This is a genomic window from Chitinophaga filiformis (assembly GCF_900102545.1).
GTDB classification, from domain to species: Bacteria; Bacteroidota; Bacteroidia; order Chitinophagales; family Chitinophagaceae; genus Chitinophaga; species Chitinophaga filiformis.
Map to the genome: position 1 here is coordinate 487,461 of NZ_FNBN01000003.1, position 57,671 is coordinate 545,131.

The 57,671-nt window shown below is 46.4% G+C and carries 48 protein-coding genes (1 of these 48 only partly in view); 23 read left to right on the top strand and 25 right to left on the bottom strand.

What is annotated here, in order from left to right:
- The first annotated feature begins 463 nt into the window (after nt 1-463).
- From BLR32_RS14250 to BLR32_RS14270, 5 genes are all read left to right on the top strand, one after another.
- A complete protein-coding gene (locus BLR32_RS14250; RefSeq protein WP_089832868.1) occupies nt 464-2,917 on the top strand; it encodes an AAA family ATPase in 2,454 nt (817 codons plus the stop codon).
- 54 nt (nt 2,918-2,971) lie between these two features.
- Complete coding sequence (locus BLR32_RS14255) at nt 2,972-3,421, top strand: hypothetical protein (RefSeq protein ID WP_089832870.1); 450 nt, start codon at nt 2,972-2,974, stop codon at nt 3,419-3,421.
- 24 nt (nt 3,422-3,445) lie between these two features.
- Nucleotides 3,446-4,822: a DUF5458 family protein gene (locus tag BLR32_RS14260; protein ID WP_089832872.1), complete on the top strand. Its 1,377-nt coding sequence runs from the start codon at nt 3,446-3,448 to the stop codon at nt 4,820-4,822.
- A 91-nt stretch (nt 4,823-4,913) separates the two neighbouring features.
- Nucleotides 4,914-5,786: a hypothetical protein gene (locus tag BLR32_RS14265; RefSeq protein ID WP_089832874.1), complete on the top strand. Its 873-nt coding sequence runs from the start codon at nt 4,914-4,916 to the stop codon at nt 5,784-5,786.
- 12 nt (nt 5,787-5,798) lie between these two features.
- On the top strand, nt 5,799-6,857 hold the full coding sequence (locus tag BLR32_RS14270) for a transglycosylase SLT domain-containing protein (RefSeq protein WP_143011471.1): 1,059 nt from the start codon (nt 5,799-5,801) through the stop codon (nt 6,855-6,857).
- A gap of 109 nt (nt 6,858-6,966) precedes the next feature.
- On the opposite strand, the gene BLR32_RS14275 is transcribed toward BLR32_RS14270, so the two are convergent.
- From BLR32_RS14275 to BLR32_RS14285, 3 genes are read right to left on the bottom strand one after another with little or no spacing between them, the layout of a single operon-like run.
- Entirely contained in the window at nt 6,967-8,799 is a 1,833-nt protein-coding gene (locus BLR32_RS14275; RefSeq protein WP_089832877.1) for a type VI secretion system baseplate subunit TssF, read from the bottom strand.
- Nucleotides 8,800-8,808: 9 nt separating this feature from the next.
- The gene (locus BLR32_RS14280; RefSeq protein ID WP_089832879.1) at nt 8,809-9,240 is read right to left on the bottom strand and encodes a GPW/gp25 family protein; all 432 of its coding nucleotides are present in this window, start codon (nt 9,238-9,240) and stop codon (nt 8,809-8,811) included.
- 17 nt (nt 9,241-9,257) lie between these two features.
- Nucleotides 9,258-10,295 (bottom strand): PKD domain-containing protein, encoded by a 1,038-nt coding sequence (locus tag BLR32_RS14285; RefSeq protein WP_176842282.1) that lies wholly within the window; start codon nt 10,293-10,295, stop codon nt 9,258-9,260.
- A 180-nt stretch (nt 10,296-10,475) separates the two neighbouring features.
- Here BLR32_RS14285 and BLR32_RS14290 point away from each other — a divergent pair, with 180 nt between their 5' ends.
- The 5 genes from BLR32_RS14290 (at nt 10,476) to tssD (ending at nt 14,679) form a co-directional block, all read left to right on the top strand.
- The gene (locus BLR32_RS14290; protein ID WP_089832884.1) at nt 10,476-11,429 is read left to right on the top strand and encodes a type VI secretion system baseplate subunit TssG; all 954 of its coding nucleotides are present in this window, start codon (nt 10,476-10,478) and stop codon (nt 11,427-11,429) included.
- Between the two features lie 75 nt (nt 11,430-11,504).
- Nucleotides 11,505-12,365 (top strand): TssN family type VI secretion system protein, encoded by an 861-nt coding sequence (locus tag BLR32_RS14295; RefSeq protein WP_089832886.1) that lies wholly within the window; start codon nt 11,505-11,507, stop codon nt 12,363-12,365.
- An 84-nt stretch (nt 12,366-12,449) separates the two neighbouring features.
- Nucleotides 12,450-13,625: a hypothetical protein gene (locus BLR32_RS14300; protein ID WP_089832888.1), complete on the top strand. Its 1,176-nt coding sequence runs from the start codon at nt 12,450-12,452 to the stop codon at nt 13,623-13,625.
- 39 nt (nt 13,626-13,664) lie between these two features.
- On the top strand, nt 13,665-14,177 hold the full coding sequence (gene tssO / locus BLR32_RS14305; protein WP_089832890.1) for a type VI secretion system TssO: 513 nt from the start codon (nt 13,665-13,667) through the stop codon (nt 14,175-14,177).
- 115 nt (nt 14,178-14,292) lie between these two features.
- On the top strand, nt 14,293-14,679 hold the full coding sequence (tssD, locus tag BLR32_RS14310) for a type VI secretion system tube protein TssD (RefSeq protein WP_089832892.1): 387 nt from the start codon (nt 14,293-14,295) through the stop codon (nt 14,677-14,679).
- 78 nt (nt 14,680-14,757) lie between these two features.
- Here tssD and BLR32_RS14315 read toward each other — a convergent pair whose 3' ends face one another.
- Both BLR32_RS14315 and BLR32_RS14320 read right to left on the bottom strand, forming a co-directional pair.
- The gene (locus tag BLR32_RS14315) at nt 14,758-15,144 is read right to left on the bottom strand and encodes a hypothetical protein (RefSeq protein ID WP_089832894.1); all 387 of its coding nucleotides are present in this window, start codon (nt 15,142-15,144) and stop codon (nt 14,758-14,760) included.
- An 8-nt stretch (nt 15,145-15,152) separates the two neighbouring features.
- Complete coding sequence (locus BLR32_RS14320; RefSeq protein WP_089834162.1) at nt 15,153-15,686, bottom strand: YceI family protein; 534 nt, start codon at nt 15,684-15,686, stop codon at nt 15,153-15,155.
- Nucleotides 15,687-15,860: 174 nt separating this feature from the next.
- On the opposite strand from BLR32_RS14320, the gene BLR32_RS14325 reads away from it, so the two are divergent.
- Entirely contained in the window at nt 15,861-16,307 is a 447-nt protein-coding gene (locus BLR32_RS14325) for a DoxX family protein (protein ID WP_089832896.1), read from the top strand.
- Here the strand turns inward: BLR32_RS14325 and BLR32_RS14330 are convergent.
- The 4 genes from BLR32_RS14330 to BLR32_RS14345 form a co-directional block, all read right to left on the bottom strand.
- Nucleotides 16,304-16,876, bottom strand: coding sequence for a Crp/Fnr family transcriptional regulator (locus tag BLR32_RS14330; protein WP_089832898.1), 573 nt, complete (start codon nt 16,874-16,876; stop codon nt 16,304-16,306). The two genes, BLR32_RS14325 and BLR32_RS14330, sit on opposite strands and share 4 nt — an antisense overlap.
- Before the next feature lie 15 nt (nt 16,877-16,891).
- Nucleotides 16,892-17,833 (bottom strand): type I pantothenate kinase, encoded by a 942-nt coding sequence (gene coaA, locus BLR32_RS14335; RefSeq protein ID WP_089832900.1) that lies wholly within the window; start codon nt 17,831-17,833, stop codon nt 16,892-16,894.
- 48 nt (nt 17,834-17,881) lie between these two features.
- On the bottom strand, nt 17,882-19,240 hold the full coding sequence (locus tag BLR32_RS14340; protein WP_089832902.1) for an NAD-dependent succinate-semialdehyde dehydrogenase: 1,359 nt from the start codon (nt 19,238-19,240) through the stop codon (nt 17,882-17,884).
- Nucleotides 19,241-19,343: 103 nt separating this feature from the next.
- Nucleotides 19,344-20,351, bottom strand: coding sequence for a helix-turn-helix transcriptional regulator (locus tag BLR32_RS14345; RefSeq protein WP_089832904.1), 1,008 nt, complete (start codon nt 20,349-20,351; stop codon nt 19,344-19,346).
- A 485-nt stretch (nt 20,352-20,836) separates the two neighbouring features.
- Here BLR32_RS14345 and BLR32_RS14350 point away from each other — a divergent pair, with 485 nt between their 5' ends.
- Entirely contained in the window at nt 20,837-23,683 is a 2,847-nt protein-coding gene (locus BLR32_RS14350; protein WP_089832906.1) for a TonB-dependent receptor, read from the top strand.
- A gap of 79 nt (nt 23,684-23,762) precedes the next feature.
- Here the strand turns inward: BLR32_RS14350 and pyk are convergent, their stop codons facing one another.
- Nucleotides 23,763-25,253 (bottom strand): pyruvate kinase, encoded by a 1,491-nt coding sequence (pyk, locus tag BLR32_RS14355; RefSeq protein WP_176842283.1) that lies wholly within the window; start codon nt 25,251-25,253, stop codon nt 23,763-23,765.
- 11 nt (nt 25,254-25,264) lie between these two features.
- Complete coding sequence (gene pfkA / locus BLR32_RS14360; RefSeq protein ID WP_089832908.1) at nt 25,265-26,245, bottom strand: 6-phosphofructokinase; 981 nt, start codon at nt 26,243-26,245, stop codon at nt 25,265-25,267.
- A gap of 336 nt (nt 26,246-26,581) precedes the next feature.
- Here pfkA and BLR32_RS14365 point away from each other — a divergent pair, with 336 nt between their 5' ends.
- The 3 genes from BLR32_RS14365 to BLR32_RS14375 all read left to right on the top strand — a co-directional run bounded on the left by BLR32_RS14365 (nt 26,582) and on the right by BLR32_RS14375 (nt 31,487).
- The gene (locus BLR32_RS14365) at nt 26,582-28,711 is read left to right on the top strand and encodes a prolyl oligopeptidase family serine peptidase (RefSeq protein WP_176842284.1); all 2,130 of its coding nucleotides are present in this window, start codon (nt 26,582-26,584) and stop codon (nt 28,709-28,711) included.
- 266 nt (nt 28,712-28,977) lie between these two features.
- A complete protein-coding gene (locus BLR32_RS14370) occupies nt 28,978-30,282 on the top strand; it encodes a hypothetical protein (RefSeq protein ID WP_089832910.1) in 1,305 nt (434 codons plus the stop codon).
- A 311-nt stretch (nt 30,283-30,593) separates the two neighbouring features.
- Complete coding sequence (locus tag BLR32_RS14375; RefSeq protein ID WP_089832912.1) at nt 30,594-31,487, top strand: SDR family oxidoreductase; 894 nt, start codon at nt 30,594-30,596, stop codon at nt 31,485-31,487.
- Nucleotides 31,488-31,952: 465 nt separating this feature from the next.
- Here BLR32_RS14375 and BLR32_RS14380 read toward each other — a convergent pair whose 3' ends face one another.
- The 3 genes from BLR32_RS14380 to BLR32_RS14390 form a co-directional block, all read right to left on the bottom strand.
- A complete protein-coding gene (locus BLR32_RS14380) occupies nt 31,953-32,921 on the bottom strand; it encodes an HU domain-containing protein (protein WP_089832914.1) in 969 nt (322 codons plus the stop codon).
- A gap of 132 nt (nt 32,922-33,053) precedes the next feature.
- On the bottom strand, nt 33,054-34,703 hold the full coding sequence (locus tag BLR32_RS14385; RefSeq protein WP_089832916.1) for a TonB-dependent receptor: 1,650 nt from the start codon (nt 34,701-34,703) through the stop codon (nt 33,054-33,056).
- Between the two features lie 17 nt (nt 34,704-34,720).
- Nucleotides 34,721-37,792, bottom strand: a complete 3,072-nt coding sequence (locus BLR32_RS14390) for a tetratricopeptide repeat protein (protein WP_089832918.1) — start codon at nt 37,790-37,792, stop codon at nt 34,721-34,723.
- 646 nt (nt 37,793-38,438) lie between these two features.
- Here BLR32_RS14390 and BLR32_RS14395 point away from each other — a divergent pair.
- From BLR32_RS14395 to BLR32_RS14410, 4 genes are all read left to right on the top strand, one after another.
- Nucleotides 38,439-38,846, top strand: a complete 408-nt coding sequence (locus BLR32_RS14395) for a DoxX family protein (RefSeq protein WP_089832920.1) — start codon at nt 38,439-38,441, stop codon at nt 38,844-38,846.
- Nucleotides 38,847-38,931: 85 nt separating this feature from the next.
- Nucleotides 38,932-39,351, top strand: coding sequence for an acyl-CoA thioesterase (locus tag BLR32_RS14400; RefSeq protein ID WP_089834165.1), 420 nt, complete (start codon nt 38,932-38,934; stop codon nt 39,349-39,351).
- Nucleotides 39,352-39,354: 3 nt separating this feature from the next.
- Nucleotides 39,355-40,611: a CinA family nicotinamide mononucleotide deamidase-related protein gene (locus BLR32_RS14405; RefSeq protein WP_089832921.1), complete on the top strand. Its 1,257-nt coding sequence runs from the start codon at nt 39,355-39,357 to the stop codon at nt 40,609-40,611.
- A gap of 42 nt (nt 40,612-40,653) precedes the next feature.
- Nucleotides 40,654-42,054 carry a dihydrolipoamide acetyltransferase family protein gene (locus BLR32_RS14410; RefSeq protein WP_089832923.1) on the top strand — a complete coding sequence of 467 codons (1,401 nt, stop codon included), beginning with the start codon at nt 40,654-40,656 and terminating at the stop codon, nt 42,052-42,054.
- Nucleotides 42,055-42,582: 528 nt separating this feature from the next.
- Here BLR32_RS14410 and BLR32_RS14415 read toward each other — a convergent pair.
- Nucleotides 42,583-42,909 (bottom strand): RNA recognition motif domain-containing protein, encoded by a 327-nt coding sequence (locus tag BLR32_RS14415; protein ID WP_089832925.1) that lies wholly within the window; start codon nt 42,907-42,909, stop codon nt 42,583-42,585.
- A gap of 191 nt (nt 42,910-43,100) precedes the next feature.
- On the opposite strand from BLR32_RS14415, the gene BLR32_RS14420 reads away from it, so the two are divergent.
- The gene (locus BLR32_RS14420; RefSeq protein ID WP_089832927.1) at nt 43,101-43,820 is read left to right on the top strand and encodes a hypothetical protein; all 720 of its coding nucleotides are present in this window, start codon (nt 43,101-43,103) and stop codon (nt 43,818-43,820) included.
- Nucleotides 43,821-43,945: 125 nt separating this feature from the next.
- On the opposite strand, the gene BLR32_RS14425 is transcribed toward BLR32_RS14420, so the two are convergent.
- The 8 genes from BLR32_RS14425 to BLR32_RS14460 form a co-directional block, all read right to left on the bottom strand.
- Nucleotides 43,946-44,560 carry a DUF4230 domain-containing protein gene (locus tag BLR32_RS14425; RefSeq protein WP_089834166.1) on the bottom strand — a complete coding sequence of 205 codons (615 nt, stop codon included), beginning with the start codon at nt 44,558-44,560 and terminating at the stop codon, nt 43,946-43,948.
- A 239-nt stretch (nt 44,561-44,799) separates the two neighbouring features.
- A complete protein-coding gene (locus BLR32_RS14430; protein ID WP_089832929.1) occupies nt 44,800-45,318 on the bottom strand; it encodes a cupin domain-containing protein in 519 nt (172 codons plus the stop codon).
- 120 nt (nt 45,319-45,438) lie between these two features.
- The gene (locus tag BLR32_RS14435; protein WP_089832931.1) at nt 45,439-46,263 is read right to left on the bottom strand and encodes an AraC family transcriptional regulator; all 825 of its coding nucleotides are present in this window, start codon (nt 46,261-46,263) and stop codon (nt 45,439-45,441) included.
- Nucleotides 46,264-46,728: 465 nt separating this feature from the next.
- On the bottom strand, nt 46,729-49,497 hold the full coding sequence (locus BLR32_RS14440; RefSeq protein WP_245705427.1) for an alpha/beta hydrolase family protein: 2,769 nt from the start codon (nt 49,495-49,497) through the stop codon (nt 46,729-46,731).
- Nucleotides 49,498-49,557: 60 nt separating this feature from the next.
- The gene (locus BLR32_RS14445) at nt 49,558-50,439 is read right to left on the bottom strand and encodes a DMT family transporter (RefSeq protein WP_089832936.1); all 882 of its coding nucleotides are present in this window, start codon (nt 50,437-50,439) and stop codon (nt 49,558-49,560) included.
- Nucleotides 50,440-50,445: 6 nt separating this feature from the next.
- Nucleotides 50,446-51,192 carry a polyprenol monophosphomannose synthase gene (locus BLR32_RS14450; RefSeq protein ID WP_089832938.1) on the bottom strand — a complete coding sequence of 249 codons (747 nt, stop codon included), beginning with the start codon at nt 51,190-51,192 and terminating at the stop codon, nt 50,446-50,448.
- Between the two features lie 69 nt (nt 51,193-51,261).
- On the bottom strand, nt 51,262-52,035 hold the full coding sequence (locus BLR32_RS14455; protein ID WP_089832940.1) for a 3'-5' exonuclease: 774 nt from the start codon (nt 52,033-52,035) through the stop codon (nt 51,262-51,264).
- A gap of 9 nt (nt 52,036-52,044) precedes the next feature.
- Nucleotides 52,045-53,397, bottom strand: a complete 1,353-nt coding sequence (locus BLR32_RS14460; protein WP_089832942.1) for a UDP-N-acetylmuramate--L-alanine ligase — start codon at nt 53,395-53,397, stop codon at nt 52,045-52,047.
- Between the two features lie 331 nt (nt 53,398-53,728).
- On the opposite strand from BLR32_RS14460, the gene ytxJ reads away from it, so the two are divergent.
- The 3 genes from ytxJ to aroQ all read left to right on the top strand — a co-directional run bounded on the left by ytxJ (nt 53,729) and on the right by aroQ (nt 55,167).
- Nucleotides 53,729-54,058: a bacillithiol system redox-active protein YtxJ gene (gene ytxJ, locus BLR32_RS14465; protein WP_089832944.1), complete on the top strand. Its 330-nt coding sequence runs from the start codon at nt 53,729-53,731 to the stop codon at nt 54,056-54,058.
- 92 nt (nt 54,059-54,150) lie between these two features.
- On the top strand, nt 54,151-54,720 hold the full coding sequence (locus tag BLR32_RS14470) for a UbiX family flavin prenyltransferase (protein WP_089832946.1): 570 nt from the start codon (nt 54,151-54,153) through the stop codon (nt 54,718-54,720).
- Nucleotides 54,721-54,753: 33 nt separating this feature from the next.
- Nucleotides 54,754-55,167 (top strand): type II 3-dehydroquinate dehydratase, encoded by a 414-nt coding sequence (gene aroQ / locus BLR32_RS14475; protein WP_089832948.1) that lies wholly within the window; start codon nt 54,754-54,756, stop codon nt 55,165-55,167.
- A 404-nt stretch (nt 55,168-55,571) separates the two neighbouring features.
- Here the strand turns inward: aroQ and bioB are convergent, their stop codons facing one another.
- Entirely contained in the window at nt 55,572-56,567 is a 996-nt protein-coding gene (bioB, locus tag BLR32_RS14480; RefSeq protein WP_089832950.1) for a biotin synthase BioB, read from the bottom strand.
- Between the two features lie 122 nt (nt 56,568-56,689).
- Nucleotides 56,690-57,671: the 3' portion of a M42 family metallopeptidase gene (locus tag BLR32_RS14485; RefSeq protein ID WP_089832952.1), read on the bottom strand. The gene runs 119 nt beyond the window's last position; the window shows 982 of its 1,101 coding nt (coding positions 120-1,101); the start codon falls outside the window, past its right edge; the stop codon is at nt 56,690-56,692.

The window sequence follows — 57,671 nt, forward strand, 5'->3', positions numbered from 1 at the left end:
GGGAACCAAACGGCATCATTCGCGGCAATAGACCCCGTTAGGGGTCTTATTGTTTGTAGCGCGGGGTGCAACCCCGGGAACGGGTGACAACCCCGGGAACGGGTGCAACCCCGGGAACGGATGTCCCCCGGAACGGGCGCAACCCACGAAAACGGAATGGAACCGGGATTTGTACGGGAGATCATAGGTACGCAATGAGCTGACATCTACATTATTTTATCATCTGTCATCTCTCTTTTTCTATAATTATTCCCTGTTACAGCTGTATAATCGATGTATACACGATACTTACAAATGGTATAATATCTTAATCCCTCTTTCCTGTGCGTAATAAATATTTCATATACATTTTCGCTGTATCTTTACTTCAATTAATAAAAACCCGATATTACATTTGAGTAACAGATCTATGTAATATTATGTAACCCTTAAACAGTTAACTGAAAAACCTTGGACGACCCAAATGACCCTGACTACGTATACCATATATGCACCCGAGGTGCAGGCTGCAATACGCATTGCACAGGCGCTGGCAAAAGAACATCACCACGTGAACTATACGCCCGCTCATCTGCTACTGGCATGTCTGCATAAAGAAACCGGTCTTGTTTCACAGCTACAGGCAATGGATGTTGATACTTACTACCTGGAAGAATGGGCAGAAGTGCGCCTGGATAGTATACCCAAGGCAGGACGTTCACCAGAGGAGCCAGAGGCAGATGATTACGCTGCAAACGTGTTGCAGGAAGCAGATGCAGTAAGGATTGAATATGATCTTGATGCTGCAGATGCCTGGTGCTTATTGGTCGCACTCAGTACACCAGGAGTCGGTTTTTCATTTGAGCAGTTAAAGACATTCCCACTACAAAGAACACAACTGCTTACTCACTGTAATAAAAAAGATAATAATAACACTGCGCCTAAAACAACGGTTGTTACAGGTAAAACAACTGCTTATAAATATATTTATCGGCTTACAGACCCGCAGCGGCTGCAAACAAAACATGCACTCGCCGGACGTGATGCCGAAGTGCGTTCTATGTTTGAGATACTGACCCGTAAAGGACGTTCCAGTATCCTCGTAACAGGTGAAGGGGGCGTAGGCAAGACAGCATTGGCAGATGCACTGGCCCGCGCTATTGTCAATAAACAGGCGCCGCAGCAATTGCAGCAAACGGATATCTATGCACTGGATTATGGTGCGTTTATCGCCGGGGCTGCCTATAAGAATGAACTGGAAGATCGCCTGCAACAGATCATTGCTCAGTTGCAGGAGGCCGGAAAACATGTCTTATTTATCGATAACCTGCATACCCTGTTAGATAAACAGCCGGGATCTGCGGGAGGCATTGGCAACGTGCTGAAGGCTGCCATGAACAAGGGTGATATTACCCTGATCGCTACCAGTACACCAGAAGGTTATCGTAAGCTGATAGAACCGGATGGCTTACTGCGCCATTGCTTTGAGATCATACAACTATCCGAGCCGGACGAGTCAACCACTGCACGTATGATACAGGCAGTGATGCCGGATTACGAAAGCTATTACCATCTTAAGGTAGCACCCGAGGTAATTGCAGAAGCCATTAAACTGTCGCGTCGTTATCTCAAGGAGCGTAGCTTACCGGACAGTGCGGTTAACCTCTTAGATCGCACCCTCGCAGCTATACGTACTACACAGGATACCGGCGTGCAAACGCTGGATGATCTCAAGGTAAAGCTGGATGCAGCGGGCGATAACAAAGAAGAATTACTGTGGTGGTATCAGCAATGTATGCGACGTTTCAGCGCATTACTGACCACCCGTTTACAGATGGAACAGGATGTATATAAGATCGATGAGGTGCCGGCATTAAAGGCTGCATTGAACAATATCATCACGCAACTGGAACCCCTGGTGCAAATGCAGCACACAGAGGCTACAGCCACTGACCTGGCTACCATGATCGCAGAAAGTACGGGTATCCCTTTGGGTAAGATCCAGTCGGGAGAACGGGAACGCCTGGTGAATATGGACCTCGAATTGCGGAAACGGGTAGTAGGGCAGGACCATGCATTGAAGACAGTTTCGGATGCTATCCTGGAATCCCGCTCCGGTCTCAGCAGACCCGGTCAGCCGATAGGTTCATTCTTTTTCCTGGGACCAACAGGTACCGGTAAAACGGAGCTGGCAAAATCTTTGGCAGACTTCTTGTTCCAGGATGAGCGGTGCATGATCAGGTTTGACATGTCCGAATTTAAAGAAGAACACTCGGCGGCATTACTATATGGCGCTCCGCCGGGATACGTTGGATATGAAGAAGGGGGATTGCTGGTAAATAAGATCCGTCAGCAGCCCTATGCCGTAGTCTTATTTGATGAAATAGAAAAAGCGCATCCATCAGTATTTGATATTTTCCTGCAGATAATGGACGAAGGTAAGTTGCATGACCGCCTGGGTAAGACCGGCGATTTTTCAAACGCCCTGGTCCTGTTCACCTCCAATATAGGAAGCGATGTTATTGCTCAATCTTTCAGACAGGGAGTCATACCATCTTCCCAGCAATTAATGGAGATCATGGCGCGGAATTTCAGACCCGAATTCCTCGGCAGATTGACGGAGATCGTACCATTCGGTCCTATTCAGCAGGAGAACGTAGTGAAGATATTTGATATTCATCTTAAACATCTGCTGCAGTTACTCGCGCAGCAACAGATCAACCTGGAGGTGTCTGCTGCCGCAAGAGAACAACTGGCGGCAGAAGGATATTCGCCGTTATATGGCGCCCGTCCATTAAAAGAAGTGATCCGTAGCAGGTTACGGAAGCCCTTGTCACGCATGATTATAGAAGGTAGCCTGCAACCCCGTATGACTGTTAAGCTGGATGTAGACGCTCAGGGTACGCTGCAATGGCATACCGGCGCTCAGGAAGTTTAGGCAGGATCAGAAGAAAGGACCATAGAACATTTATTGTTGTAAAAACCAATTGATATGAATGACAATTACGGTATTGGTGGTAACGAGGTGAAGCTCGACGCCAATGAGGCCATTGTTGAGATCTCTCATAACCGGACCCTGTTTGCTGAAAAGTTAACCCAGCAAACACCTGTTAAACCGGAAATCGTGCAGGGACTAACTACTGTAGAAGCAGTATTCGAACATTACAAGCCTGCAGTGAACATGCTGTTCCACGATGCAGAAGGCCGTACTATTCCCGAAAACCTGGAGTTCCACAACCTCGGCGACTTTGGTGTGAAGGGTATTACCGCCCAGAGTACTTTCTTAGATAATCTTGCGACCGAAAAGGAACAGTATCTCAAGATCATGAAACATCTGAAGACAAACAAAATACTGAAGGCTGCTCTGGCTGATCCCGCTGCCAGGCAGGCCTTACTGGAAACTATCCGGGGGTTGGTAGCAGACCTGAATAATAATAAGTAATTGACAACTTGACAACTTGTTCTTATGGCAGAATTACAAAAACAGCAGGAGCAGCCGGAAGCGCTGCAAGGTGCAGCTGCGAAGCAGCAACCCGCGTCCCTGCAGGAAAATTTAGATATACTGGCCAGGTACGGCGGCTTTGACCTGCTGGAAGGTACGATAGAAGGTGTGCAGAATCTTAGCCCCGAACGTAAGGCGCGCCGCAATATCTTTTTAACAGAAAGCAGCAAAAAAGGAGAAAGAGATAAACTGAAAAAGACACTCGAACTCTGGGAGAAAGTGCTGACCGAAGCACAGGATCTGCCCGATATGGTCAGCTTCTGTACAGAACATTCTGAACAGGCAGAAAGAGTGTTGAACAATAACCTGGGTGAAGCAATAGAAGTGACCCGTGAGCTTGAACAGTCGTACCGTAATGTTGCCCTCTTCTTCAAGAATACGGAATCAGATAAAGTGAAAAACGTTGCCTTCATCAACGTGGAACTGGACCAGTTGAAAGACCTGGACAATACCCGCTTTATCGACGCTATTCACCAGGAGCTGGTCAGCAATTATGACCGTCTCGATCTGCGTGATAACTACAGCCTGCTGGTGTTACCAGGTTACCTCGGTTCCAACAAGGTGCTGGAGAAATGGGCGAAGATCGCTTATGAAAATAAGGTGATGCTGGTAACAGACTTCTCTCATCTTGATGCGCCAGACGACGTGATGGAGATGTTTGAAATTGCTAACCTGACCGGTGGTGAAATACATCGCTCCAACGTCATGATGACCTGTAACTGGCTGGTAGGCCGCGGTAAGTTCGACGAGATCAATGAACAGGATAATCTCTATGTTCCTCCATCCGGTGCACTGGCTGGTAAGGTTTACAGAACACTGATGTCGCAGGTAACCGCTGGTAAGAAATTCGGTGGCATGAATGAAGTGGATGGTGTGCGGTTTGAACTGAAGAAGAGTGAAATAGCCAGCCTTGAAAAAATGGGCCTGATCCCCATGGTGAAGGAATACGGTAAGGTAATGGCCTTCAGTGCCAAGACATTGTTCAACGGTGATAATATCGGTTTACAGACATACTCTGTAGTGCGTGTATTTGATTATGTTACCAAAGTACTGATGGACTTCCTGAACCGTCGTGCATTCGAAAACTTCAATGCGAACACCCGTAAGGATCTGATGAAACAGATCATCCGTTTCCTCGACAGCATCACGGGACCTGAAAAACTGATCGAAGACTTTAACGTCCGCAAGTTTGAACAGGACCCTATTCAGAAAGATCGTATTCATCTCAATATACATCTGAAACCATACTTCCCTGCTAAGAACTTCATGATCAAAATGGAAGGTCATAAAGGGGAAGATGCAACAGAATGGGATACCGAATATGAACAGGATAAATCCTGATATGAAAATAGTGAAGCTGAAAGATGGCATGGTCTTCAGCTTCACTATTCCTCATCATTTTAAAAATTAAAAGAAAGGAAAAGATTATCAGATGAAGTATGTCTTAGCAGGCGTCTTCTGTTTTTTATTGTCATGGTGCAATGCGCTCGGACAATCGCAGACAGATAGCATTATTACAACTAAAGGCGCTGTCACCCTTATTACCTGTGGATCAGCAATCACTACATTCCAGATAGGAGATGGAAAGAATTCAGATTATGATTATCGCATAGTAGATGGTAACGTAGTGTTTATACGGCCAACAGTAGCGAATCCAAAAGCTACTAACCTGGTGATCAGGGAAGGAAATAACATACATTACCTCATACTGGCATTCCGTGATAAAGCAGAATTATCCCGGTTGAAATACAATCTTTCTGCAGGTGGTTCCGGCAAGACGGGTACTACAAATACCAGTTCAGGAGATAATACCACTACCGCAACACCTGAGGACAATTCCGCAGCAGATGACGATGCCGCGATAGCTGCGTCAGGTATTGACACCGTCACAGTTGGTAATATCGCAGAAGATTTCCGGAAGCAGAGAAAGGGCGGTCATCAGTATGAAACAACCGCAGATGGTATTACGCTGAGCTTTTCACAGGCTATGAGCCTCAACAACCTGGTGTACTACAGTTTTCATATCAGGAACCGTTCAGGAAAAGCCTATGTGATCAGAAAAGTAACACTGATGCACAAGACGAAAGCAGATACTGCCACGCTGTTCACCATGCCGGTATTATACAGAAAAGGTGCTTCTTCTATAGCTGGCAAGGCGGATGAAAATGTTGTATTTGTTACCGCTGCGCGGGATTTCAAAAAAGAGGATGAGATCATCCTGGTGATGTACAATAAAGCCAGTGAAAACCAGGTAGTGCTGTATACGCCCGTAAGTGCCCTGCCAAAGTATATGATCAGCAAATAGTCATTCATTCACGTGCGTACCATTATTCACATATTGTTTGTTGGCTGTCTTTGCCTGTTTGCATTGACTGGAACTGCACAGCAGGTGAATTTCTGCGGAGAGATTGTGCCTATGGAACGCGACTTCGTTTCCTACAAATTGATGGATGTCATCAAGGGACACCTGAAGTACCGCAACTTCCTGCCGGTGCTGAAAGCCAAGACTGATATTTACTTCCCGATCATTATTCCCATCTTACATCAGTACAATATACCTGAAGATTTTAAATACCTGCCTGTCGTTGAAAGTGGTTTTACCAATGCCACTTCCGCAGTAGGCGCACAGGGCGTCTGGCAGTTTATGCCGGCTACCGCCGCAGCTATGGGCCTGGAAGTGCGATACGATAATGACGAACGCAATCACCTGCTGAAATCTACACACGCCGCCTGTCGTTATCTGCAGCAACTTTACAGCCAGTTGCATTCCTGGACGCTTGCAGCTGCTGCCTACAATTGCGGTGCCGGCAACATATCCCGTAACGTCAGAAAGCAGGGAAGTAATGATTACTATCAGCTCATGCTGAATAATGAAACTGCCCAATACATTTACAAGATCATCGCTATAAAACAACTCTTCGAAAGTCCTGAATTATATATTCCAGGTTTCGGATACAATGTGTTTAATAAAGAGAATGCGAATGTTTCGGTGTTTTCTAAACCCTCGTCAGGGATAGTGCAACCGGGAGAGAAGAATAGGGATTTTAAATCGATCCGTATTACAGTAGATGTGAAATCTAAGGGTAAGTCGCCGGTAGTAGCGGCTGTTTTCGCTGCCAGGTTACAGCAGAACAGCACCTTTGAAGATGGGCAGCTGGTGAGTATTCTATTGCTGGACGATCTGCAGGCGAACGGGGTGTATATACGGAAGAATACTAAGCTGTCGGGCAGGGGCTGGATTGTGAGTGATCGTGTTTATGTGGATCTTGGGTTTGGGAATATGATTACGTTGTGCGATGCCGGTGGGAAGAAGGGGGTGCCGGCAGCGTCATTGAAGTCGGGGGAGGATGTGAGGTTGTTGAAGACATCCTCCTGAGAGGCCTTGTGCTTGCTGTATGATGGTGACATGTCTTTAATGCGCTAATCAGCCGATAGTTTTGTTTAATAATTGGTTCGTTGCTGTCGATGTTAATCGCTTGCCGATCTCACATCAACACCTCATTCATAAATATCCTGTAAGGATAATTATTCGCCGAATGCTCCGTCAACTGTGACAACAATTCATCTTTCAGATAAGTGAGACTTCCCGCTGCATACGTACTGGAAGGTTTAGCCAATATCAACCTGATATCCAGCGTACGGCTATAACCCTCACTGGCGCCTGGCAATACAGACACACCCTTCGACACACTCACTTCCCGCAGCTCATTACCAATCACATAACGGCACAGCGCTTTAATATCTTCCGGCGTCACAATACGGTTACGGCTGAGCAGATGATAACGGTAAAGATTGACCTTTTCGTCTATGCTGAGACGGTCTTTACCTCCCTGGGTATTGGATAGTAATGTAATGGACGCAGGCTGCAACTGCACGCTGCCATACTCCTGCAAACGGCTGCCCATACGTATATTGTTGGCAATACTGCCATTAGTAGTATAAAACTCAATGAAGAGAAAGTCTGCATCTTCCCTTGGCTTGATCATCAAGTAAGGAATATTACCCCGGTTAACGCCCGGTTGTAATTGTTCCTCAAGAGAAGCAATCAGCTGATGCAATTCTCTGATACGGCTGGCAACATAATCATTCCTCACTTCTTCAAAGAGAGAGCTCTCGTCCCTGATCACTTCAATAAGGTAAGCAATGATCTCCTTTGCTTCACGTGAATCAAATCTGCCGATACCACTGCTCCGTACCACAAGTTCTCCTTCCTGCATTTCGCCGGTAGTGGTGAAGTTGCGGACGTGATAGTCTGTCCCTGAAACATCATGTACCCGTTTGATGTCGAAATAAATATCTGATGTGTGCAAGGGCATGATGTTGAGATAACGGTTCAGTCGTTGCGATTGCTCGTTGATACGTTTATTGACAACAGGGAAGCAGTTGATATTACAGAACAGATCTTCCAGTAAAGTATGCCGTATCGCTTCCGGGAATTCAACCCTGATCCAATAAATATCCGGTTGCAGCTTTGTGAGTCCCTGTCCGAATACCTGTTGCAGGGCAGCAGGTGCTGCTGATCGGACAGGGAGATATGCCGGTTTGCTGATAGTGAGGAAATGTTGCCGGAACCGCTTTAATATCTGCTGACTATACTGCGTATTTGTATCGAAGGCAGGTTGCATAATGCTGTCCAGTTCTTCGGAGGCAATATCACGGCTGCTGCTGTAACCGTTTTTTACGGTAAGTTCAGTATCACCGAGGAAGAAACGCGCGAGTGGCAGGTAGTAGTAGAACATTTCCTGCTGATGGGCATTCCTGAGATCGAAGAAGAAGGATAGCTCTTCGAGCGAGGACGGATTTCCTTCCAGGGAAAGACCCAGCCATAAATGATTGGGGGGAGTGTCCGCTTGCAAGGCGCCCTGTAATACCTGTTCCTTGAACCAGTGTTCCCGGGTCTCAAACAGTTTACTGCCGATCGCCATGTATTTGATCTGTCCGCGGAACAGGCGATGCCTGGTCAGGGGCATGAAGAAAAGGTCTTTTGAATTGAAGCCATTCCGCAATGTGTGGAAAAACTGGTGCTCTGCCGTTATAACGGTAGCCGGCTCAGTGCTGGAGGCATGTAGTATACCGTATGCCGGCTGACTACTCGTGATCGGCTCCGGCATCATAATCTGGGCCAGCCGCTCTACCAGGCGTGCATGAGATACATCTACCTCGCCGGAGATCTTTTCGAGTTCACTGGCGCAGGCTTCCAGCAATAACTGCACAATGGGGTCGAAAGATGACTCTACTTCTGCATCGGGGTAACCCCAAAGCCTGGCGGCTGTTTTCAACATGCGGTCTTTGATCCGTTCTTTTTGTTCTCTGGGCATGGCATGACTTTAATCGTAAGACAGCGGGCTCACATAGAAGAAGCTGCTGTAGTGGAATGGTGTTTTATTGCGGGACAAGGTGCCGGTAATGGTCACTTTGATCTTCTTTTTAACCTTGCGGGTATTGAAGCCGGTCAGCTCTTCCTGGCTGACTACGGCCATCACCCTGATCTGTGTTAACCGGCGCTCGTATCGTGAGATGGAGGCTTTTACGGCCATCTCTACCTGCTCTTTCACTTCATTGTTGGATGCCCGGATATCAAAATCCGAATCCCACAGCTTGCAGCCGTACTGCGGATCATCTTTGTTCTCTCCAAGTACGGTGGTGATAAGCAGGTGTATATGTTGCGCCACGGAATCTTCCAGGCTGCAGTCAGGAAGGTCCTTCTTCTGTAGGATGTGGGAGAAGTTCAGTGGCAGTTTATAATACTGACTTTTCATACAGGTAGTGTAAATGATCAGAATATACCCAGGAATTTCTTGTCATATCTTACGCGGATCTCTTTCACACAGCCGTTCTGATCTTTGATCAGGTTCACCAATTCTATTTTGAACCGTTTCTTGCCACGGATCCTGGAGCAGAAATGCGAAAAAGTATCGGTCTCTTTATCATTCAGTAGCACCCGTGCCCCAAGATTATCACAGAGATACTGGGAGAAGTCGGAAGCATTTTTCTGCTTGTCAATCACCTGTGTCAGGAAGAACTTAAACTCGTCATCCGAAATAGCAGGTGTTTTAGGCTTTTCTGGCGCTGCAGGAGCTCCGGCTGACGGATCTGCTGGTTTTGTCTCTTCAGGGAAAGGAATGGGCTCAAAATGGTCATTTGAAGGGCGCTGGGCAGGAGCTGGGAACACGGTGATACGTTTTGTCACCATTTTACTGCTGTCCCCGTTTACGATCAGCGACAGAATGCGCTCTCCCGGAGAGCCAAAAGTATACTTAACCGAATTGCCACCATGGGTTTCTGCATTGGGCTGTAACAGCTGCCATGACCATTTGCTGGCGTTAGGCATGTGATTGGAGTAGGTCACAGACCGTCCTACAAATACTTCTTCCGGACCTTCTATAACAGGGTAGATATCTCCGCGGGTATCAGGCGCTTTTTCCGGAGGGGCATTCAGGATGATTACTTCCTGGCGCCAGTCGCATTTGCCCCTGCGCAGGGTAACGGTGTAGCTGCCTGCTTTGCTGAAAGCATGATATACCTGTAATCCTGGTGCAGTGGCGGTAGAATCACCGAAATCCCAGCTCAGTCCATCATTGCTGCTGCCTTTCAGGTCTGCTCTGAATGTGATCACTTCACCGGCTGTGAATGAATTGGTTTTGTTGGCATGCAGCTGACTGGCTAATACAATAGCCGCCTCACTACAGGTTTCCCGGTTAGATGCCTGGAATGCCAGCAAAACTATGCTGATAGCCAGTAATGACAGAAAAGTATACAATACCATCGGGTCAATATGGCTTGTAATTTTGCTGAAGGGTCTGTACGTATTCACTCTTCGCTCATTTTGGGTCTTGCGCGGGGTCATGGGTTTTTCAATTTCTGCAATTTTAAATATTTTTTTAGATAAATGACTAAACAACCTACATTCGTAGTTGAAATTTTAGTAATTATTGTGTTGTTGAAAGCCTGAATTCAGACCCTGATTAATCGAAAAACCTAAATTAACCCGTTGATGGTAAATAATGCCCAAAAAGCCGCAGTACTCGAAGAAGTCATTGATCATATTCATCGTCTGCATTATGACGTGCGTGCAGAAGTAGTAGTAGGTGAACTGCTGGACAATGATGTGAAAGAGGCTGATGTGGCAGTACAAATGAAGAACGTTTTTACAAGAGCTTTTAATAAAGATATTTTAGATGCACAATTGGATGACTCACAACCTTATCATCCATTTGTAACGCTGACACTCTCGCGCGACGGACTGTACGATCGCTTACCGGAAGGCCTGTTTCATACTTTCTCACCGCAGAAACATCAGGAGGTAAGCGAAATGGTGGCAAACTATAAGAAACATCAGCAGGAGGAACAGGAAGCACGTAAATTCTTCCGTCCGCTGGAACATGAATTCTTCCTGCAACGGGTATTCCTGGAACAAAGAGAGAAACACCTGTTGTTTGATGCTTTCGGGAAAGATGCCGATGCACTGTTCCTGTCTTTCTGGGGCATCCCGCAGGGACTTCCCAAAGGACCGGTTAATAAACTTATCAGGTTAATGCCGTATATTCATCGTATAGCAGGTAACCTGCAACTGGTACAATTATACTTACAGGCTATACTGGATGAACCCGTTGAGATCTCCCGTGAGAACGGACCTGTAGCTGTATCTACTGGTAATCAGACCGGCCTGGGCGACTGCCGGCTGGGAGTGGATACAATGACTGGCAACCTGTTTTATACAGATATGCCGCGGGTACTCGTTAAAGTAGGACCGCTGCAACATCACCGGGTATACGATTTCCTTTCCTGGCAACCTTATGGTAAATTGCTGGAGACTTGTCTGGGCTTCCTGATGCCCGCAGATGTGGAAGTAGAAACGTTGCTGGAACCCCATCCAGATGAAAAACAAGTGGTTGTGGCCGATAGCAGATATAAAGAGGGAATTATGGGATATAATTTTTTCCTGTAGCCTTAAATGGAACTATTTTTGCATGTAATGTTGGCTCTGTAAAACTGTTTTAACCCTTTTCCCAATTGGAAAACTATGATACTTAAAGCGAAAATTTATCTTGTATTAGCTGCCATACTAGCTATCGGATCTCTGATAGTTGGATTGCTGAGCCGTTATATTAAAAACTTTACCCTATATAAGAAAAAGGCATTGTGGTATCTGTTTTTGCTCACGCTCGTATTCGCAGTTATCAGCTCTATTCCTTTCCTCTTCACACATCAGAACCTGGTCAGCCAGTATCTCTTTTACCAGGTATGGTTCCTCGGTCTAGGTATTGCCCATTGCCATATCATGTATACACGGTTCTGGGCAAATGAACGTACACTTGGCTCCGAACTATCCTTTATTGTAGCCATCTGTTTGTTTGGCGGCGTAGGCTTTATGTTAGTGCAGTTCCTTTTCACCAAAGGAGATTTCCTGTATTATCCGATGCTCACCTGCTTCCTCGCATTTGCATTACCGACCTTTGTATACAAGACCTTTGAAAAGATGATGGCTATACCAGCCAAGGTGCATAAGTGGTGGCAGTATCCGGCTTATCATGAACAACCGGAAGTGAATGAAGATGATATGAGAGACCTGATCGTAATTGGGTTTGAACTGGAGAAGAACAGCAGGGACAGTGACCGCACTTATTTCAGGGCACGAACGCCTATTAAGATGGACCTGGGTGACCTGTTCTATCATTTTGTAAATGACTACAACGACCGTTATCCCAATACACCGATCGACGTGATGGACCAGAACGGACAGCCTTACGGATGGGTATTCCATCTCAAATCAAGATGGCTGGGAATAGCCCGTACGCTGGATCCTGAGAAACCTGTATTCATGAATGGTATGCAGGAAAATAGTGTGATCATTTGTAACAGGATTGTGTTGAATAATAATTGAATAACTGATAGTGGTAGTTGACCTGCACAGTTGATCCCTCATATATGTATGTAAACAATCATTTCTTACGTAAACAATCATCCCATGGCAGAGCCGCTCAAACATTTTCCCGTTAACTGGGTGGATGGAATGAAAATAAAAAAGCAGCATTTTGTAGAAACTGAAAATGCCATGCTTGATCAGATCCGGGATGCTATCTCCAGTAGTTTGCATGCGCAGAACTATGGACTATTGCCGGCTAAAGCAGAGAACAAGGAATCGCTCCGTTGCTGGTTCGTAACCGACAACCAGCATCAGTGGCGTATCAAACTCACAGAATGCCGCGCTGTAACTCCGGGTGGCGCCCGTATTGAGATCCCTGAACATACCGTGCATTCACTGAAATATGCAACAACGTTCCCGGAAGCAACTTTCAACTGGGACCCGCAACATACGGAAGGAGCTTACTATATCATGATTCAGGTGAATCCCTTTGACCGTCAGCCAAGTGGAGAACCGCTGCTGCATGAAGATCCACCCCGCCTTCCATATGCTACGCCTGAATACCACTTGTTCGTACAACCGGTATCGCAATTACCAAACGGACAGCTGGGTAGTTACCAGATGGTATTAGGCCGTATCACCGTTACAGATGGCCGGCCGCAGTTGGATGATGATTATATACCGCCCACCAGTATTGTGTCCGCGCATCCTGCACTAGCAGACCTGCACCAGGAGCTGGACCAGTTCCTTGGTCACCTGGAATTGCATGGTGTCCAGATCGTACAGAAGATCTATGGCAGGAATCAGAATAATGATCTGGCACAGGTGGTACTATATATTACAGAAAGGCTGGTGCAATACCTCGGTACACGTATCTCACAGTTCCGCTGGTTAGGTTTGTATCAGTCGCCCGCCGAAATGCTGGAAGTAGTAGCCGGTCTGGCGCGTACTATCAAAAATGCAGTTGATCTACGTGCTGGCACCGGTAAAGAAGAGTTGCTGAATTACTTCTCAGAATGGTGTGAATTAAGGCAGGGAGAACTGGAAACGCTCATGGTAAATTGTGCGAATATACGTTACCGGCATATCGACGTCAGGGAATGCCTGCAACCAATGATCCCCTTTGTTCGTGCAGTCAGCAAACTGTTTGAAAGTCTGAGCAGACTGGATTATATCGGACGCAAAACAGACAGCGGCATTTTTGTGAAAGAGGAGTCAGCCGAAGATGCGGAATACCTGCGTAAGCACAAGACAAAAAGATGGTTCTTCACAGATTAATTTCATTCAAACAATAATTTCATTCAAACAATATAATACATGCGTGTACTAAACAAACAGGAGAGAACAGTCGCCTTTTTATGGTTCCTGCTTTTCTTCGTTATCACGGTAGGGCTCTTTGTACTGGCCGTATTTTTCAACTACCAGGTACCTTCAAGAGAGAACACTGCGCTCCGTAAACAACTGAGCTCTTTCCGCCAGGAACAGGCTTTTCAGGGAGATTTTCTGCAGAAGATGGAGAAGGTGAAAAACAACCTTGATTCTATTAATCTGCCTAATCAGAATGCCAATTACATGGATCAGGTGATAGCACAGGATCTCGTAAATATGCGTAATACCATCCCTAAAGAATCAGTAACACACTACGGGCTGTACAATAATATTATTCAGAATTTATTGTCCATTCAGCAAAGTAAACAACAAATGAGAGGTTTACAGAATGCACAACAGACTATTGCAGAACTGAAAGAGAAGATTGCGGACCTCAATAGAGAACTGGAAACGACGAGAAATGAACTTGATTATAACAGACAGATTATGAGATCAAGATGAGTTAAATTTTTGGTCGTATTAAAGGATTAATTTAAATTTGAAACATAGATAAATACATAAATAGTTAGCTTCATTTATTAGTTCTTTATTGCAAACCTTAAACATTTAACCCATCATGTCCTTCAAATCAGTCTTTGAAGTAGCTGGCAAAAAAATGGTAGTAAAACATTGCAGCTACGATCTCACACAGGAAGTAGACGCTACCGGCCGCCCCTCATCAATAACCCGCGGTGGTCGCATCCGTCTCGTTGTCGAATCAACTGGTGAAACAGATCTCTTTGAATGGATGGTGAACAACTTTGAAAGAAAAGATGGCACCGTTACATTCTTCAAGAGAGATTCTGATGCCGAGTTGAAGAAACTCAATTTTAAAGAAGGTTACCTGGTAAAGTTTGAAGAGTCTTTTGATTCTGACGACAAGAGCCCGATGACCGTTGCATTCACCATTTCTGCCCGGGAATTGAGTATGGGCAGTGGCACCCATATCAACGAATGGGTTTGAGTGGTATGATTTGTTAGCTAAACGAAATTATGCCATGGCCCTCGCGGATAACGCGGGGGCTTTTTGGTTCTTATAGCATCAGTTCCAGAACATCGGCTTAAAGGCAAACCAGCCGAGCACCGGAAATAACTGCATGGGTACAACGAGGCCCGGAAATAATTCGGGGTGATCTACATCTAAGGGAAGACTGATCATAAAAGGGATGATAAGGCTAACAAATGTGCCGCCGGTGAGAAGGAGGTTGGTTAAAATTGTCATATCCTTTTTGAATAGTTTATCGATACCAAAACAGAACAGTGCAATCAGCATCCCGGCAAACAGGGAAGCACTGAATATACTGGCTGTTGATACAATACTACTAAAGGAAATATCCAGTGCAGCAACGTAGATGCGATAATAAAAAAAAGCAGCAAGCCCTGAAAAAGAGCCTGCTGCCAATCCGTTGAGGAAGTATTTTTTAAACATGTAATTGCTTATTGGGTAACCGGAACACTTACATTTAATTTGAACACGTCGTCAACCCTGCCTCCTGCTTCGCCAATACCAAAGTCGACGCGGTTTACATTAAAGTTACCATTAAAAATGCCTCCGTTACCATTTCTTGTGAAAGTGAATGGAACCGTGAATGGTTTCTTCACACCATGCATTTCCAGTTCACCCTGCGCTTCATAACCCGCTGCAGTTTTATTCACTTTTGATGCAACGAAGTGGATGGTGGGATATTTGGATGCATCAAACCATTTGCTGCCTTTTGCATGTGTATTCTTTAAGCCATTGCCGGTATTGATGGACGTTACGTCGATAGTCACGTCAAACCTGGAAGCGGCCAGGTTCTTTTCGTCAAATATCACCTGTCCTTTCAGATCTTTGAAGATACCGTTGGCGCCCGAGCCGGAAAACTTAATAGAGTGGCCCTCTGCAATCTTCCAGTTCTGGGAAGATACAAAGGTGAAAGCAGATGCCAGCAGAATGATGGCAGCTGCAAACGGATAAAATGCTTTTTTCATTGTAGTGTTCATTAGTGTGATTGTGTGGTTCAAAAGTAATCGGATAATTACTCTGCTGCAAAAACGATACCTATAAATAAATGTTAATAAGTTAGCCCCCGCGGTAGATAAAAGCTAACAAATGTTAGTCCGCCGGGACAGGTTTTATGGGAACTTTGTGTCAAAATCAAGACGATGGCATTCCTTTCCGGACTTTTATCAATAGGATTATTATTACTGCTGGCAGGCCACTTATTCAATGTTCCCTGGTTGCAGCAGTGGCAGCACGATGCACAGGTGGCCGCTGCGGTCATGTTTGTACTGATAGGCGTTATGCACCTGGTTACACCCCGGAAACTGACGTATATGATTGAAGGCTGGCTGCCATATGCCCTGGAGCTGGTATTGATCAGCGGTATATTCGAAATAGTATTGGGATTGGGATTATTGATCCCTGGTGTCAGGAACTATGCTGCATGGGGACTGATCATATTACTGATCCTCATGTTCCCTGCAAATATTTACGTAGCGGTAAAGCAATTACCTGCGCCAGGCGGTTTACCGGCAAAAGCCTGGTATACCTGGAGCAGACTGGCCTTTCAACCTGTTTATATTGCGTGGGTGTGGTGGTGCGTGCGTTAAAGCTCCCGTCTGATACGGCTCAGGCTTTCGGGTGCTATGCCCAGGTAAGAGGCAACGTATTTTACGGGTATCTGCTGTACTACCTGCGGATGTTCTTCCAGCAGCTGAAGGTACCGTTCTTTGGCACTGAATTGCAAAAAGGCCAGCTCCCGCTGATACTTACGGACATACTGGTATTCTGCCAGCAAACGGCCGGTATGTTCTGCCGCATGACTTTTCCTGTATAGTTCCTGCAGATCGGCGTAATAGAAAGCAAAGCCATTTACAGGCGTTATAGCCTGCAAAGATACGATAGAGGGCTGCTGGGTAATAAAAGAGGCGTAGGCGGTCGAAAACTGGCCCGGAAATGCGAAATCGAGGGATACTTCCTTGTCCTGGTGTACGGTGAATACCCTGACAATACCCGACGAAATAAAATAGATCGCAGAAGAAACCCTGCCCATATGAGCAAGAAAAGAGCCGTTACTGAACTCCACAGGTTGCAGTAACGGCTCAAATAAATGCCAGTTATCTCCCGAATGTTTGTCAAGCTGTAATATGGCCTGTTTTACCTCGTTGATATCTGGCATGTCAGGTATTTTAAATCAGATCCTTCTTAGTTTCAGCGACTGTACAAAGTGATGGCTGCCCTTTTCCAGTATCAGGCTGGCCCTGAAGCGGGTAGGCATAATGTTCAGTTCCAGGTTTGGTTTGTTGATCTCATTCCAGATGTTGGTTGCAAATTCTTCTGATTCCGCATCGGATAAATGTGCATACCTGTGGAAATAGGAGTCAGGGTTCTGGAAAGCTGTTTGTCGCAGGGACTTGAACCTGGCGATATACCATTGTTGCAGGTCTTCCAGTTCCGCATCCACATAGATGGAAAAGTCAAAGAAATCAGAAACGAAGATAGTAGGTTCACGCTGCTGTTGCCTTGGTCTTACCTGCAATACATTGATGCCTTCAACGATCACAATATCAGGAGATTCTATCCATTGTAGCTGGTTTGGCAGGATGTCGTATTCCAGGTGACTGTACACAGGGGCAGCTACCCTTTCCCTGGCAGACTTAACATTGGCGAGGAACTGTATCAGTCCGCGGATATCGTAGCTCTCGGGAAAGCCTTTGCGGTTCATAATACCCCGCTGTTCCAGTACCCGGTTGGGGTAAAGGAATCCATCCGTGGTGACGAGGTCTACTTTGGGATGGTTAGGCCAGGCTGACAGCAAACGTTGCAGCACGCGGGCTGTTGTGCTTTTGCCCACAGCCACGCTACCGGCAATACCGATTATAAAAGGCACCTTCAGGAACTGACTGCCCAGAAAGCTGTTGGTGGCAGCATGGAGTCGCTGCGCACTGCTCACATACAGGTTCAGCAAACGGGAAAGCGGTACATAAATCTGGGTGATCTCGTCCATCGTCAGCGGCTCGTTCAGCCCCTGCAGCGTATCGATGTCATTGAGTAAGTGTAACATGGGATCGTCACTCCTTTTCGCCCATTCTTCCCTGCTGATTGTAATATAGGGAGCATAATTATTCCTCGTCATGAAGATTTTGTTGCCAGTTTACGTGTTGTTACCTGTTTTTTCAGGCTGCTAAGCTATGTAAACCGTTTTAACATTCAAAAATTCATGTGTGCCTTCAAGAGAGAGCTCCCTGCCGTAACCGGACTGTTTTACCCCTCCGAAGGGCAGGCGGGCGTCTGAACGTACCATGGCATTGATGAATACATTTCCGCTATCTACCTGCCGGGCCAGCCGTCTGGCTTTATCAAGGTCGGTGGTCCAGAGGGAGGAACCCAGCCCGAAAGGCGTCTGGTTGGCCAGCTGAATGGCATGGTCTTCATTGGCTGCTTTGATGATCACTGCCAGCGGACCGAAGGTCTCTTCTTCAAAAGCTGTCATGCCGGGTTGTACGCCGGTGAGTAGGGTAGGAACGAAGTTAGCCTCCTGGTGCTGCCCGCCTATTGCTAAACTGGCGCCCTGGGCAACAGTTTGCTTTAGTTGATGCGCCAGCTCTGCTGCCAGATCAGGTCGCGCCATGGGACCCAGGTCCGTCTCCGGATCGAAAGGATCTCCCTGGCGCATATGTCCAAGAATACTGCTCACCTTGTCGGTAAAGTCGCCCACTACGGCTTCCTCCACGATCCAGCGTTTGGCTGCGATACACGACTGTCCGGCGTTTTGCATGCGGGCTTTCACGGCTATTTTAGCTGCTTCGTCCAGGTTGGCATCCTTCAGCACAATAAATGGATCACTGCCACCCAGTTCCAGTACTGACTTCTTTATGTATTTCCCTGCGAGTGCGCCAACACTCATACCAGCGCCAGTGCTGCCCGTAAGGGTAACTCCCTGTACCCGTGGATCAGCTATCACAGGTTCAATGTTCTTTGAATTGACCAGCAATGCCTGGAAAGCACCTTCCGGGAACCCTGCTTCCAGGAACAGGTCTTCCATGGCCAGGGCACAGCCGCTTACATTACTGGCATGTTTCAGCAGGGCAGTATTGCCGGCCAGCAGGTTAGGAATCGCGAAACGGAACACCTGCCAGTAGGGGAAGTTCCAGGGCATAATAGCCAGTATGATGCCTTTAGGCTCATATGATACATAGCTTTGCTGCGCATCAGAGGTGATGAGCTTGGGTTGCAGCATTTCAGCAATATGTTCTACATAATATTCAGCGGAGGTCGCGCACTTCAATACCTCGGCTTTTGCCTCCTTAAGGGTTTTCCCCATTTCCCGGGTAATGATAGCCGCATGCTCTTCTACATTCGTCTTCAGTAAACCCGCCAGCTTCAGCATCCAGTCGCAGCGTTCCTGCAGGCTGGTATGCGATAAATGACGGTATGCCTGGTAGCCCCATGCGAGCCGTTGTTCAATGTCAGCCTCTGAATGTGCGGCATATTCAGCTATTGTTTCCTGATTGTATGGATTGATACTTCTGAAGGTGCTCATATAAAACAGTTTACACTATTGCAAACAACTTACATGACTGCCTGCAACAGTGTAAATGTAACGTTTATAAAGCATCTCCGGTGGAATGGATGATGTGTGGAAATTATTCGGTATAACGGAACAGTAAAGGACTGCAATTGAAGTAGTTTGTGAAAGCGATAGCAAGCGTTTTGAAGGAGGTGTATCCGGTTAATAGTGCAATGCTGTTTAATGGCATATCCTGATTAACCAGCATTTTGGCGGCGCTTTCCATACGGTAAAGATGTATGAAATGATTGACGGAAATGCTGTTCAGCTGGTGGAATCCTTTCGCGAGAAAGTTCGCACCGATGCTGAACCGCTGACACAGGTACTTCAGTGTAAGTTGTCTGTGTATATTCCATTTGATATATTCTTTCACACGGTCCAGTACAATAACATCATGCGTTATCAGTTCCATCTTGTTGTTCCTTTGAGGCAGGAGCTGCGCTATAAAATGTTCAAGCATGAGCATACACTTTTTCTCCCGGTAAAAGACGGTCGCTGCCTCATTGAAACGGCAATGCCTGATATCCTGCACCAGCATCATGAAATAAGCATCCAGCATTACCTGGCGGGGAGCGTTGATCATGCCACCTTTGTTTTTCTCTGCTTCCAGTACTTTCCTTTTAATATCGTAAAACAGCCGTTTGAATGAGGGTTGCTTTAACAGGCGGAATAAGGTGTCATTTTTGAAGCTGGTGTGAAAAAAGCAATGTTTGCCTTGCGGAATAATGGCAACATTGATCGCTTCGAGGTAAAAGAGGTTCACTTCTTCTTTTCTCAGTTCCACGCTGTCTGTACCGTTTACAAACGCATCCACATCGTTGTTGTCGAGTGAAATATGCAGGTGAAGGGACGGCTTCAGTGGAGTAGGTAATACCTCTGTTTCAAGGGCTTCGCATATTACCTGGTGTTCAAATACCTCAAATAAACCGGCCTCCATTTTTTGCAGGAAAACAGTCTTCCGGGCATCGCCGTGCAGTGTCATCGTGGAATGTTGGATGATGGCGCCGGCGAATCTCGGGGGTACATCTGAAACAGAGAATATATCCTTAAAAAATTCAACTGCCGTTGCTGAAAACAAAAACATGTTGGGTTGGTTTTAGGGTGAATAACGTAGTCTGACATTCACCCCGCATTATGCTGGCATGAATATCATCAGGATATTACATAACATGTATCAGCTGTAGTTAACAACCATCTTGTGGTGAAAAGGCGGCGGCAACCTTAACCGGATAACAAGAGGGATATTGTTATTAAATAAGCATTCAAATGACAAACAATAGCATGCAGATTACATTCTCAGTAGCTATCTGAGAATAAAATTATCCTTTTGTTTATTGTCAATAGTTAATAACTCGTTAACGATTGAATGATCTGCCTGAAATCTTCCTATCTGTTCCAGTTTTAAACAAGTATACATGGATGGATGTTAATATCTGAGAGATAATTTATAATGAATAGATGAGATATAAATGTTGTTGCATTCACCAGATAATACTTGAGTACAATAACACTATTTTATCTATATGCTTGAAATAGGTTATATTTAACAATAACCCAAACACAACACAAATGAAGTCAACCAGGAATCTAATTCGTATTGTATTCTTAATGCTATTTCTGTATGTACCATTAGTAACGGTATATGCCCAAAAGCAAAGAATAACCGGTAAAGTCACCGATGCCACTACAGGAGTACCACTTGAAGGGATCACCGTGCGGGTAAAACAGGGCAACGCCGGTACCTTGACCGGCAAGGATGGTACCTTTTCCATTGAAGCAAAAACAGATGATGTGCTGGAACTGAGTGCAATTGGTTTCAGGCAATTATCTGTTCCTATAAACGGCCGTACACAGGTGGATATACAGCTCACTTCCACAGTATCAGAGCTGACACAGGTGGTACTGGTGGGTACCCGTTCCGGCGGACGGGCAAAGATCGAGACCCCTGTTCCGGTGGATGTCATTTCCCTTAGCCAGGCCGCCTATCCTACGGCCAAGATGGATCTGACGGCCCTGCTCAACGTGTCTGCGCCTTCCTTTAACTATAACAAGCAGAGTGGTAGTGATGGCGCTGACCAGATTGACCTGGCTACGCTTCGTGGCCTGGGACCAGATCAGACCCTCGTGCTGGTAAATGGTAAACGCCGCCACCAGACAGCTTTCGTGGCCGTATATGGTACCCGTGGCCGTGGTAACTCAGGTACAGACCTCAATGCTATTCCCGAAGCAGCTATTGACCGTGTAGAAATACTCCGTGATGGCGCTTCTGCACAATATGGTTCTGATGCTATCGCAGGTGTGATCAATATCATTCTTAAGAAAGATGTGAATCACCTGTATGTGAATGCCGGTTATGCCGGTTATTATGACCATAAATACAATACCTACTTCGGTAAGGAATTAAACCAATACAAGAATAACGGCGCCATCGACGGTAACGCCGTTTCTGTCGGACTGAATTACGGCGTATCGCTGGGTAAGCATGGCGGCTTCCTGAACTTCTCTGGCAACTTCCTGAAGCAGGGCAAAACTTTCCGCCAGGTGCTGGATACCAATCTTGCTCATCCAGATGCCCTGCCGATTAACGTGGTAAGAAGATCCTATGGTGATGCTTCCAAAACTACCGGTGGCGGTATGCTGAACCTGGAACTGCCTTTTGCTGACGGACGCACTACTTTCTATGCCTTTGGTGGATATAACCATAAGTTTTCCGATGCCTATGCCTATACCAGGCATTTCAATGGGAATAACCCCAGTTCCAGCGGACATCCCGATCGTTTCCCTACAGACGCGAACGGGAACCTGATCTACTATTCTGATATCATGTACCCGGTTACCTCTCCCGGTGGTCTACCTAACGATACCGTGTTTGATCCGCATATTCAGAACAAGATCGATGACTGGTCTGCAGCTGCCGGTATCAAAGGTGAGTTTGGCAATGGCTGGACCTGGGATCTGAGCAATGCCCTGGGCCGTAACAATTTTCACTTCTATGGCGATAAAACTTTCAACGCCTCTATGGGCGCCAACACGCCTACCCATTTTGATGATGGAGGATTCTCTTTCCTGCAGAACACAGCCAATCTAACCGTTGGTAAGGATATCGCTGGTGTAGCCGCAGGCCTGCACTTAGCGCTGGGTGCTGAGTACAGGTATGAGAATTATAAGATCTATGCGGGAGAAGAAGCTTCCTACAGAAATTATGATCCTACTTTCTTTAAGGCCACAGGTGCACAAGGTTTCCCCGGGTACCGTCCTTCCGATGAAGTGGATGCCAACCGTTCCAATGTGGCCGGTTTCGTGGACGCAGAACTGGATGTAACAAGCAAGTGGTTGATAGGCGCCGCAGTACGTGCTGAAAACTATAGTGATTTTGGTTTCACCAGCAATTATAAGTTTGCTACCCGCTATAAAGTAACACCTAATTTTAACATCCGCGGTTCTGTCAGCACAGGTTTCCGCGCTCCTTCACTACAGCAGATCAACTTCAGTTCCCAGTATACCAACGTACAGGGAGGACTAATTACTGAAGTGAAAATTGCTCCCAATACGAACAGTATTACAAGAGCTGCAGGCATCCCTGATCTGAAGCAGGAGAAGTCAGTGAACGCGAGCCTGGGCTTCACCTGGAAACCGCTGAGCGCACTGTCGGTAACTGTAGATGGTTATCTCGTAAAAGTAAAAGACAGGATCGTATTGTCCGGCCAGTTCAGCGCCAGCGATACCACACTGTCTGAAGAACTGTACAACACTTTAAACTCATTGCATATAGACAACGCACAGTTCTTCGCCAACGCGGTAAATACAACCAATACCGGTATCGACGTAGTGATCGACTATAACAAACGTTGGGCGAACCAGCGTTTCAGGGCATTACTGGCAGCTAACTTCCAGCACATGAAGATCGACAAGATCAATGTACCGGAAAGACTGAATGACTCTTACCTGCACAGAAAATCTTTCTTCAGCGACCGCGAAGAACGCTTTGTACTGGCTTCTGCACCTCCGGTGAAGATTGGCCTGAACCTGGACTACGGTATCAACAAATTTGGTGTAAGCGCTCACGTGACTTACTTCGGTAAAGTGGAACTGTATGGTTATGGTTGGAGCGGAGACCTGGCTGGTACAGGTATTAATCCGGTAGTAGGTCTGGATAGCGATCCTGACAAACTGGTACCTGAGCTATTCAAATATAAAGGCAAGGCCGTAACAGACCTGGCTGTAAATTATAAAATCACCAAACAACTTAACTGGTTCGTAGGTGCTGATAATATCTTCAATGTACACCCTTCATTGGGCGTTGTGAACGGAGCCAGGTTATCAGCTTATGACAGCGAGAGCGGTGGCGCATGGGATGCAGTGCAGATGGGTTTCAATGGTATCCGTCTCTTTACACGTTTTGTGCTGACATTATAATGGATGATGTAAGTATAAATAAAAAGGTCTCGTATTAAACGAGACCTTTTTATTTATATAATGTTGTTCCACTCTTTGCTTATTCAGCAACTGTGGAGATCTTGATCGTGTTGGTAGGCAGGTGTTCTGCTACTGGCGTGCTGCCGGTGTTTACTACAATGTCGGCTGGTTTCACGAAACCTCTTTCTTTCAGGATATTGATCTGGTCAGAGATGATTCCATCCAGGCTTTCTTCACCATCATAGAAGAAGGCGCGTACACCCCAGCTCAGGCTCAGCTGATTCACCAGTGTTTTTTCCTTGGTGAAGATGAACAGCGGAGAACGTGGACGGTAGCTGCTCAGCATGAAGCCGGTGTAACCGCTCTGGGTCATACCGATCAGCGCATCAGCATCCAGGTCTTCTGCCATCTTACAGGCGTTGTAACACAGGGCATCGCTCAGGAAGGTAGGAGAGTGACGGTGAGGGATCAGGTTACGGTTGTAGATGATGTCTTCTTTCTCTACTTCACCGATGATCTTTCTCATGGTCTGGATCACCAGCTCAGGGAACTGACCTGTTGCGGTCTCACCACTCAGCATTACGGCATCAGCACCTTCCAGTACCGCGTTCGCTACGTCAGTGATTTCACTACGGTTAGGACGGGTACGGTCTATCATGCTTTCCATCATCTGCGTAGCCACGATTACAGGCTTAGCACGGTGGATACATTTACGGATGATATCTTTCTGGATCATTGGGATCTGCTCAACAGGCAGTTCCACACCCAGGTCACCACGGGCGATCATTACGCCATCGCTTTCCCAGATGATTTCCTTCAGGTTCGCAATTGCTTCAGGTTTCTCGATCTTGGAGATCACCTTCATTTTGGAATTGCGTTCTTTCAGGCGTTTGCGGATCAGCTGGAGGTCATCTACGTGTCTAACAAAGGACAGGGCAACCCAGTCACATTCGTGATCGATGATGAATTCCAGATCCACGATATCTTTTTCGGTCAGTGCCGGCAGGGAAACTTTGGTATCTGGCAGGTTGAAGCCTTTTTTGGAAGACAGTACACCTGGCAGGGTTACTTCAGCTTTGATCTCGCCTTCGGCAGTGATCTCTCTAACTACGGTTTCAATTTTACCGTCATCCAGGAGGATTTTCTGACCTGGTTTAACGTCTTTGTGCAGGTCTGCGTAGGAAACGTAGATCTTAACGGCATTACCCACTACTTTCTCATTCACGAAGGTCAGGATCTGACCAGCCACCAGTGGCAATGCATTGTTCTCGATCTCACCAACACGCAGTTTAGGGCCTTGCAGGTCAGCCAGGATGGCTACATTGTAAGGCTCGGTTTTGTTGATCTGACGGATATACTGGATAATACGCAGTTTATCCTCGTGCGAGCCATGTGAGAAGTTCAGACGGAACACGTTAACGCCGGCTCTTACTAATGCAAGTAAGCCTTCATAGGTATCGCAGGCTGGGCCGACAGTTGCTACGATTTTGGTTTTGTGCTGGGAATGTGCACGGGAAGCTTCATGATCCATCTGTTTGTGTACGTATTTTGATAAATCTTTTGTACTCATAGCTCTATTTTTTAACTCGCAAGTATTTTAACCATCTTTAACCATTCCGGATCAAGGTGCTCTTTGGCTTTGATAGCCTGTTCCAGAGGGGTATATTGGATTTTGTTGTTTACAATGCCTACCATTACATTAGAAGTACCGTTTAACAGTGCTTCTACTGCTGCATAACCCATACGGCTGGCCAGGATACGGTCCTGACAGGAGGGAGAGCCACCACGCTGTATGTGCCCGAGGATACATACACGTGTATCCAGCTGCGGACAACTGGCTTTTACCTGACGGGCTACTTCTTCAGCACCGCCGGCGATGGAACCTTCAGCAACTACTATGATATTCACCAGCTTCCTGCGGCGCTCGTTCGTCTGCAGGTCTTCAATGATATCCTGTACATCGATCAGGTGTTCCGGGGTCATGATGTGCTCAGCACCAGTGGAAATACCACTGTGCAGGGCAATATAACCTGCATCACGTCCCATTACTTCTATAACAAATAAACGGTCGTGCGCATCAGCTGTATCGCGGATCTTGTCAATTGCATCCACAGCTGTGTTCACTGCCGTATCAAAACCGATAGTAAAATCAGTACCTGCAATATCCTTGTCGATAGTGCCAGGTAAACCGATACATGGAATGTCAAACTCCTGGCTCATCTTATATGCTCCGTTGAATGAACCGTCGCCTCCGATAACTACGATACCATCAATATTGTGTTTCTTGAGATTTTCGTAGGCTTTCTGTCTGCCTTCTGCTTCATAAAACTCTTTACAACGTGCGGTCTTTAGAATAGTACCCCCCCGCTGAATGATGTTAGCCACAGATTTGGACTCCAAGGGAAATATTTCATTCTTCAGCATTCCCCTGTAGCCATACATAACACCATACACATTTAACTGATGGTAAATTCCGGTCCTTACAACTGCACGAACGGCGGCATTCATGCCAGGCGCGTCTCCGCCTGATGTAAGAACTGCGATGTTAGAAACTTTTTTCATAGTTATGTTTATTTCCCTCTCTTCGTTTTTATGGTGGATTTCAGGGAATCCTGTGTCTTCTCATCAGCTTCCATATCTCCTGTATACCCCTAACGTGTGATATTGCATCCCCTGTTTTCCAACCCCCTGCTTTTACCTTTTTTCCTGTAAATCACGCTGCTTATGCATAAATTGCCAGGAAAATATCTAAGTGGCGCACAAAAATAACATTTTGCGTATTCTTTCTAATAGTATTCTGATGAATTACACGAAATTTTCATTTTTAATTAACCAATCAGATAAAATTTTTAAAAAATATACATAGATATAATTTAAATGTAAACCCAAATAGTTCAAATGAAAACACGTACACTCAGACATCCTATCTTTACTTTTTTGTATTTATTTATGATAACAGGACCAGCAATGGCGCAACAACAGAACGGAATTATTTATCCGCAGACCAATAAAACAGACGTTACAGACAACTACCATGGTACCATCGTTGCCGATCCGTATCGCTGGCTGGAAGATGATAACAGTCCCGAAACCAAAGCGTGGGTAAAGGCAGAGAACGCCGTTACCAACGATTATCTTAATAAGATTCCCTTTCACGGAGCTATTAAGAAGCGGCTTGAAGAGCTGTGGAACTACCCGAAGGTAGGCACTCCATTTAAAAAAGGAGAGTATTACTATTTTTTTAAGAATGATGGATTGCAGAATCAGGCCGTGCTGTACCGCCGGAAATCCCTGACAGGTACGCCTGAGGTTTTCATTGATCCTAACAAGTTCTCAGAAACAGGTACTGTAGCATTGGGTAGCATCTCCTTTTCAAAGGACGCGAAATATATGGCCTACCAGATTGCCAAGGCAGGTTCTGACTGGCAACAGGCCTTTATAATGGATGTGGAAAGCAAACAACTGCTGAAAGACTCGATCGACTGGATCAAGTTCAGTGGCATCTCCTGGAGGAAGGATGGCTTTTACTACAGTCGGTACGACAAGCCCACAGAAGAGAGCAAACTATCCAAAAAGAACGAATTCCATAAAGTATACTTCCATCGCCTGGGCACTTCCCAGGATCAGGATGAGCTGATCTACCAGGATAAGGAACATCCGCTGCGCACCCTTGGTATAGATGTTACAGAAGATGAACGCTTCCTGATCCTGCATGAATCTGAAGGTACTTCCGGCAACCAGCTATCCTACTGGGACCTGCAGGACCCTAACCAGAAAGAATTCAGGTTGCTGGTAAAAGGCTTCGAGTTCGAACCCAATGTGATCGACAATGACGGCGATAAACTGCTGATCATTACCAATGAGGGAGCGCCAAACTATAAGGTCGAGCTTGTAGATCCGAAGAATCCTTCCAGTCGTAAGCTCATCATACCTGAACAAAAAGAAGTATTGCAGGGAGTGAGCACTGGTGGCAAAAGACTATTCGCTACCTATCTGAAAGACGCCTCTTCAAGGGTAGCCCAATATGCTTATGATGGTAAGCTTGACTGGCAGATCGCCCTTCCGGGTATTGGTACTGCCGGTGGTTTTTCGGCGACTGCTGTGGATAAGGAGTTATTCTATTCCTTTACATCCTTTGTAGCGCCGGCAACTATATATAGATATGACATTGCCACGGGTAAGTCAAGCCTCTACATTAAAACAGAAGTAAAGTTCCGCCAGGAGGATTATGAGACCAAACAGCTTTTCTTTACCAGCAAGGACGGTACAAAAGTGCCTGTGTTCCTGTCTTATAAGAAAGGTATTAAGCTGAACGGTCAGAATCCCGTACTGCTCTACGGTTATGGTGGTTTCAATATCCCTATGACACCTGGGTTCAGCGTTTCCAATCTCTTCTTCATGGAGCAGGGGGGGATTTACGCTGTAGTGTCTTTGAGGGGAGGAAATGAATATGGTGAAGCATGGCACAAGGCGGGTATGCTGGAGAAAAAACAGAATGTATTTGATGATTTCATCTCGGCTGCAGAGTTCCTGGTAAAGTCTAAATATACCAGTCCTTCGAAACTGGCTATCCGTGGAGGCTCCAATGGCGGATTGCTGGTGGGTGCATGTATGACACAGCGCCCTGACCTGTTCAAGGTGGCATTGCCTGCAGTGGGAGTGATGGATATGCTGCGTTTCCAGAACTTTACCATTGGCTGGGCATGGGTAACCGAGTTTGGTACAAGCGCTAAAGCGGATCAATTCCCTTATCTGTACAAGTACTCTCCGCTGCATAACCTGAAAGCGGGTACGCAGTATCCGGCTACGCTGATCACAACCGCAGATCATGATGACCGCGTGGTACCGGCACACTCGTTTAAATTTGCCGCTGCTCTGCAGGCGGCTAATGCCGGTACTAACCCAACGCTTATACGTATAGAAACGCAGGCAGGCCATGGCGCTGGTAAACCGACTTCCAAGCTGATCGACGAATCAGCCGATGTATGGGCGTTTACCATGTATAACCTGGGTATGAGCTTTAAATAAATATAGACTAATTAACGTCAAAGGCCGTATCACACCGATACGGCCTTTTTTTTCAGTTCACTTACTGGCTGAAGCCTTGATCAATCGTAATTTAGGATGACCCTGACTCCTTGTATGTAGTTCTTACCTCATTATAGTGCCATCTTTTACTAACGGTACAGGTGCCTGGAAACGCAGATACGGTTTTCCCGAATGCTTTTCTATACAGCACTTATATGAGTATTTTTAATAATTTTACGTCAATTCTAAACCAAGAATTCCTATACATGAGACACTTATACCTATCTGCTTTAACAGTAGCCATGCTGTTAGCGGCCGCCTGCAGTAAAGACGGCGATTCTGGAACTCCAACGCCCCAACCGGCCCCTGACAAAACCCAGGTTTCCTTTAACTATAACCAGATCGGAGCATTTGAGCTTTCCACAATGCCTACTGGACCAGGCATTTATGCAAAAGTCAGCAATGGCGTATCCGGCAGGGCATTTACTTATGAACTGGCCGGCAGCAATGGCCTGAAAAAAGCAACAGATACATTGGTGAAAGGCAGTGGTAAGCTGGATGCAAGTGGTGGCGCAACACTCCAATTAAATGGATTAATGCATTACCGTGATGGTGAAATGACCCTGAAGGTAACATTTAGTGGCCCTGATACAACAATACAGGCAAAAACCGAAAAGGCCGAATACAAGATCAGAGACTACCGTGATTTCATCAACATGTTTACCATCCGTAATCCTGATGTATCAGATCATTATGTGCAGGTACAGGATTTCGCTTTCCCGGATACGCTGTTCAACAGGGCTCCTTGCTTTCGCAGCCTGAAGGGCAGTTATGACGGACAGGGACACAAGATCACAAACCTGAAGATCAACGCGCCTCATAAAGAAAACGAGGCTTCATACATAGGCTTGTTCTCCTATGCAGACAGTGGCAGCATAATAAAGAATATCAGGCTCGAAATTGCTCCCGAGGGCCTTGTGGGCTTGGAGGGACAATTTGGAGGTATAGTAGGTTTTTCCTGGAAAGCAAATATTATTGCTTGTTCGGTGAAAGGTAATATTCTGGCAGGAATGGAAGCATCTTCATACGCAGGTGGCATTTCCGGATTCAACTACAGGACCAATATGACAGGTTGTTCTTTCCGTGGACATCTGAAAGCAAGTAACGTAGGGGGCCTGATGGGCAGTTTCGGAGAGTGCAACATCAACATGAGTTACTCTTATTTCTCCTTCGAAGCCTATGGTGCTGGCGGACTCGCCGGTGTGCCTGGAGGAGATGGTCATATATCCAACAGCTATGCTATTGCACATGATTACAACGCGGATGTCTCCCGGTTCCGTGCCGTGGGGCCAACGTCAACCAACAGCACTTCTGTTATCACCAATTGTTTCGCAATGGCAGGTACCCCTGAACCGGGCGTAAGAATGGCCACCACTATCTCAGAACTCGGTCTGCAGGCAGGTACGCTGGAAGTAGCAGAATGGCCGGCCGGTATCACCGCTCCGGCAGATAAACGACCATTCAAATTAGACACAGATCTTGACCATCCATTAAAATTATGGTGGGAATAAGACTTCTGCTTATCTGAGCCATCGATAGTCAAAAAATAAGGCTGACCAGCTGGTCAGCCTTATTTTTTGCCAGAGAGCGTTAGCAAATATCGTATGTCCGTGTAAGCGATCTTCATGTTTTGAGCTGATTTATATGCTTTCCGGGCTCTCGGACCTGCAGTCCATGCTGTATGCAGCCTTCCTGTCTGGCTGCAATTACCTCCACTTCAGCGTCCCGTCATTGCAGATAGGAAAGGATAAACCCATTGTTCCGCTGTAATTGATAATTCGGAATTGAAACTGAATTCGTAATTTTAGTAAAAGGCATAGAAATGAAGGTATTAATCACAGGAAGCAATGGATTATTGGGCCAGCACCTTATTCCAGTTTTTTTGGAGGATGGCCGGTATCAGGTAATAGCCAGCGGAAGAGGCCCTAACCGCCTGCCCATGCAGACGGGATATACCTACGAAGCTACCAATCTGCGGGATGCCACCAGTGTGCGGCACCTGCTGGAAAAGCACCAGCCGGATATACTCATCCACGCTGCTGCTATGACACAGGTAGATGACTGTGAACGTAATAAAGACCTCTGCTGGGATACCAATGTAGCTGCAACGCGTTATTTACTGCAGGCTGCCGAAAAGACCAACACCTTCTTCATATTCCTGTCTACCGACTTTGTATTTGACGGTTTACAGGGGCCCTATGCAGAAGAGGATGCAGTCAACCCCATCAGCTATTATGGTTCCAGCAAGGTGGCGGCAGAAAGTATGGTCCGTAACAGTAAACTTCCGTGGGCTATCGTACGTACAGTACTGGTATACGGTGTAGCGGCCGACCCCAAACGCAGCAATATTATCACCTGGGTAAAGAGTAACCTGGAGCAGGGTAAGAAACTGAAGGTCGTGGATGACCAATGGCGTACCCCAACGCTTGTACAGGATCTTGCGATAGGATGCAAACTGGTAGCAGATAAAAAAGCCACCGGTATATTCCATATCTCAGGCAAGGAAACACTGACCCCTTATCAGATGGCAGTACAAACTGCCGGTTATTTTAAACTGAACACACAGCTTCTTGAAAAGGTAGACGCCAAAAGCTTTACACAGCCTGCGAAACGCCCCGCTAAAACAGGTTTTGTTATAGACAAGGCCGTGAAAGAGCTGGGTTTTGCTCCCCATAGTTTTGAAGAAGGGCTGGAGATCGTTGCAAAAGAGATCTAGTGTATCTATAGCTCCAGGTACACGTTTTCCCCAATGTAATTCAGGATCAGAGCTGACTGTAGTTTTCATGAAGAGACAGATTGTCTCAGGGAGGCCTATTGCCTGTTGTCAAGGGGAATTTTCTATTGTCCCACGGGATGGCTGTGGTTGAAGGCAGGTTCCTTCTCAGGGATGTTTATTCCACTGGATGGTGTCTTTCTGGTATCAGTAAGTGACCTTTCTCATTGTTGTGAGATACTTTGATGAAAGATAGGACAGGCGTAAAAGAGGCGGGGTAGCACTTTCGCCATTCCGGAAATGCTACCCCGCCTGTTATAATGTATAGATCACTTTCAGGGCTTAGTCAGCTCCAAAAAGACTTTAATTTTAGGTGTATACTTCTTTGTCATAGAATCTTTCATAGTGGTAGTATCTGCTGCCGGCGTCCGGAAGTGCTCGCCCAGCATGAATGACGATGAATCCCGGTTAGCTCTCAGCACCACTGGCTGCCCCCCAGCCTTTCTGCTTTTTGTACATACTTTCTCCAGCTTTTCTTGTTGGAAATACCTGAAAAATAATGTCATATTCCAACATCGCTGGCGTAGCTGGTGCAGCCGCAGCTGCCTGAGAGTTACTATCCGCTGTTTGCGCCGCAGGTACCGGTGTCGCTTCAACAGGAGCGGGATTCTGGACGCTCTCTGCTCTTGTGATCTCTGGCCTGTTCTTATTAACAGAATACCATACAATAACGGCTGTTGCGACAGACGCTATCGGGATAGCAATCCACAGCCAGCGTAGTTTGGAAGGTATTTCCCTGGTGTATCCCTCATATTCGTAATCCTCCGTTGCAGTAGGAGCAGCTGTTGCTCCTGTTGCCAGCGGCGGTTTAACGCCCTCATTGGAAGGTGTTGCTGGTGGAACCGGTGGCGTTGATGGGGTAGAAGAGGAAGAAGAAGAAGATGATGATGATGATGACGATGACGCCGTCAGGTGATCCACCACCTGCTTATTCACTACTTCCTTCGTACCTACAGTTACCTTATGGCTGGCATCCTGCCTGATCACAGGGCTGACATGCAGTACGTCCCTGGTAATGGCGGGTGGTTCCTGTTCAAAAGAGATCCTGCCCACCGTGTTGGCGTGCAATTTTCCTACACCGGGTATTACAACCGGCTCACCCTTTTTCAGGAGCTGTTTGAAATCATCTATATACTTCTCCATCTTGAGCTGCGCGATGGCAGGCACCAGCAGCTCTTTCTGGGAGATCCATTCCACCAGACCTCCGTCGTTTGTCAATGTTTCCTCAAATGTGATGATCTCTCCCGGAGGGGATATTGTTTTATTGGTAACATCGTAACGTGCCGGGGTATGCGTCAGTTTAAACACGCCTAGTTGGGGCAGACAGCAGGTGTGCTGTCTGAACAAAATTTCCTGTATGTATTGCTGTAGTACCAATTACGTAGATATTCCTATTTATTATAAAATGACTCTCTCGAACGGAATCAGGAGCTAAGGATCAGGAATGGGGCAATATATTATCTTAATTCCTGATCCTTAATCCTTGATTATGACTGCAATTTTACGATTTTAAAATTTAATCATCACACCTCCCAGTACATTCAGACCGTAGGTGGGGTATCCATACCAGCGCTGGTATTTGGAATTAAACAGGTTATTGGCATTCACCCAGATGTTGAAATTCTTACCAATATCGTAGTTCGCACCGGCGCTCAGGTCCCATTTACCCTTGGTTTTGTTGAAATCCTGCGTTGCAAATACCTGGTAATAAGTACCGCCCAGGTAGTACAGGTTCGCATTCAGGTGCAGCTTTTTAGCAAGGGTATACTGCGCAAAAGCGTCTGCCTGGAAAGGGATCAGGCCCCATGGCTTGATCTCAGTCTTCTGTTTGTTATAGTTGAACCAGTCGAACGCTAATCTCATCTGGAACTTTTCTTCCTGTATATAACCTACTTCTGCATGCAGGTTAAAGGCTTTCAGCTCCTCCTCGTTTTTGGTGTAGAAGGTTTTACCGTCAATGCTGTCATTAACGAACAGCGGCATGTTATGCCAGGTAACAGCGGCAAACTTGGTATTGTAGTTAAAGTGACTGCCGATCGTTCCTTTGATACCAGTGTACTTCTCTTCCACTCTTGTATTCAGAATACCTTCGCCGTAGCTGCCAATGAACGGATTCTGGTTAGCCAGGTTGCGGTAACTGTTCTTGTTCACGTAAGAGATCCATCCACTGCTCAGGATCACTTTCTTATAGATAATGTGCGACTCGTTCACGATGTCTGGCAGCAGGTAGAACTTACTGTTGGTCCAGGTAGGGTTCACACCTGCATGTAATACAAAGCGTGGCTTGATGATCTCCAGTGCCGGGTGAATGGCTACTACGTTGTTATTGATCTGCTCATGATCGTCTTCTTTGAAGGAAGATAGGTCAAAGATACCCTCAGCTCTCAGGTAGATATCCTCAAACAACTGCTTGGACACCGGAACCTTCAGGATAGCGGTAGGCTCTTTACGTTTATAGGAATCGCTGAAGTAGATGAACTTAGCGGAAGGCTCGAATTTAAACGCCCAGTCATTCAGTGTTCTGTTCTTTACACCCACTTGTGCAGTGAACTGGTTGAATGTTTGTCTGATGTCGTTTTTAGCAAATTCCAGCGTTGCATGATCATATCCGTAATAATGTACCTGGTTGCGATCATAACCAACGCTGCCGTTTACTTCCCAGAGAGGAGTAAAGTAGGTACCTGAACCGAGTATATTAAGCGCGCTGTAGTCCTGGTTTTTGATATCCCCTTTGGAGCCTGTATAGTTCACATACAATCCGAAGTTATATTTTTCCTGCCTGCCGGTACCGAAACCTGCCTGTACCAGCGGCGTACTGAGATTACCATAACCTACCTTAATAAAGTTGTTCTGTAACTGGCTCAGTGAATCCTTACCCAGCGCCAGTGGTTTAAGGGGAATGGGCTGATACATGAAATAAAGGTTCAGGGCCGGTACCTGGTATTGCAAACGCGGACGGGTAGTATCAAAACCGGGCAGGGACGCTGTCAGGTTCAGTTTGGCCGCATCCCGCAGTTTTGGGCGGTAATTGGAAATGATATCGATCGTTTCCTCTTTCAGGTTCTCCTGCGCGTATGCCTGCTGATGCATCAATATACCTGCTGCACTGCAACCTGCTACTGCCAGGAACCGGTGAATATGTTTGATATAAGCGTTCATGCTAACGTAATTCGGAATTATTTATTGGATTTGATTTTAGAGGCAGCTTTTTCTTCTGCTTCTACTTTCGCCAGTTTGTCCTTCGCTTCCTGTTTCAGCTCAGGTATCGGACAGTTCTCTGCAATACTCTGGAAGGTAGCTTTTGCATTGAAGTAGTCTTTCTGACGGGTATATACATCACCCAGGAGGATGTAGGCTTTTGCTACCCACACTTCGTATCCCGGTGTATTCTTTATTACATCAAAACCGGCTTTCTCAGCACCTGCAAGGTCATTTTTCTGTAGCAGACAGTAAGCCAGGTTATAACGGGCTTCAGCACCTATTTCAGACTTGGTCAGCCCCGCAGCTATCTTATATTCCTTGATGGCTTCATCGTAGTTGCCCTGTTCCTGCTCCGCACGGCCCAGATACGCGTGACCAATGATCTGGTCATCAGTACTGATGTTACTGCTGGACAGCAGGATCTCAGCGTAACTGTTCACTTCATCCCAGTGTTTCAGGAAATAGTTGCTGCGCAGTAATCCGCGGGTAGCGGCGAAAGTATTCTCTTTGGTGGTCGAAAGGTCCTGCAGCTGCAGATAGTAGGTGCGGGCTTTCTCATAATTCTTTACCTGGTAGAAGTTGATGTTGGCGGCCTGTAAAGCGGCACGCTCGGCATACAGGCTATTGTTCTTTGTCAGCACAAATTCATAACCCGGCAATGCACCAGTATAATCCTTATTGTTGTAAGCACATTCTGATTTGTAGAAATTAGCCGGCAAAACGAATGCCCCGTTCGGGAATCGCTGCAGGTAGCTGTTGAAAGCGATGGTAGCGCCTGCACAGTCGCCGTTGCTGAACTTTGTTTCTGCTGCTGAATAGCTCAGTGAGTCTTCTGCAGATGCACTGATGGATTGACCTGTAGATCTCAGCAAGGCAATATAGGCATCAGTCTTACCCTGATTTACATAGATGTCTTTTACAGCAGCCAGTGCCTCGTTTGCTTCGGGAGAGTTAGGATATTTCTCTACCACCTGGCGGTAGTAGGAGATAGCCTTGTCATCATTATCCTTGTTGAAATAGCAGAGACCCAGTTTCAGCAATGCACGCGGTGCATTAGGGCCGTTAGGTTGTTTCTGCAATACGTTTTCCAGGTAAGGGATGGCCTCGTTGTATTTCTCTTCCGCCAGGTAAGTATTGGCGATTTCCAGGTCGGCGTCATTACCGAAACCTGAAGAAGGATATTTGCTGCCCAGCTGTTTCAGGAGGGCTACCTTTTCATTCGTTTTACCCTGGATACCGAGGATGATACTTTTCTGGTAGGTCGCGTAGTCAGATCCCGCCTGATTATTGGCAATGATCTTATCGTACATCGCCATTGCCTTGCCATAATCTTTCAGCATATAATAACAATCTGCGCTACGGAGGGCAGCATCTGCGATGATACGTGATGCATTCGGACCGGTAGTACGCTGAGCTGCTTCAAAGTGCTGAAGGGCGCGGGTGTAGTCTTCTTTTTTCAGCAGACTGTAACCCATGTTATAGCTGGCTGTCTGTGCATTGGCTTCGCCGGAGGCAGGTACACCGCCGGTAAGGTAAGCGTTCAGATGACCAATGGCAGCATCTGTTTTATTCTGTCGCATAGCAATTTCCGCTTTCCAGAAATGAGCCAGCTGCGTCAGGTTCTTATCGTAAGGATTCTTTAATGAAATGTCCAGCAGGCGGTCAGCTTCTGCCAGTTGCTGGTCGTTGATCAGTTCTGTAGCGCGGCCGTAAGCTACCTTCTGATATGCTTTCAGGACTGTTGGCGACTTATCAGGCATGGCCTCGATGATGGTCAGCGCATCATTATAGTTGTTGGTGTTCAGGAACAGGTTCACCAGTATCTCACGGGCTTCTTTATTGTAAGCCGACTGCGGATAGCTGCTCACGAAGCTGGTCAGCTCTGTGATAGCGGCATCCTGATAACCCAGCTCGTAGGACAGCTTACCGTAGTTGAACTTCGAAATCTCCTGTTGCTGTGCATTGGCGCTGTTACGGGCACAGAAGGCAAATGCGTTGCGGGCATTGGCTTTCTGGTTAGTGCGCAGGTAGCAATCGCCCAGCAGGTACATGGAGTTCTGCCCCAGGGAGTCCTGCTCACTGCTCAACTGCTTGAAACCGTTGATGGCTTTATTATAGTTACCGGTCTGGTAGTAGCTGTAAGACAACTGGTAGATATCTTCTTTCCTTACTTCCTCGGCGTTGTCCTGGAATTCCTGCAGATAAGGCAGTGCTTTCTGGTAATCTTTCCTTTCGAAATACGCCTGACCAAGTAATTGTTTCAGTTCTGCCTCATAATAGAGCCCACCCTTTTTAAGGAGAGGTTCTGCATAACTGATTAACTGGTCCTTTTTATTCTGGAAGTAATAGATCTCTGCGATGTAATAAGGAACGATGGTGCTGTATTTAGGATCGTTCACCACACGCTGGAAGCTGGTGAGCGCCTCATTGTACTGCCGGTTGTAATAGGCGATGAAGCCATAGTAATAGTTAGCCGGCAGATAGTATTTACCGGGTACCTCCTTAATGGAACCAAACAGCGGCTGGGCCTTCTGGAAGTCTTTTACATTAAAATAGCAGTAAGCCAGTTCAAACTTTGCTTCTGCAATTTCGCTGTTGGAAAGGTTCTCGATATCGGCTTTCTCGTACAGGGGGATGGCCTCTTTCAGTTTATTCTGATGGAAGTAGTACTTCGCCAGCTGGTAGCTGACAAGCTGCTCCCTCGCACTGTTGTTATAGAAGGCCAGGAAGTCCAGCGCCAGTTTTTCCGCATTGGCCTGTCCCAGTTTCAGTGCACAAACGGTATAATAATATTGGGCGTCTGTTTTTACCAGGCTACGGCTGGTTTCCTGGAAATAGCTGATATTATCAATCGTTTGCCGGAACAATTGCATGGCCACTGCATATTTTTCCTGCTGGAAAAGTTGCTGGGCATCCTTGAAAACTTTATCCGGCTCGGTATAGACGCGCGTTTGCTGTGCTTTTGACACAGGCGCAGCCAGTATACAGAAAGACACCAGGAATAAGTACAAATGTCCGGGAACAAGAAACTTTCTTATGAATTGCATGCTTTTAACCTGTTATATCTTAAATATGCGTTTAAAACGGATCCCAAACAGAAATTATTTTCCATTCAGAATCAATAATATATTGCTTTGAGGGAGACAAAAACAGCAACAAATATAGCTATTGGATTTAATTAAGCTATACGCCGTCCCCGGGGGACAGTGCGGGAACCGGATGACCGGCACCTGGTACGCGGAACCTGCTTTCGGATTTGCCTGTGCTGATCTGAAATTAAGGTGTTGACTTGCAAGAATTAAACCAACTTGTATAAACGGCGGGTGATCCGGTACCTGCATTACCGGGATGTTCTGGTTTTCAGTACTGTTTGTGTGCAAAAAATAATTGCCTCGGTCAAATAGAGGAGCACAGGAAACAAGTGGATGTATTAGTACGCCAACAGCCATCATTCAGGATAAATTGGATAAACATTGTCTCTGCAGGATGCAGTTCCTTTCAGCAGGTACGCAGTTGCCCTCCCGAACCATCTCGTAATAAAAGGATTATAACGGGGTTTTAATTGTTTATTATTAATCATATTTTTGGCGCAATCTGTAAACCAGTTCATTTAAAATTTAAAAACGCGCCTGCATGATTCCTGTCGGCCAGACAGGAGGTAACGCAGATCTGCAGGACTAAACCATTTTCTCTATGAGTAAACTATTTACATCGCGCGTGAATACCGGCGCTGTCAACTTTGCTATGCTGATATTGCGCGTGGTTTTTGGTGCACTGATGTTCACACATGGCTTGTCAAAGCTGAAGGGTTTTTCCCAGATGGTGGGTAAATTCCCTGATCCGCTGCATGTGGGACAAACAATATCCCTGTCCCTGACCATTTTCGCAGAAACCCTTTGTGCGGCACTGGTTGCTGTCGGATTACTGACCCGTCTTGCTGCTGTTCCGCTGGTATTCTGTATGATCATTGTCGTATTTGTGGTAATGAAGAATGCACCGTTATCACAGAATGAAATGGGCATCCTGTTCCTGGCTGCTTTCACTGCGATATTATTCGCCGGACCTGGCAAATACAGCCTGGACCACCTGATTGGAAAATAATTAAACACCCGGGCGCCTGTGCGTTGCCGGAAACGCGGAATGCATTTTGCGGTAAATGCGGGCGCCAGGCCTTAAGACTGATAATATGTTCACACAGACGACACAGATACGCGTACGCTATGGAGAAACGGACCAGATGGGATACCTTTACTACGGCAATTATGCGTTATATTACGAAGTAGGACGTGCAGAAGCCATCCGGACGCTGGGTTTTACCTATGCTGAACTGGAAAAACAGGGAATTATTATGCCGGTGGCAGAGTTAAATTCAAAATACTTGCGCCCGGCCTATTACGATGATCTTATAACAGTGAAGACTATATTGAAGGAATTGCCGGTCGATCATAAGATCCGGTTCCATACAGAACTATACAATGAAAAGGGCGAGCTGTTGAACGTAGGCGTCACCACCCTGGTATTCCTGCATGCAGATACCAAACTACGGTACGGGATGCCGCCGGTGATGATGGAACGCCTGGCTCCTTTTTTTGAGAAAAGCATGTAAATCATGACAATGCAAGCGGATAAGGTAGTAGCAAGTATCATCACGATCGGAGATGAACTACTGATAGGACAGACGATAGACACGAATTCAGCCTGGATGGCGCAGCAACTGAATGCGATGGGGATATGGGTACACCGCCGTGTAGCCATCGGGGATGTAAGAGAAGCCATCCTGGAGGCATTGGAGAAGGAAGGCGCAGTCTCGGATATCGTACTGATTACCGGAGGACTGGGGCCTACGGCCGATGATATTACCAAACCCGTATTGTGTGAATATTTTGGGGGACAGCTGGTACGGGATGAAGCTACCTATCTGCAGGTAATGGAATTCTTTGAAAGCAGAGGCCTGCCCACCTTACAGCGTAATGTGGACCAGGCGCTGGTACCCGATGTAGCCACAGTGCTGCACAACACCAGGGGCACTGCACCGGGTATGTGGTTTGAAAAGGATGGAAAGATCTATGTGTCCATGCCAGGCGTACCGCATGAAATGAAAGGACTGATGTCCGATCATGTGTTGTCACGCTTACAGGAATATTTCAGGACGCCGGCAATTGTGCACCAGACATTGCTGACTTCGGGCATGGGAGAGTCGTTTATAGCAGAAAGATTAACCCATTTTGAGGCTGGATTGCCTCCGCATATCAAGCTGGCCTACCTGCCGTCTTATGGCTTATTAAAGCTGCGGCTCACTGCTTTTGGTGCAGATAAGTTATCCACCGCAGCTGCATTGTCCATCTATTTTCACCAGATGAAAGAACTGCTGACGGACATTGCCGTTGCAGACGATGACCTTCCTATCGGTGAAGTGCTGGGTAAGCTGCTGAAGGAAAAAGGTAAAACGGTAGGTACGGCAGAGAGCTGTACGGGCGGGTTCATTGCCCACAATATTACCCTGGTGCCGGGAAGTTCTGCCTGGTATAAAGGCAGCATTGTGAGTTATGCCAACGAAATTAAAAGCGGTTTGCTGGGGGTAAAACAGGAAACATTACAGGCCAACGGTGCGGTGAGCGAGGCAGTGGTAAGAGAAATGGCCAGAGGGGCCTTGCAGCAGTTAAAAACTGATTATATTATAGCGGTATCGGGCATCATGGGCCCTGATGGCGGTACTCCCGAAAAGCCGGTAGGTACTGTATGGATAGCTGCTGGCAGTGCCAGGGAACTGGTGACGGTGAAGCACCAGTTGCGTTATGACCGCTTGAATAACATACAGATGACAGCAACTTATGCTATGAATGAATTGAGGAAGTTGATAGTATAAACCTTACTTTTGTTTCCGTACCAAAACGCTAAACACAATTTTATGGCCATTGTAGAACTGGTAATGCCCAAAATGGGGGAAAGTATTATGGAAGCCACCATATTACGCTGGCATAAGAAGCCGGGGGATCATGTAAAAACTGATGAAACCGTGCTTGAAATTGCGACGGATAAGGTGGATAGCGAAGTACCTTCTATCGCCGATGGGGAAATTACCGAGATACTCTACGCGGAAAATGATGTAGTACCGGTAGGTACTGTCATTGCACGTATCAATACCGCTGTTGATGCTGATTTTGCGACAGCTGCCCCTGTTGCTCCTGTAGCAGCACAGGAAGCGCCTGCTGCCGCTGTAAGAGAAGAGGTGTATGTCCCGCAATATGAAACGGCAAGTGCTCCTCATGAAGCGCAGTTCGTGACCAGTGGCGCCCGTTTTTATTCTCCGCTGGTGCTGACTATTGCCCAGCAGGAAGGTATCAGCTTTGCTGAACTGGAAAAAATACCCGGTACCGGCAATGAAGGCCGTGTGACCAAGAAAGATATATTAACCTTTGTGGAAGCGAAGAGCAAGGGGCTTACATCTGCACCTGCCCCACAAAGAACAGAGGCGCCTGCGCCTGCAGAACAACCGGTAAGTCGTCCGGCTGCCGCGGTAACTCCTTCTGCAGCTCCGGTTACCAATGGTGTTGGCTCACAGACAGCATCTGCTCCGGTTAGCACCGGCAGCTATGGTAACAATGTGGAGATCATTGAGATGGATCGTATGCGTAAGCTGATCGCTGAACATATGGTACGCAGCAAACATACCAGCCCGCATGTGACCAGCTTCGCAGAGGCAGATGTGACCAATATGGTGAAATGGCGCGACAAGGTGAAAGGGGATTTCGAGAAACTGGAAGGAGAGAAGATCACCTTTACACCGCTCTTCATCGAAGCAATGGTGAAATGTATCAAACGCTATCCGCTGTTAAACAGTTCACTCGACGGTGATAAGATCATTATTAAGAAAGACATCAATATCGGTATGGCAACCGCTTTGCCTACGGGTAACCTGATCGTTCCGGTGATCCGTAACGCCGACATGCTGAACCTGGTTGGCCTGACCCGTCAGGTGAATCAGCTGGCCAATGCAGCCCGTCAGAACAGGTTGAAACCAGATGATACACAGAATGGTACTATCACCCTGACTAACGTTGGTACCTTTGGCAGTCTGGCAGGTACACCGATCATCAATCAGCCGCAGGTGGCTATCCTGGCAGTAGGCGCTATCAAAAAACGCCCTGTTGTAATAGAAACGCCTCAGGGTGATACGATTGCTATCCGCCATATGATGTACCTGTCACTGTCTTACGATCACCGTATCGTGGATGGTGCATTAGGCTCTACTTTCCTGAGTGCAGTAGCGCAGGAACTGGAGAATTTTGATCCGAACAGGAGATACTAAATCTGCATATTCAGTATGGATGATGAATACAGGGATGATACAATCTGTCTGTATTCATCATTCGTATTTTAGGGGATATCCGCAGCATATCATCCCTTTTATAGCTTTGGAATAGCAGGAGATGATACAATCTGTCTGTATTCATAGGGGATAAACACGGTATATCATCCCTTTTATTGCTTTAGAATAGCAGAAGATGATATAATCTGTCTGTATTCATAGGGGATAAACACGGCATATCATCGCTTTTATTGCTTTAGAATAGCAGGAGATAATATAATCTGTCTGTATTCATAGGGGATAAACATGGCATATCATCCCTTTTATTGCTTTGGAATAGCAGGAGATGATACAATCTGTCTGTATTCATAGGGGATAAACACGGCATATCATCCCTTTTTTATTGGAATAGAATAGCAAAGGATGATTTAGAATAGCAATAGACAAGGAAATATATCCGCATAAAAAAAGCTCCCGTTAAGGGAGCTTTTTCAATTTCTTGACCGAGATAAGCTTGGGCCAACAGAATTAATAACGACCACGACCGCCGCCGCCGCCGTATCCGCCGCCGCCACCGCGATTGAATCCACCACCTCTTGAGTTATTATTCGGTTGTTTAGGTCTTGCTTCGTTTACCATCAGTTGCTTGCCTTCGATTTCAGTACCGTTCAAACTATCCATAGCCTTGCTACCTTCTTCCTGGTTGGGCATTTCCACGAATCCGAAACCGCGTGAACGGCCAGTCTCGTGGTCCTTGATAATTTTAGCGGAAGTAACCTCTCCAAATTCGCTAAATATCTGGTGAAGGTCTTCATCGTTCAACCTGTAGTGCAGGTTGGCTACGTAAATGTTCATGACTAAAAAATTAAAAAAATGAAAAATAATATTGAAGATAAACAAATAAGTTCAATAAATACACCGCGTCAGGAAATAATTTCATAAAGTAAATATACCGGTAACACTGGCTGTAATTACCACTTCCGTTTTATGGATAGTTGGCTGATTTTTTGTAAATTAATAGACATAATCCATTAAATTATTTTGGTATGAGTAGCCTGAGCGAAACGTGGTTTGCAGACGGTTATATCGATTTTGAGCAGAAAAAGTATACTTTATTGGCTTATCTGCAGCAAATAAACCGTTATTTCAATCAAAACAAGCTGTACCCTCAGCTGGGGGATGTTATCTTTCATTACAACAACCTGGTTGCCTTCCGGGAAAACAAACAGTTCCTGCAGCAGCAGTTCCCAAAACGCCTGACTGCCGTGAATATGGAGCGTCTGCAATTACTTTATGAACAGATGATCGCAGATGATGAACTGATGCAGGAGCTGGAAACCATTATCCAATACGCCATTCAGAAGATGAACGGCGCTATCCGCGAGGGCACGGAAATCTATGAATTTGTGGAAGAAAGCCTGAATATTTCACCTGTGGGACTGATACCGCTGGATTCACAGGAAGGGTATTTATTCCTGTGTGATGGCCGTTATCAGGATGTGATAGTATATGAATACAGGTTGAGTATTTTTGAACGCCATGATGAGAAATATCGTGGAATTCATACGCAATACCTTGATACCTATACAAAAGACCTGGTAAATACGTGTGAGCATATTAAAACCAGCCTGATCCGGCAACGCAGGGAATTGCCTACTCCTGCTGTATATCGCATTGATACGAAGCTTGTATTTCCGGTCACTGAAACCTTACTGCCCGTTGCCAAGCGCTCCCTGGTGAAGTATATTGCCCACAATGCCGCATAGGTACTGACAGCAGATATACTTCAAAGGATGTACAATCTGCAGGAGCTGATCAAATATTGGTGTTTCCCGGGAAGATTCGAATGTACAACCACATCAGGATCTGCCCGGGAAAACCTTTAAAATGATTAATTCAGTAATACCGGCGCACTGTTGCCAAAGATGACCTCCAGTTCATGATCATGAAGGAATGGCTCATAGTATTGCCTGATGATCTTGGTGAGTTTTTCTTTTGACTGATTAATGTACAGGTTGTTGTTTTCCAGCTGTTCGCGTGAAGTCTGGTACAGCTTTTTCTGCACATCAGTATAGGTTTCATCGTCCTGGAACAGTAACCAGCCTTTCCTGTTGGAAGTCTCCATTTTATCCACTTTCAGCTCATAGCTGAGCAGTTTAGGTTGTGGCAGGTTGATGGTGATCTTCTTGTCTGAAACCGTTATCCGGAAATTCTTCTCATCTGCATTGATGCCATATTTTGCCAGGTAAGGGATAGATACCCAGATCGTGTTCTCCAGGAAGGCCTTTTTCAGATTAGTGGTCCATTCTCCGTCGTCAGCAATATTACTGCGTTTGATCGTAGCATTACCCTGTACTTCAAGGCTGGCCAGTTCGGCGATTTCCCGCACGATTTGACTATTGGAGAGAATGCTCTGATTTACACTTTTACTGCCGAATTGTTTGCCCAGCCAAAACAGCAGAACAGCCAGGGATAGAAAAAAAACGAAGCGAAAGAATCTTTTCATAACAGAAGAGATAGTTGCTGTGGACCTCAGTCCATAGCTGAACAAGGTCCATAGTGATCATGTTTTTTATTAGTTAGTAATGTATGCAAAAGTCTACAAACGTTGGGCCATGGCCCCGCGACATACAGTTGGTAGGTAGTTGTGCTTTGAAATTGTAAGTTACAACTCCTATAATATCCCGACGACTACAGCGAATATAATATTTATGGCTGATAGTCCATAACTCATCCTTATCATTGTCAATGTCCGTGCACCAGAGAGGCAATCAGTTCACTATGCTGCGGATATACAGCCTGCAGGCTATCTTTCCCGGCCAGTTCAAAATCAGCGAAATCGAAGCCTGGCGCTACTGTACAGCCTACGAGGGCAAAACCATCAGGCACCTCTGTACGGGAAGCAAACCAGTGACCTGCTTTGATCACCAACTGGGGTTGTTCGCCCTCTTCAATGTTGAGACCCAGTTTGTGTGCCGTCAGTACGCCATCAGGATCAATATCATAGATAGCCAGGGAATGGCCATCATAGAAATGCCATACCTCATCAGATGCAATGCGGTGAAAAGCAGAAAACTGGCCTTCTTCCAGCAGGAAATAAATAGCAGTGGAAGCATTACGGTTGCCCTTCATGGCTGGCGGCAATTCAGATTGTTTAAACTCCCAGGAAGAACGATAGGTTTCCCGGAATGAGCCTCCCTCTACGTGAGATTGTAAGTTGAGATGTTCCCGCCAGTAGGCGGCATTGTGTCTGGGTTTATGCATGATATGGATTGTGTCCTGGTTTATGGATAATACAAAAGAAAGGAAAATTGATTAAAATGGAAAAGCCGTCCCGTGAACGAGGCGGCTCTCTTATTTTTCATTTTTTTAGTCTAAAATCATTTACGCCACGGCTACAGGGCGTGCTACCGGCATTTGCGCAATAGCTGTTTCCTGGTTCAGTACCGGTGCTTCTCCTTTGAAGAAGAGGAAATCCTGTATGAATGAAGCCTGGTTGTAGTAATCGTTGTTGGTGATAAATGCCTGCCATTCTTCCACACTCATCTTCTGCATATGACGCATAGCATCTCTGAAACGGAGCATACGGGCAAACAACTGCGGCGTCAGTCCCACCACTTCCATAAACTTCCTTTCCAGCGTATGACGGGAAATTTTAAACTTCCTCGTCAGCCTTTCCACATTCGTATAGCCCTGGTTGTCAATGATGTAATCTGCAATTTCATCAACCTGTTTCAGATTGTGCACATGTGAACACATCATATTGGCCAACGCATCGTCCAGCACGGCATCCAGTTTGGTAACATCTGCAGCAGCAGCAATTTTATCGGCCAGGTCCTTCCAGCATTCACGGTCCTGCTTCAGCAGGTCACGGAAGTAATTGTTGAAGGAAGACATATCAAGACCTGCCAGTCTGTAACAGCCATAGGCGTTCAGCTGGATCACGGTCATTTTTACCGGACCTTTTACCATGATCTGATGATGACAGGTAAAATGACCCACAACGGAAGCCTCCGGTAAAGTAAAGGAAGCATGCTGAGTAGGTTGGAAGATCACTTCTCCTTCTTGCAGAAATACCATGTATAGATCTCCCAAAGAGAACAGGTTCTGCGGCAGATTGATCAATCCACTATTAGAGCTTTGTAAATGATAATACTGCTTAACATACGGTGCCAGCGAAGTTGCCGGTTGATAGATACGGAAATTCATAGGAACATGTATAAGGTTATCAGATATTCAAAACATCCACAAAATCTGAATCAGGTCTTCAATTTCTTCTATACAAACTTATAGGTTTATAAGTATATAAAAAAATATAATTTGAGTAGCTTGAAAGACAAATGGTTGCAGTAGATAAAATAGAGGAAAGCCTGCTACGTAGTGGTTTCAGGGGAATATTGGCAGGAAATTCTTAGTTTGAGATGTAGTACTTAAATTAGTATATGCTGATAGGGGACATGAAAGCTAAAAGTTTTGAATCCGGTTACCTTAGGGCATCAGGTCCACCCCAGCTTCTCTGCTTGTTCTCTACTTACTCTCTACTTCTTCTCTTTATATTTGGGACTGACTAAAAAGAATCCTACCGTTGGGGTGGGGGTGAGACAAAACTGCTTTTACGCAATTCTGAACACTTCATTCTGCTTTTTAGTCAGTCCTGGTTTTATTCAGTTGATGTTATTGTGCGTTACCAACAGTTTCCCAGCCCCAGTTCTTACCTTTTTCTGTTGCCGGTACACCCTTTTCCATCCACTCGGGAGCGGGTGCATTTTTCAGGAAGTGATCAAAGAACTGCTGTTCGCGGCGCTGAATGTCCTTACGGTTCTGGCGCTGCACCAGGTTATGGGCTTCATTATTGTAGTTCAGCAACCATGCTTTTTTGCCCAGTCGGCGCAAACCGGTGAACAATTCTATGCCCTGGTACCAGGGAACTGCCCCATCGGCATCATTGCTCATAATAGCAAGTGGCGTGGTCACTTTAGGCAACTGGAACAGCGGAGAGTTCTCGATGTAGAGTTCCGGTTTATCCCATAAAGTAGCGCCGATACGGCTTTGTGAACGCTCGTACTGGAACTGGCGGTTCATGCCGCTTTCCCAGCGGATGCCACCATAGGCGCTGGTCATATTGGCCACTGGCGCTCCTGCCCAGGCAGCCTTGAATAGCGAGGTGCGGGTGATCAGGTAAGCTACCTGGTAACCGCCCCAGCTCTGTCCCTGGATGCCCATATTCAGGCTATCTGCCCACGGATGTGCTGCCAGTGCTCGGGCGCCGCTCACAACATAGTCGTAAGCCCCCTGTCCCGGATAACCATTTTCATAGGTGATATCCGGCGCCAGTACCAGGTAACCCCGGCTCACAAAGAACGGAATATTCAGTCTGGAAGGAGTGGGGGTCGGTGGCTGGTAGTTATACAGACCATCCGTCAGTTTCTCGTAGAAATACAGCAATACAGGATATTTTTTTGTACTGTCAAAATCCTCTGGTTTATACAGAATGCCTTCTGCCGGTTTGCCATTATAAGCGGTCCATTTGAAAAGTTCTGCGGTGCCCCAGTTATATTGTTGTTGCTGCGGATTGATATGGCTGACCTGTGTAGCCTTCGCCAGTGAAGTACCGGTATATACATCCGGCGATTGTACATAACTAGCTTTCGTAAAAATGTAATTTCCGGCGTTTTCAGCCCTTACAGGGTCGCCGAAGGTATACGGTCCCATCACAAGAAGTTCGGGCTTTAAAGGGGCCTTTTTGAAGGTACAAGGGGCCATATAGAAACCATTCTCCTTAGTAGTTTCATTGAAGGTTTCTAGCAGCAATTGCTGACCTGGTTTAAAGAACAGTTCTTCTTTCACCACCTTCGTATATCTGAAACGCAGTTTCTGCTGACGGCCGTAACCTGCGGTGATCATCTGTGGGGCAGCCTTCCCGCTGGGATCTACCTGCCAGATGTCATACCTGTCGTAAATGTAAACAGCCTTGTCATCTTCCAGCCATCCGGCCATACCATAGGGACCAGGCAAGTCCGGATGATCATCATCTTCTTCAGAAAGTGAAACTGGTATTTTCTCTGTTATATTCCTGGTAATGCCTGTAGCGGTTTCAAAGGCAAACCATTGTTTCTGCTGGAGGTTGTACCAGGTGATATAATGACCACCGGGAGATATGCGGGCAATACTGTCGAGGTTTTGCTGTAATAGTTTACGGTTGCCGTTTTCAACGTTCACCAGGTACGCAGTTTTCAGAGAATTACCGGTCCATTGCATGGCCATACGCTGCCCCTTATCGGTATAACCCACTGCATACGGACTGTTACCTCGTCTGGCAAAGGCGATGCTTTCCATGTCCATGTCTGCCAGTTGCACCACCTGGTTATTGCCCGGATAATACACGGCCTGATAACTTCTCTTCAACTCTTTATCTGCATTCTTCAGCTGCATGGGTTGCAGGTAATCATCCTGGTAATTCCAGATATCCACTTTCGCCACTTCAAAGTCTACGATATTGGTATCTTTTGGAGGCCTGATGGGAGCTGTGCCGAAGAACAGCCTTTGTCCATTCTGGCTGAACCATACCTTGCCATCAGGACTTACAGACCAGTTGGCCGGAAATGCACGGGTATTCCTGTCGGCAGTAATCACACCGCTGTCCTGTCCCGGACGGTAATAATACAGGGCGTAGAACTGTTGCAGAGCTTTGGCACTGTCGCGGGAACTGCACCAGGCAGCCTGTTCGCCTGTTTCATCGAAGGCAAACTGTGTACGGAGGGCTGTGCCACGGCTCAAAGTATCCGCTTTGCGGGTGGCTACATTCCAGAGCAATACCGCAGCTGTTGACAGGGAGTCTTTTTTATCGGTCACTACTTCCGCCAGCAGGCGGTTGCCCGGCTTACTGAAAACATAATCCTGGACGTTCCGGATGGTATCCGCACTCTTTTTGTCGGGATAGTAGATCACCAGGTGGCCGCTGGCAGTATCTGTCTGTGGCTTTTCCTTCAGATAGGCCAATACACCGCTACCTTTTTCAGGTGTTTTGAAAGACCTTACCGCGGGCACTTTATAGACATCGTTGCTGCCCAGTGTAACGATTCCCAGGGAATCTTTCGGCATATCTGCCGGCTTCTTCTTTTTGATCTTTGCCTGTCGCACAACAGCAAAAGGCGCTTTAATGAAAAAGACCGCATAACGGTTATCTTCCGTAATCACGGGATTGCTGCCACGTGGCACTTCCAGCCGTTGTCCGTTTTGGTTGTTGTAGATAACGAGGGTAGCATCGCCTTCCTGTGGCGTAACGGTATAGACGGTCCATTGACCGTTGTTACTGATGGCTTTACTGCCAATGTTTTGCCAGCTGTCATACACTGAATGATCAAGTGGCTTTTTCGCAGGTTGCTGCGCATAGGTGAGTAAGGAGAGGCCGGTCAACGCGGCTGCACACATGATTTGCTTCATGTGGCCTAAAATAGGAAAATCGGCAGTACTTAGATGAAGATTTGCGATAGACGGTCAAAATCAGGCATGAGTTTGCCGCAGCGTACGCGTTACCCTTGTCATCTGCAATACTACTGACAACACAATGCAGGCAAGGCCCAGGTAAAACGCGTAGGTCAGTTCCCGGTTCTCATGAAAGAGTGCGAAGGCCATCACAATACTGTATACCGGCTCCAGGTTGAAGGTCAGGTTCACCGTGAAAGGAGAGATCTTTGTCAGCGCCGTCATTATCAGCATATACATGCACACGGTGCAGGCCCAGGCCAGGATCAGCAGGTAACTGAGATCTGTAAAAGAAGGCAGGCTTAAAGGCAGCGGGAAGAAATGCAGGTACAAAGGCATGATGAGCGTAAGCGCCAGCCAGCCGACAGACAGTTCGTAGAATGTAATGGTGGGCGTGTCGTATTTCGCTATCAGGCGTTTGTTGAAGATGGTAAACAGAGCAGCAAAGAGAGCGGAGATAATGCCCAGGATGATGCCTGTACGGTATTGTACGTCGAAATGAAAAATGAGGAAAATGCCGCAAAGCGTGATACCACTCAACAACAGCTCAATCTTATCCATCCTGTAACGGTTGATCAGCGGGTCGAGCGCTGCTGTGAACAGGCTGGTGAGCGCGAAACAGACTACGCCAATAGACACATTCGAGTATTTGATACTGGCATAGAAAAATAACCAGTGCAACACGACTACTATGCCTGTGAGGCCGATAGGAACAATCTGTTTAAAGGAGAGTTTTGTCAGCATCTTTTTCCAACGAAAAAGGATGTATAGTGTAACTATAGTGAAGAGGAGCCTGTACCAGACAAGCATTCCTTCGTTGAGGGTGATCAATTTTCCCAATATACCCGTAAAACCCGCCAGGAATACCGACAGGTGCAATTGTATCAGTGCTTTTTTCATTTCCGCTTATTCGCTATTTCTTACGCGTCTTTCATACTTGCGGAACAGGCTTTCCCATTGAATTTTGAGTACTCCCAGTATCCCTTCCTTAATAATCCCCTTACTCATTTTGGAATATCCTTCTTTACGGTCCTTGAAGGTGATAGGAACTTCTTTTATTTTGAAGCCCAGTTTCCAGGCCGTGAATTTCATTTCTATCTGGAAGGCATATCCTACGAAACGGATTGCATCCAGGTTAATAGCTTCCAGTACCTGCCTTTTGTAACATACAAAGCCAGCTGTAGCATCTTTTACCCTGATCCAGGTAACAAGGCGTACGTAGATGGAAGCGCCGTAGGAGAGGATAGCCCTATCCCAGGGCCAGTTTTCCGTTCTACCGCCTTTTACATAGCGGGAGCCAACGGAAACGTCGCCTCCTTCCTTTGCACAGGCATCATACAACCTCACAAGGTCGGCAGGACTGTGGGAAAAGTCAGCATCCATTTCGAAGATGTACTGATATCCTTTTTCCAATGCCCACTTGAAACCGAAGATGTAGGCTGTACCTAATCCCTGTTTGCCACTTCTTTCTACCAGGAACAATTCGCCGGAATGGGACTGCTGCATATTCCTTACAATATTACCCGTGCCGTCGGGCGAACCATCGTCCACGATCAGTACATGAAAATCTTGTTGCAGGGCAAACACCGCGTCAATGATGTTACGGATATTATCCTTCTCATTGTACGTGGGAATGATGACGAGCTTTTCCAATCTAGCAAGTGTTGTTTTAGGAGTGCGAAATTAGTGTAATCGCTAAATAATGGAAGGATTTTGTAAATATTAAATCTTTTTTAACATCATACTATGGTAAATTTCTGTGAGTTTCTGCTTGGTATTCAGCGGAAAATCAGCTTTCATCATCCAATCATAGTACTGAGGTTCTATTTTTAGCACTTCCCGTACAGGTCTTCCCTTATATTTACCAAAATTGAATACTTCCAGGCCATTCTGCATCACCATACGTCTTGCAAAGTCCACGTAATCATCTTCTTTCGTAAATTCTGCCAGCGGGGCTACTTCAGCCTGCAGCTGCTCGTAACGGGACAGCTGTGCTTCCAGTATCTCATAGGTAGCGAGGGCATCTGCTTCAGCGCTGTGTGCATTCTCCAGGTTTTTGTCGCAGTAGAACTTATAGGCGGCGCTGAGCGTACGTTTTTCCATCAGGTGGAAGATCTTCTGTACGTCAATGAATTTGCGGTCTTTCACATCAAAATCAAGGCCTGCACGCAGGAATTCTTCTACCAGCAATGGTATATCGAAACGGTTGGAATTATAACCCGCCAGGTCGCAGTTATCCAGGTACTGGCGCAGTTCATTCGCACATTGTTTGAAAGTCGGACAATCCTTCACATCATCATCGCTGATATTGTGAATAGCGGTAGATGATGGAGGAATAGGCATGCCGGGGTGAATTCTTTTCACCTTGGATTGGGTACTCTTGTCAGGGAATACCTTGATGATAGCAATCTCAATTATACGGTCCGTAGCCACATTGGTGCCGGTCGTCTCCAGATCAATTACGGCCAGCGGCCTTTTTAGTTGCAAAGTGGGCATGTCTGATTTTTATAGATACTTTTTCAGCGAATTTACATCCAATCCTTCATAATCACCCGAACTCATCATGAGCAGGTTAGCATTGCGGTAGTCCTGTTTGTCGAGGAATGCCACCAAATGCTCCCTGTTGGTGAATATCTGCAGGTCATTACGGCCAAAGCCCTGTGCCACCAGATCAGGGGCCAGGTCGGGCATACGTTTGATCTCAAGCGCATGTTTGCTGTAGAATACAACAGGCACGTCTGCTTTGTCCATCACACCCTGGTACTGCACCATGAAATCGGCGTTCAGGCTGCTGTAGGTATGCAACTCCAGCACGGCTATCAGCCTGCGCTGCGGGTATTGCGACTGCAGGGCATTGATGGTAGCCATTACCTTGGACGGAGCATGTGCAAAGTCGCGGTAAATAGCGCAATGGTCATTTTTACCTACCAGTTCCAGCCTTTTGGCAGCACCTTTGAAGGTGGAAATGGCTTTCAGGAAGGTTTCGTCGCTGATACCCAGTTCATTACAAACCAGGCGGGCAGCATGCATATTGAGCAGGTTGTGGTCGCCGAATACTTCGAGTATGGTTTGTCCGCCGCCGAAAGTCACGGTTGTGGTGCCATTGACGATCTGGTGCCGTGGTATATCGTAAGGAACCAGTTTCAGGTGCAGGCCTTCTGTCTTCACCAGTTTTACCAATTCCGGATCGGTATTGTTGTAGATGAGGATACTGCCGGCCTTCATGGTACGGATGAAGATGGCAAACTGTTCCAGGTAGTTATCAAATGTGGGAAATACATTGATATGATCCCAGGCAATGCCGGTCAGTACAGCGATGTGTGGATGCAGGAAATGGAATTTAGGCCGCTTTTCAATGACAGAAGCAGGGTATTCGTCTCCTTCACAAACGATGACAGGTGCATCGGTAATATTGACAGACTGTGCAAAGCCGGCGAGGCGTGCGCCTACCAGGTAGTCAAAAGCCTGTCCTGACTGCTGCAGTACATGCATGATCATAGCGGTAGTGGTGGTTTTGCCGTGGCTGCCGCCTACCACAACCCTTTTCTTCTGCTGGCTTTCCTGGTAGATGTATTCCGGGAAGGAGTAGATCTTCAGGCCCAGTTCTTTGGCTTTGATCAGCTCAGGATTGTCTCCCCGGGCATGCATACCCAAGATAACTGCATCGAGGTCGGCCGTAATACGGCTATCATCCCAACCCATTGTAGCCGGAGCAATCCCAGCCTGGCGCAAATTGCCCAGTGCGGGTTCATAAATCTCATCGTCACTGCCGGTTACCTGGTAACCCTTGTTTTTCAATGCGATAGCTAGCTGATGCATCACACTGCCGCCCACAGCAATAAAATGTACTTTTGCCATATAATTTAAACCAGATACCTGCGTTTTATCGTTATATTTATACCTAGGGAAAAAGGAACGATATTATATCTAAAATCTTTAATATAAATTTTATATTTGCAAAGTAACGTCAAAAATTGACGATTAAAAAAGTGATATCACCATTCCCTATGAAATTTCATTATTCAAATAAACATCCCTTTATGCAGTCATCTTATCTGAAAGTTTTGGGCGGCGCCTGTCTTATCCTTATCTTTGCAGCTTTCTTAACCTCTTGTGCGTCACAGAATAAATTAGGTTGTCCGATGAAAATTGGTAAAGCAACGCACGGAGTAAACGTGAAGGATTGTTAATGAACTGGATACCACTTACTACAGAACAACAGTTAACAGAGATCAGGGAGGCATCCGCAGCGAAGCCGGTAGTAATTTTCAAACACAGCACGCGTTGTTCCATCAGCGCCGTTGCCAAATCCAGGCTGGAAAGAGGAGCCGCTCCGCAGGAGATCTCATTTTACTATCTGGACCTGATAAGATTCAGGGACATTTCGAACAGGATTGCAGCGGATTTTGATGTACCGCATGAATCGCCACAAGTTTTGCTGATCCGTAACGGGGAATGCATTTATGATGAAAGCCACAGTGGGATCACCATGGATGACCTTGTGAGCAAGTCAAACTGAGGACGCAATCAGACTATTTATCCAAAGAATTTAGTACCGGCCTATGGCCGGTATTTTTTTTGCCCTAGCTTTGTACTCTAAGAATTGAGTGAATGAAACATCGTATAGTAGTAGCGGTTACGGGTGCCAGCGGTTCCATTTATGCCAGGCAGTTACTGAATAAATTGCAGGCGGCTTCCGCACAGACAGACCAGATAGCCCTGGTGATGACTACCAATGCACGTACCGTATGGGAAACAGAGCTGGGCACTGATGATTACAAGCAATTACCATTCAAAACATATACACAGCAAGACTTTCACGCACCTTTTGCTTCCGGTTCCGGCAGGTTTGACACGATGATCATCTGCCCCTGTTCAATGGGTACACTGGGACGTATTGCTACCGGTATTTCCAATGACCTCATCACCCGCGCAGCAGATGTAGTGCTCAAAGAGAGAAGGAAACTGATATGCGTGGTAAGGGAAACGCCTTATAACCTGATGCATATTAAAAATATGCTGGCTGTAACAGAAGCGGGGGGCATCATCTGTCCTGCTACGCCATCCTTCTACAGCATCCCTAAAACGCTGGAAGATGTAGCTGCTACTGTTGTAGACCGGGTGCTTGATCTTGCCGGTATAGAGCAGGATACATTCCGCTGGGGAAGTGAGGAAAAATAAGCACTGAATTGCCACAATAATACCAAGAATCATATGCAGATAGCGATCATCAACGGCCCTAATTTAAACCTCCTGGGAAAGCGGGAGCCAGGTATCTATGGAAATGAGTCTTTTGAGTCTTATTTCGAGAAACTGAAAGCACAGTATCCCAATGTACAGCTGACCTATTTTCAGAGCAATGTAGAAGGGGAAATGATCAATCATCTGCATGAAATTGGTTTCTCCTATGATGGCATCCTCCTGAACGCCGGTGGTTATACCCATACTTCCGTGGCGCTGCGCGATGCTATTTCTGCCATCAAAACCCCTGTACTGGAAATACATATCAGTAACGTTCATGCAAGGGAGGAATTCAGGCATAAAAGCATGATCGCTCCTGTTTGCGTAGGCAGCATCTGCGGCCTGGGCATGAAAGGATATGCACTGGGGGTAGCGTATTTCCTTTAACAGGGTGCTCACCGTTGTTAAAGGTCCATATGTCAAAGAACTGAGGCGCAATGCAATATTAGGAAAGATGGAAATGCTGTTTTGAGGAATGTCCCCAGGACGCAAAATCATGTCCATTGGACGCCAAAACGTGGGGTCGGGAATATATACCAGGGCGCTATACTTTGTGTTCGATCCGATAAGCTTCCGATAAACTTTGAGATAACTTTATACTACGTTCATCTTACGTTTAAGACGCAGGATGAACGTAGCATAAAGTTATCTCAAAGTTTATCGGATCGAACTCCTAAGGAATCAATGGCTCTGCTTTCGGTATCAAAGCAGCTACTTATCCCGTAAATCGAAGCCAAAAAAAGGGTGTTCCAGCCATGGCCGGAACACCCTTTTTCTTATTTCGATGAATATTAGTTCAATGTTTCAGTTTCAACCGGCTGGTCTTTGAAAGCCTCTCTTGGTTTCAGACCTAACAGTTCAAACATCATGTGATCTTCTTCGAAGGAAGGATTGTCAGTCGTCAGCAATTTCTCACCGGTGAAGATGGAGTTGGCGCCTGCCATGAAGCAGAGTGCCTGCTCAGAAATGCTCATTTCAGCACGGCCGGCGCTGAGACGTACCATTGCCTTAGGTATTACGATACGGGTGGTAGCGATCATACGCACCATATCCCAGAACGCAACCTTCGGCATATGTTCCAGCGGAGTTCCTTTTACACGGGTCAAGGCGTTGATAGGAACGGAATCAGGATGGGTCGGCATATTGCTCAGGGTGTGCAGCATACCGATACGGTCTTCATGGGATTCTCCCAGGCCGATGATACCACCGCAGCAAACGCTTACACCTGCTTTGCGGACGTTGTCCAGGGTACGCAGACGGTCGTCGTAAGTACGGGTGGTGATGATAGATTCATAGTACTCGCTGGAAGTGTCCAGGTTGTGGTTATAGGCATATAAACCTGCATCCGCCAGTTTCTGGGCCTGTTCTTCGGTCAGCATACCCAGGGTAGTACAAACCTCCATGCCCAGCTCGTTCACGCCTTTTACCATATCCAAAACACGGTCGAAGTCGCGGTTATCCCTTACTTCTCTCCATGCAGCACCCATGCAGAAGCGGGTAGAACCAGCATCTTTTGCTTTCTGGGCGTATGCCAGCACTTCTTCCTTCTTCAGAAGGCCATGTACTTTGATATCGGTATTATAGCGGGCAGCCTGAGGGCAATAAGAACAGTCTTCCGAGCAACCGCCTGTTTTAATGGACAGCAGCGTACAAACCTGTACTTCTGCAGTATCCTGCGTTTGTCTGTGTATGGAAGCAGCACGGAAAACCAGTTCCAGCAAGGGAGTATTATAGATCTCTTTTATTTCTTCAATAGACCAGTCGTGACGGATCTGCACATCTTGCATAATAATCTAATTTGAGAGCAAACCTACAAATTAAAATTGAATTAGAAATTAGGAAATAAGAATTAGGAATTATCCTCAATTGTGACTTATTGCACATCCTTATATCCTGATTTTCAAATGGTTTACAGGTATTTAAAATTGGTTTTTGGTGTAATGTTCAGGAGTGTCTGATAAATCAGCTGAATGGTGTTTTCGACATCATCTTTCTTGATCATCTCCACGGTGGTATGCATATAACGCAGGGGGATGCTGATCAGTGCAGATGGGGTACCGTCATTGGAATAGGCAAAGGCATCCGTATCAGTACCGGTGCTGCGGCTTACCGCATGCAGCTGGTGAGGAATATCATTCTTTTTGGCGGTGTTGATGATCAGATCGCGGAGGATGTTGTGCACCGCAGGGCCATAGGTAATGCTCGGACCATTGCCGCAACGGATCTCCCCTTCAATATTCTTGTTGATCATCGGGGTTGTGGTATCATGTGTTACGTCAGTGATAATGGCCACATCAGGCTTGATCCTTTTAGCAATCATTTCTGCGCCGCGGAGACCTACTTCTTCCTGTACGGCATTGACGATATACAGGCCGAAAGGCAGTTGCTGTTTCTTCTCTTTCAGCATGCGGGCTACTTCGGCAATCATAAAGCCACCGATACGGTTATCGAAAGCGCGGCAGATGTAGTAGTCATAGTTCAGTTCCTCAAAGCCATCTTCAAACGTTACCACACAACCTACATGGATACCGAGGTCTTCTACTTCCTTACGGCTGCGGGCGCCACAATCCAGGAAGATATTCTCCACCTTGGGTTGAGGATCTTTACCTTCTGTACTGCGCAGGCGGGTATGGATAGCAGGCCATCCGAACACGGCCTTTACGATACCATTCTCTGTATGAATGTTCACGCGTTTGGAAGGCGCGATCTGCTGATCAGAACCACCGTTGCGGATCACATATATCAGTCCTTCAGGGGAAACATAATTGACAAACCATGATATTTCATCAGCATGTGCTTCAATCACCACTTTAAACGGGGCCTTCGGGTTGATGATACCAACTGCCGAGCCGTACGCGTCTACATAATACTCGTCTATAAACGGCTGTAGG

What these genes read in the sequence shown, in the direction of transcription:
- BLR32_RS14425 (WP_089834166.1), bottom strand. Translation starts at nt 44,560, where the DNA reads ATGAAAAGATTCTTTCGCTTCGTTTTTTTTCTATCCCTGGCTGTTCTG.
- pfkA (WP_089832908.1), bottom strand. Translation starts at nt 26,245, where the DNA reads ATGAAAAAAGTTTCTAACATCGCAGTTCTTACATCAGGCGGAGACGCG.
- BLR32_RS14460 (WP_089832942.1), bottom strand. Translation starts at nt 53,397, where the DNA reads ATGGCAAAAGTACATTTTATTGCTGTGGGCGGCAGTGTGATGCATCAG.
- BLR32_RS14280 (WP_089832879.1), bottom strand. Translation starts at nt 9,240, where the DNA reads ATGAAAAGTCAGTATTATAAACTGCCACTGAACTTCTCCCACATCCTA.
- BLR32_RS14325 (WP_089832896.1), top strand. Translation starts at nt 15,861, where the DNA reads ATGGCATTCCTTTCCGGACTTTTATCAATAGGATTATTATTACTGCTG.
- BLR32_RS14315 (WP_089832894.1), bottom strand. Translation starts at nt 15,144, where the DNA reads ATGTTTAAAAAATACTTCCTCAACGGATTGGCAGCAGGCTCTTTTTCA.
- BLR32_RS14400 (WP_089834165.1), top strand. Translation starts at nt 38,932, where the DNA reads ATGTTCACACAGACGACACAGATACGCGTACGCTATGGAGAAACGGAC.
- BLR32_RS14430 (WP_089832929.1), bottom strand. Translation starts at nt 45,318, where the DNA reads ATGCATAAACCCAGACACAATGCCGCCTACTGGCGGGAACATCTCAAC.
- BLR32_RS14295 (WP_089832886.1), top strand. Translation starts at nt 11,505, where the DNA reads ATGATACTTAAAGCGAAAATTTATCTTGTATTAGCTGCCATACTAGCT.
- BLR32_RS14435 (WP_089832931.1), bottom strand. Translation starts at nt 46,263, where the DNA reads ATGAATTTCCGTATCTATCAACCGGCAACTTCGCTGGCACCGTATGTT.
- BLR32_RS14375 (WP_089832912.1), top strand. Translation starts at nt 30,594, where the DNA reads ATGAAGGTATTAATCACAGGAAGCAATGGATTATTGGGCCAGCACCTT.
- BLR32_RS14395 (WP_089832920.1), top strand. Translation starts at nt 38,439, where the DNA reads ATGAGTAAACTATTTACATCGCGCGTGAATACCGGCGCTGTCAACTTT.
- tssO (WP_089832890.1), top strand. Translation starts at nt 13,665, where the DNA reads ATGCGTGTACTAAACAAACAGGAGAGAACAGTCGCCTTTTTATGGTTC.
- BLR32_RS14265 (WP_089832874.1), top strand. Translation starts at nt 4,914, where the DNA reads ATGAAGTATGTCTTAGCAGGCGTCTTCTGTTTTTTATTGTCATGGTGC.
- BLR32_RS14330 (WP_089832898.1), bottom strand. Translation starts at nt 16,876, where the DNA reads ATGCCAGATATCAACGAGGTAAAACAGGCCATATTACAGCTTGACAAA.
- tssD (WP_089832892.1), top strand. Translation starts at nt 14,293, where the DNA reads ATGTCCTTCAAATCAGTCTTTGAAGTAGCTGGCAAAAAAATGGTAGTA.
- BLR32_RS14415 (WP_089832925.1), bottom strand. Translation starts at nt 42,909, where the DNA reads ATGAACATTTACGTAGCCAACCTGCACTACAGGTTGAACGATGAAGAC.
- BLR32_RS14290 (WP_089832884.1), top strand. Translation starts at nt 10,476, where the DNA reads ATGGTAAATAATGCCCAAAAAGCCGCAGTACTCGAAGAAGTCATTGAT.
- BLR32_RS14340 (WP_089832902.1), bottom strand. Translation starts at nt 19,240, where the DNA reads ATGAGCACCTTCAGAAGTATCAATCCATACAATCAGGAAACAATAGCT.
- bioB (WP_089832950.1), bottom strand. Translation starts at nt 56,567, where the DNA reads ATGCAAGATGTGCAGATCCGTCACGACTGGTCTATTGAAGAAATAAAA.
- BLR32_RS14250 (WP_089832868.1), top strand. Translation starts at nt 464, where the DNA reads ATGACCCTGACTACGTATACCATATATGCACCCGAGGTGCAGGCTGCA.
- pyk (WP_176842283.1), bottom strand. Translation starts at nt 25,253, where the DNA reads ATGAGTACAAAAGATTTATCAAAATACGTACACAAACAGATGGATCAT.
- BLR32_RS14320 (WP_089834162.1), bottom strand. Translation starts at nt 15,686, where the DNA reads ATGAAAAAAGCATTTTATCCGTTTGCAGCTGCCATCATTCTGCTGGCA.
- BLR32_RS14275 (WP_089832877.1), bottom strand. Translation starts at nt 8,799, where the DNA reads ATGCCCAGAGAACAAAAAGAACGGATCAAAGACCGCATGTTGAAAACA.
- BLR32_RS14350 (WP_089832906.1), top strand. Translation starts at nt 20,837, where the DNA reads ATGAAGTCAACCAGGAATCTAATTCGTATTGTATTCTTAATGCTATTT.
- BLR32_RS14410 (WP_089832923.1), top strand. Translation starts at nt 40,654, where the DNA reads ATGGCCATTGTAGAACTGGTAATGCCCAAAATGGGGGAAAGTATTATG.
- coaA (WP_089832900.1), bottom strand. Translation starts at nt 17,833, where the DNA reads ATGACGAGGAATAATTATGCTCCCTATATTACAATCAGCAGGGAAGAA.
- BLR32_RS14440 (WP_245705427.1), bottom strand. Translation starts at nt 49,497, where the DNA reads ATGAAGCAAATCATGTGTGCAGCCGCGTTGACCGGCCTCTCCTTACTC.
- BLR32_RS14365 (WP_176842284.1), top strand. Translation starts at nt 26,582, where the DNA reads ATGAAAACACGTACACTCAGACATCCTATCTTTACTTTTTTGTATTTA.
- BLR32_RS14420 (WP_089832927.1), top strand. Translation starts at nt 43,101, where the DNA reads ATGAGTAGCCTGAGCGAAACGTGGTTTGCAGACGGTTATATCGATTTT.
- aroQ (WP_089832948.1), top strand. Translation starts at nt 54,754, where the DNA reads ATGCAGATAGCGATCATCAACGGCCCTAATTTAAACCTCCTGGGAAAG.
- ytxJ (WP_089832944.1), top strand. Translation starts at nt 53,729, where the DNA reads ATGAACTGGATACCACTTACTACAGAACAACAGTTAACAGAGATCAGG.
- BLR32_RS14260 (WP_089832872.1), top strand. Translation starts at nt 3,446, where the DNA reads ATGGCAGAATTACAAAAACAGCAGGAGCAGCCGGAAGCGCTGCAAGGT.
- BLR32_RS14390 (WP_089832918.1), bottom strand. Translation starts at nt 37,792, where the DNA reads ATGCAATTCATAAGAAAGTTTCTTGTTCCCGGACATTTGTACTTATTC.
- BLR32_RS14255 (WP_089832870.1), top strand. Translation starts at nt 2,972, where the DNA reads ATGAATGACAATTACGGTATTGGTGGTAACGAGGTGAAGCTCGACGCC.
- BLR32_RS14345 (WP_089832904.1), bottom strand. Translation starts at nt 20,351, where the DNA reads ATGTTTTTGTTTTCAGCAACGGCAGTTGAATTTTTTAAGGATATATTC.
- BLR32_RS14470 (WP_089832946.1), top strand. Translation starts at nt 54,151, where the DNA reads ATGAAACATCGTATAGTAGTAGCGGTTACGGGTGCCAGCGGTTCCATT.
- BLR32_RS14455 (WP_089832940.1), bottom strand. Translation starts at nt 52,035, where the DNA reads ATGCCCACTTTGCAACTAAAAAGGCCGCTGGCCGTAATTGATCTGGAG.
- BLR32_RS14405 (WP_089832921.1), top strand. Translation starts at nt 39,355, where the DNA reads ATGACAATGCAAGCGGATAAGGTAGTAGCAAGTATCATCACGATCGGA.
- BLR32_RS14370 (WP_089832910.1), top strand. Translation starts at nt 28,978, where the DNA reads ATGAGACACTTATACCTATCTGCTTTAACAGTAGCCATGCTGTTAGCG.
- BLR32_RS14385 (WP_089832916.1), bottom strand. Translation starts at nt 34,703, where the DNA reads ATGAACGCTTATATCAAACATATTCACCGGTTCCTGGCAGTAGCAGGT.
- BLR32_RS14445 (WP_089832936.1), bottom strand. Translation starts at nt 50,439, where the DNA reads ATGAAAAAAGCACTGATACAATTGCACCTGTCGGTATTCCTGGCGGGT.
- BLR32_RS14300 (WP_089832888.1), top strand. Translation starts at nt 12,450, where the DNA reads ATGGCAGAGCCGCTCAAACATTTTCCCGTTAACTGGGTGGATGGAATG.